This is a genomic window from Allotamlana fucoidanivorans, assembly GCF_006265225.1.
GTDB classification, from domain to species: domain Bacteria; phylum Bacteroidota; class Bacteroidia; order Flavobacteriales; family Flavobacteriaceae; genus Allotamlana; species Allotamlana fucoidanivorans.
In genome coordinates, this window is sequence record NZ_VDCS01000002.1 from 288358 (window position 1) to 346028 (window position 57671).

Genomic DNA, 57671 nt, shown 5'->3' on the forward strand with positions numbered 1-57671 from the left:
TATGATGAACACCGATTTCAATGTTGAGATGCTTGTAAAAGAAATGGGATTGAGTAGAAGTAATCTCTATTTAAAGTTCAAAGAGATTACAGGGTTATCCTCTAGTGAGTTTATTAGAAATATAAGACTCAAAAGGGCTGTACAGCTTTTTCAAGCAAGTGATTATTCGGTAAAGGAAATTATGTATATGACAGGTTTTAATACAGCGTCTTATTTTGCGAAATGTTTTAAGAAACAGTTTGGAGTTATCCCAAGTGATTATGTAAGAAAAATAGCCAAAGAAAAAGCTTCTAACTCCTAAAACTACTCCCTATAAATAAACTTAAACTTGAGTGATTAACAAGAAAAAATAAAACAAACTGAAAGTATCTAACAGGTATTAGTATAAACATCAAACAGTAGAACTTTAAACACCTACTTAAAATTTAATCTTATTATGTAGTTTTAATCTTTATATATAAAGTACTTCATTTGATTGTAAGTATTTAGATTAAGTCAACTATACGCTTTAAATTTTATAATTTAATTAAGACGAGTAATAAGAAATAAAAGATTGACTTGTTACCGTAATTATTATTTTATAAATTACTATCCATTTAATACAACTGTCATATCATTTACATACTTAATTTCACTTACATCTTAAATGAGGTACTTTATCTATTGTCTTTTTATTGCATGTTTGCTTTTTGGTTGCAAAAAACAGAGTAATGAGGTTTATATTTTTAAAGTAAGTTTGTTAGTTAATGACAGTCATACAGATTATGCGGCTTTTGAGTATTTTAATACAATTTTAAAAGAACGATCAAATAACCGATTGGCGCTTGAAATATACCATTCGGAACAACTAGCCAAAGAAATTGAAGCCATAAGACTTATTCAAGCCGAAGTCATTGATATGACCATAACAGGTTCCTTACTTAATAATTGGTTTGAAACGGCAGCTTTTTGCGAGTTACCTTTTTTCTTCAAAGATACGGTTGAAGTGAAACAATTTATAAAAGGAGATATTGGCCAACTCGTTGAACAGGAAATGATTGAAAAAACTGCCTTAAGACCACTGTGTTATTTTCTTAGAGGCCCTAGACAATTAACCTCCAATAAACCCATAAAAGATCCTGATGATTTAAATGGTTTAATTGTTAGAGTACCTAATGTACCTTCCTTTGTAACCACTTGGGATGCGCTTGGCGCAAAATCAACCCCAATGGCTTTTTCTGAAGTATTTACATCCTTGCAATCAGGAACTGTTGACGCTCAGGAAAACTCACTTGCGTTAATTAAAAATGCAGGATTTTATGAAGTTCAGAAATATGTTAACATGACCAATCATGTATTGAGTTGGGGCTATCCTGTCATTGGTGAAAAGCAATTTCAAAAATTACCATCAGAATTGCAGTCCATTTTAATAGAAGCAGCTAAAGACATGCAAGTGTTTGAGCACCAGTTATTCTTAAACCATGAAAAAAACATTCGAAAAGAGTTAGAAAATAAAGGTATGCAGTTCATTAGTGTTAATCACGAAGCTTTCAGTAAAAAATGTGAACAGGCTATTTTTGAAAGCTTATCTTTTGAATTACAAAGCATATATAAAACCTTAAAATCTAAAAAACATCTTGAATAAAATCGTCGGTAAACTATTAAAAACAGGTACATTACTTGCTATTACATTGTTAATAGCAACTGTTCTTTTACAAATTTTTGCCCGCTTTTTTTTATCGAGCGCACCACCCTGGACCGAAGAAGTTTCTAGATTATTTTTTATTTATGCGGTGACTTTTGCTGCGGCTTTAGCGTTTAAATCTAACTATTTCATTTATGTGGATATGCTCTATAATAAGGTTAATAATACAGTAAAACGTATTCTTAATCTTATCGTGTATTTGGTTACATTGTTGCTATTTATGGTTTTAAGTGTTACAGCTATAGGGTTTGTAAAAATGGGAATTGCAGAACAATCACCCAGCCTAGGCGTAAACATGGGTATTGCTTTTTCAAGCATTTTTCTATTAGCTGTTTTTATGTGCTACTATTTAGTACAAAAACTAATGAAATTTAAATAGAGTATTTATGATTTTATTACTATTTGGTGTTTTTCTTATTTGCTTAATCCTGAGGTTTCCAATTGCTTTTTCTATAGGCTTATCGTGCTTAGTGTATTTAGTTTTTAATGGTACACCACTTATTGTTATTCCAATGAAACTTTACTCTGGTATAGATGTTTTTGTACTACTGAGTGTTCCTGGTTTTATAATAGCGGGCAACCTGATGAATCACGGTGGCCTTACCGATAAAATTATTACGTTTTGCAACCATCTTTTAGGACATATTACGGGAGGGTTATCATTGGTAAATATTGGAGCTTCTATGCTTTTTGCTGGGATTTCTGGCACTGCAATATCAGATACTGCAAGTATGGGATCTGTTATGATACCTGCCATGAAAAAAGAAGGTTATGACACAGGATTTGCTTGTGCCGTCACAGCTTCCTCTTCAACTATGGGGCCCATTATACCTCCTAGCATCCCTATGATTATTGCAGCAACATTAAGCGGACTTTCAGTAGGTAGATTATTTTTAGCGGGTGCTATACCTGGGTTTTTACTAGGGCTTGGAATTATGATTGTGGCTTATATTATCTCGAAGAAAAGAAATTATCCTAAACACCCTAAAAGTAGTCTACAAATGATTTGGTTAAGTTTTAAAAATACGTTTTGGTCACTTTTAATGACCTTTATCATCATTTTTGGAATTGTGGGCGGTGTTTTTACGCCTACCGAAGCGTCTATTGTAGCTGTGGTTTATGCTTTAATCATTGGCATTTTTATTTACAAAAAACTGAATCTAAAGAAAATTCAAGTGATTTTTATAGATTCAATGAAAACCTCGGCTTCATTGATGGTTTTAATTGGGTTTGCTAACTTATTTGGTTGGATTTTAATCACTGAGCATGTTCCGCAGTTAATTTCTTCTGAAATTTTGGGTATTTCTACCAATAAGTATTTTGTTTTATTGATGGTTAATATCCTTCTCATATTTGTAGGCACTTTTATGGAGACGATTGCTGCCTTACTTATCTTATTCCCTATTTTACTAAAACTCGCTATTTCTGTTGATATTGATCCTATTCATTTTTCTGTTATCGCTGTTCTTAATTTAATTATAGGTTTAACCACACCTCCTTTAGGCATTTGCTTATTTGTAGCTTCTAGCATTGGTAAAATTTCTATTGGAAAAGTAAGCAAAGCAGGCCTACCCTTTTTATTAGTAAGCCTGTTAGTATTAACGTTGGTTACGCTGTTTCCAAGTCTTTCGTTAGAACTTCCTAAACTATTAATGGACTAGAATTTAAAACCATTCGCTGAGTATAAAGCTATTTAACCACACTGCTTTTCCGTCTTCACTTTTAAATACAATTTGTATAGGGTTTACACCATCTGATTCTATATAAATATCTGTATTACCAAACGGTTTTGTCTGCATATCCTTACCATCTGTTACTACTATTTTAGAAATAACCTCAGCTCCCTTTGCGTCATGTATTTCTGCTGAAATATGTTTTGCGGCTGGGATTTGGTAAATTTTATAAGTTGCCATTTTTTCTTGATTAGGATCCATACTGTCAGTATTCGTTCTTGGCGCATGATGAAAAGTGGTTAACTTATAGCGCCCCTTTTTTAAACCTTTAAACTCAAGATTTAATCCATTTTTTGATGTGCCTAAAATGCCTTCACCATGAGCAAACCCATATTTACCAATAACATTTATTTCTCCTAACCACCTTGTGTTCTCTGGACTGTCAACACTTTCAATACGTGAAGTAAAACCTCCTAATTGCGTAAAAGATTTTTCTGCATTTTTCATGTCTTCACTACTCCAAGGTATCCAATCAAATTGTACTAACTGTTCAGTTTCTCCTAGATCGACTTTTACACTTTCAAAATCATGAATTGGTTCTATCTGAGAACAATCAAAATGAGCCGCTTCTGAATTTATAATAGCACTACCCGATTTTAGTCCTTTTGCTTTAGCCGTAACCGTAATTTTACTTGGCCTAGTACCTGATTGGATTAATGCAGGCGCCACCCCGTAAGTAGTACCAAATGGGTTTGCCCCAATGGCTTTATCTTCTCCAACAATATGGGCATCCCCAGATACCGAAAAGGTAATAGCTCTATCATCTTGAATTATGGTTCCATTTTTATCAACTACCTTGGCATAAGCCACTACAATATCAGAACCATCTGCGACAAAGCTTCTTCCTTCTGTATCTAACTCTAAAACAATTTTATAAGCGTCTTCTGGAGTTTTTACTACATCTTTAGACACCACTTTGCCCTCTACCAAACCATGGGCAACAAGTTCTCCTTCATTATAATTCTGGATCTTAAAGATAAACGGTGCATGTTTTAAATATTTATAATCATCCTGCTTAGACGGATGCTGCACCCCCAAGGATGATCCATTTAAAAATAATTCTACTTTGGATGCATTACTATACACAACAACATCTTCAACGTCTGCTTTCCACTCCGTTTCTATATGTGTATAAGGTACTTGAGTAAGTTCTGCTTTATACCACATAAGCCCAGGTCTAGGATATCTAAATACGGTCATAAGTCCACTTCTACTTCTATCTTTAGGATTATCACTAGGATGAAAGGTATAATACGCATGTGCGGTCCATGATATAAGTCCCAACTTCATAGGGTCATCTAAATAATGATTCACCGCAGCTGGACCTCTCCCCCCTTCCATGGCTAACATAGGTTCATCTTGACTCCAGTAATAAGGACCATAAACCATTTGTCCGTAAATATCTGTTAACCCAGACGTTTGCCAACCCGTCCATCTACTACTTTGTGATGCCGTAAAACGCACAGGATCTTCTTGTTTTATCACATTATGCGCTCTAGGCACATATCCTCTATGATTAATACCCGCACCCCAAATAATTACGGAAGGATGATTTCTATGGTTTCTAACCATAGTCCTTGCTGCTTTTTCATAATTTTCAAACCAAGCCTCATTTCCAATAGACATCCAAGTTGGAGCTTCTTCATATACTAAAATACCAAGTTCATCACACGCCTCTATCACCGCATTATCATGCGGATAATGCGCAGTTCTTAAGACATTCATACCCAATTTTTTTATTTGCAACACATCTTTATAATGTAATGTATTAGGCATAGCATCACCAATAAATCCATAATGCTGATGTCTGTTTGTCCCAATAAGTTTTACAGGCTTTCCGTTTAATAATAAACCTTCAGAATGGGTAATTTCAATCTTTCTGAATCCCATTTTACATTCAATCTCATCTACTTTTTCTTGCAATTCATAAACGGTTGTATTCACACGATATAAATTCGGGGTATCAATAGACCACAGTTTTAAGTTATCTTCTATACTTCCTATTTGATTAAATACTTGTTTGCTATTGGCGTCTATAGATTTAGTTTGCGATAGTTTTAAAACTACGATATTCTTATCATCCACTAATCTATTAATAACAGTTACCGTCTTTGCTTCATCGGTTTCATTTTTAACTTCTGTTTTTATATTTACGGTGCCATTCATATTAACAGGATCAACCGTTGGTGTGGTAATATACTGTCCTGAAGTTTCTGACTCCCAATTAAAAGAAATATAAGTAGCATTCGTTTCAACCAAATACACATCTCGGTATAAGCCCCCAAACTTAATATAATCCATGGGACCTGGATCTGGCGGAACATCTTCACGTCTTCTATTATCTGCTAAAACAGTAACCAAATTCTTCTCACCATAGCTTACAAAAGATGAAATATCAAAATGAAAAGGTGTATAACCGCCAACAGCATGTTGCCCCACATGTTTGCCATTTACCCAAACATCGGTTACTTGATGTACGCCTTCAAACTCTAAAAACACTTTCTTTGTTTTATCCTTTGTTACTTCAATATCTCTTCTATACCACCCCACATTACGCATAAACGTTTTTTGATATTTGTCATCAGTATAACCATTAAGATCCATAGAGGTTAACTCAAGAGAATGTGGTACGTGAACGACCTCCCATTTAGAATCATCATAATCTGTATTATAAAATTGTGCATTAGGGTCTCCAAGATGAAATCGCCATCCTTGATTGATGTTGGTTTTTTGTCTGACACTTTCATTTGAATTCTGTGCCAATACAAACGTTGAAAAACACAGTACGCTTAGAATGAGTTTTAATTTAATCTTCATTAAGTTTTAGTTTAAAAATATGCCTATTAGTTTGTTTTAAAATTAAGCTTCTTGATTGGTTAAGAACATGACGTTTGTTTTATACTATATAACATATGTTCATTTAAAAAAAGGGCTGCTACTTAACTTTCCGTTAAATACGTTTCGAAAAATTTTGATTACCTTTAATTAATATAACTTTGGGTGTCTACATAAACAAATTTAAAAGGTTTATCAATGTGGCATTGTATGTATTTTTAAAAGACTTTTTATATAAAAAAATGATAACAACTAACAGATAAATCTCACAAAATTAGTTTTGTATATCCTTTAAATTTATCTTTGTTTTACACTCAAACCATTTTCGCTATTCAGAATTAAATTTATAAACATACTTATATAAAAACTTACAAAAACATGACTAAAACATTACCTGTATTTTCAATGCAATTAAACACAATAAAAGTTGCTTTATTCAGCCTTATTATTTCACTATCAAGTTGTTCAGGGCTCAAAGTTTTAAACACTTATACGGCAGATCATGTGGCAACCATAAAAGACCAAAAAGTTTTAGTTATTGCAAGAATGAAAAAGCAAAATGTTAGAGAATCTGTTGAACGTGAAATGACCAAACAATTACTTTCTAGTCATTTAAAAGCTTCTGAAAGTTATAAAGTGTTTCCTAAGCTAAAAACGAACGAAACCTTATCAAAAGAAGATCTTGAAAAATTCAAATTACAGCTTAAAGAACAGGGATTTGATGCTGTATGTATTAGCTCTGTAATTGGTGTTGAACGCTTGTCTAAAACTAATGTTTCGGGCGGGTATGAAGCTGGTGCTGATTTAGGGTCTTACTACGGAATGAACACAATTGGTTTTTTTGGATATTACACAAGCCCGGTACCGACTCCTACTTTTAAAGGTGTATATGAACCTGTAGAATTAATGACTGAAACAGCTCAAATTTATGTTCTAGAAACGGCTGTTTATAATCTTGATTTACCTGAAAACAAACAAATGATAGCTTCAGTAACATCAAAAATTGAAAATGTAGAAACTGCTGGAAACATTGCGAAAAAATATGCTAAAGCGGTAGTTAAAAGTTTAAAAAAATAACTAAAATTCTTTTCGCCATGCCTAACAAATGCATTCTAACTACAATAGCCCTAACGTTGACCCTCAGTCTGTTTTCTCAAGAAAATACAGACGTTAAAAAATATAAAAATGAAATTGGTATTGTATTTACTGATCTGGCGAACGGTACAGGATTATTGAGGTACGAACGCCTTTTAAACAACCATTTCTCTGTGGCTTTAAGTGCTGGTTATAAAACGGAAAATGGTTTAATAAGCTTTAGAGGTATTGACGCTAATAGTATTAAAACGAATGATTTTAATTATTTTGGATACAAACTTATACCTGAAGTAAGGTATTATTTTAAAAATACTATGATTGGCAGTATGGATGGTTTTTACGTAGGTGCTTATGTTAAATATTCTGATTTTAAGTCTGATTTAAATGGTACGTATGTTAGTGAAGATAACACAAATTATGATGTAGAATATGATGCCGATTTTAAGGTTACATCTATTGGGCTAATGGCTGGTTATAAACTTCGACTATCTAAACGGTTTTTTATAGACTTTTTAATTGCTGGCCCTGGCGGCGGACATTACAATTTTAAATTAGTACAAAAAAAATCACTACCAACTGAGTTTTATGAAAAGCTTAATAATGCCTTAAGTGAATATGGTATTTTTGATTTTATTAACTCCGATTTTGAATTTAAGGACGTTGATTTAAGATCAAAATTTAGCACTATATCATTTAGATATGGTATAACTGTTGGCTACTCTTTTTAATTTTAAACTCGCACTATATTGAGCTGTGAGCTAATTTTATTTTAATTAAAATTGATATTTGGTAAAAACGCTGTAACGCACAAAGAATATAGAATTACGAAACTAGTATAGTGTTATTTGAATAACATACATAAATTGTTTCTAATAAAACAATCACTTTTCTTACAAGTTGATTACTATTGTTTTTCCTTTTTTTTTTTGTAAATTGTTATAAACCAAAAACTTTATAACTATGAAAGCTCATGTATTCTTTTTTGCCTCCCTCCTTGTTATTATTTTAGCCTGTAACCAATCTAAAGAAAATAAAGAAGATATGGTTCTTGTTGAAAAAACAGAAATAAAAACCCACCACCCATTAATTGGTACTTGGGAACGTACTAGTTACTACAACTATAACCAAGGTAAAATAGATAGTTTTCAATCTAAACCAGAAAACAAACACATCAAGATTTTTACGCCCCATAAAGTGATGTGGTGTAGAAACAATGCGGCAGATGAAACCGAATGGTTTGGTTATGGTGATTATGAACTTACCGATAGTTTACTCATTGAAACCCTTGAATATGGTTCAAAAAGTATGAATGTAAAAGATGACGGTACTTCTGTTTATGAGTTTAAATACACTGTTGATGGTGAAAAGTTTAGCCAAATACGTTTTGATTCTGAAGGGCACCTAATTTTTGCCGAAAATTATGTTCGTGTAGAATAAAGCAGCATAAGTTTTAAGTGTTGCCTAAATCTATACTTGTTTTATTGTTTTATATTTAGAACTTTAATTCTAAATAAGAACATGAAAATAGTTGTACTTGATGGTTACACGCTAAACCCTGGTGATTTAAGTTGGAAGGACATTGATAGTCTTGGCACATTACAAGTTTATGATAGAACACCCTTTAACGAAGCTACTATTTTAGATAGGGTTAAACATGCTGATGTTATTTTAACCAACAAAACACCCCTCTCTAAGCAAACCATAAAAAATGCAAAAAACCTTAAATATATAGGTGTTCTCGCTACGGGGTACAACGTGGTTGATACTGAAACCGCAAAGAAAAATAACATTGTGGTCTGCAATGTACCTTCTTACAGTACGGTATCAGTGGCTCAATTTACAATAGCTTTAATTTTAGAATTATGTCATCATATAGGACAACATAGTCAGGCCGTTTTAGATGGTGCATGGAGCAAGAGCCCAGATTTTAGTTTTTGGAATTCCCCTTTAATAGAACTTCAAGGCAAAACATTAGGTATAATTGGCTTTGGAGATATTGGTCAAGCTACAGCTAAATTAGCACAGGCCTTTGGAATGCGTATCATTACTTTTTCAAGAACCAAATATCCTGAACTCGAATCAAATACGTGCCAATTTGTAACTTTAGATTACTTATTTAAGAATTCAGATATTATCAGCCTTCATTGTCCTTTATTAAAAGAAACTGAAGGAATCATTAACAAAAGGAGTATTGAAAAAATGAAGCAAGGTGTTATGATCGTTAATACCGCTAGAGGTCCTTTAATAATTGAAAAAGATTTAAAAGAAGCCTTAAATTCTGGAAAGGTTTATGGCGCTGCACTTGATGTTGTTTCAAAAGAGCCCATAGAACTTAGTAACCCATTATTGTCGGCAAAGAATTGTATACTAACACCGCATATTGCTTGGGCACCTAAAGAAGCTAGAATGCGACTTATGGAAACTACATTTAAAAACATAAAAGCATTTAAAAAGGGAAAACCAATGAATGTTGTTAATAATTAAATTAAGGAAATATCGCACATAAAGCAGTGTCTTTTTAGGATTTATTTTCTATCCGTTTAAAAACCAATCAGATAAAAAACACTAAAAAAAGAAATAACTAAAATCTAGTTTTTCAAAAATACCACTATCTTTTTTTAAAGTATTATTAACTTTGCTGCCATAAATTTGTATTTTCAATAATTAATAATAGATTTTTTAGAAATATGTTTGAATTGGCTATTTATATATCATCATTTATACTGATTAATAAATATTTTCGTCATAAAATCTTGTTGCTGTTTTTCACTTTGCTTATGCTTGGTTCTACTCAAGCTCAAAACACAAAAGATGAAAAAGAATTAAGTCCTCAAGATGTCTATCGGAAAGCTACATCATTGCAATATAAGTATCCTGATAGTTCGGCTAGATTATTTCAATACAGCCATGATTTAAACTTAAAAAAAGGGGACTCAGGGAGCGCTGCTTTTGGCTTATTAGCAAAAGCTCTAGTCTTTGAACATCAAGCCCAGTATGCCAAGTCTTATGATGAATTATGGAATGCTCTATTATTAATAGATAGCTCTAAACATAAAATAGCGGAGTTAACAGTTTATAATAGATTAGGTAAAATATATTCTTATTACAAAAGAGAAGATAAAGCTCTAGAATATTTAAAAAAATCTCTCAATATTCAAAAGCAACTTATTAAACAGGAAATGATAAAACCTTCTGATTTAGTAATTTCTTATCACTCTATTACAAATATTTATAGAGATCTTAACAACCCTGAATTAGGAGAGGTATATTTAGATAGTGCATATTTATATTTTGACAGAGATAATACACCAATCTCAAAATCTTTTTTAGATTTTGAGAAAGCCAATATTCTAGCGCAGAAAGACAATAATAAAGAGGCGCTTGAAATTATGGAATCAATAGCTCCGTGGTTTCAAGAAAAATTACCCTCGTATATGGTATTGGTTTATAAATATTGGGGGGATATTTATTTTAATCTTAACAATTTAAATAAAAGTGAAGAACTTTACTTTAAGGCACTTCAAACTTCAGCAGAATACAGTAGCCACATTGACTTTACACCTTTGATTTATGAAAAGTTAACCGATTTGTATTTGAAGAAAAAAGATTACCAAAAAGCCTACACTAATATTAAAAAAGCAAAAGACCTTGACGCTACATTTTTTGATAGTAGAAGTGTATCCAACCAACCTTTATTAGAAATTAAAGATACCTACAGGCTAGAAAAAGAAAAACAAGAGCAAAAAATACAAGCACAACATTTAAAACAATTAAAGCAGGAAGCAGAAATTAAAAATTTACAACGGATTATCCTTTTTGTTTCCATCATTTTCCTAATTATTATAGGCGCTATCTATATAAAAAACCTTAGAGCGAGACATAAATCTGAAAAACTTCTTATTCAAAAGAACAAAGAACTTGAAATAAAGAAAGCAAGTGAGTTAGTTGAATTAAAAAATAAAGAGTTAGCGGCCTCTGCACTAAGACTTATTGAAAAAGATGAATTCCTGAAAAACTTGAAAACCAAAATACGTGAAGGAGACTCTGTTATAAAGAAAAGTGACCTCAATAAAATCCTTAAAACCGTTTCTATAAATAGCTATAATACTTGGGATGAGTTTAGATTAAGATTTATAGAGGTTAATAAAGAATTTTATGATAAAATCTTTGAAAAATTTCCTAACTTGAGTCAAGGCGATCAAAAAATTTGTGCTTTAATTAAGTTAAACATGTCAAGCAAAGAAATGTCTCGGTTGTTAGGTATTTCTGTTGAATCTGTTCATACCTCAAGACATCGTATTAGAAAAAAAATGAAACTTCCCAGACATATAAACCTAGAAGATTATATCAACTCGCTTTAATCTTATTTTACCAATAAAATAAAGTTTTAGTTGAGTAAATTTTTAAAAGAATCTGTTAAATTTTGCTCTATATTCGCTTTAGTATTTCTATTTTTAAATTTAATAAAACAGCACATAAATTATGAATATAAGTGATGAACAAATAGACTTTTTAGGCATAACAAATAAAGATAAGCTAAGCGCTGCCAGTAAAAGAGCATTAAAATGGCCTATGGATTTAGGCAATGAATGGTTCTTTGAATATGAGGTTGAAGATTTAAAAGGCGATTTGGCTTATGAAGAAGGTGTTGTTAGGCGAGATCCTAGTGCTATGATAAAGCATAACGGTAAGTATTTTGTTTGGTATTCTAAATCTGTTGGAGCTACTGATGGGTTTGCTGGAAACATTACAAACGATAAAGTTTTTCCTTGGGACAGATGTGATATTTGGTTTGCCACCTCAGAAGATGGTATCACCTGGAAAGAAGAAGGTGTAGCAGTACAAAGAGGTGAACGTGGTACTTATGATGACAGATCTGTATTTACCCCAGAAATCATGGCATATGACGGAATGTATTATTTATCTTATCAAACCGTAAAATGCCCCTATACCGTAAGAGTTAAAAATGAAGTTGGATTAGCCTGGTCAAATTCGCCTTATGGTCCGTGGACGAAAAGTGATGAACCAATTTTAAAACCAGCCAATAATGGTATTTGGAAAGGCGAGCAAGACAATCGATTTGCTGTAGAGAAAAAAGGCGACTTTGATAGTCATAAAGTTCATGACCCCTGCATTTTACCGTATAATAATAAATTTTACTTGTATTACAAGGGTGAGCAAATGGGAGAAGCTATTACTTTTGGTGGTCGTCAAATTAGGCATGGTGTTGCCATTGCAGATAACCCCAAGGGACCCTATGTTAAATCGCCCTATAACCCAATTTCAAATAGTGGTCACGAAATATGTGTTTGGCCTTACAACGGTGGTATAGCCTCTTTAATAACTACAGATGGACCTGAAAAAAATACTGTTCAATGGTCGCCAGATGGAATCAATTTTGACATTAAAGCTGTTGTGAAAGGCGCTCCTCATGCCATTGGTTTAAATAGAACAGCAGACACTGAGCGTGAACCTACTGAAATATTGAGATGGGGATTAACCCATGAATATATGAATGATGATTATCAATACATCAGAAGATTTACCACATGGAAAATGAAGCATCATACCGCAAAAGGTGAACAGAGTGAGTAAATTGAACACTATAAATAAAAAAATGCACGTTATTAAAGTGCATTTTTTATTTTAGAGTCTATCTCTTATAAAAAAGCAGAATGTTTACAAACTGGTGTTTTATCTATAACTAAACATATGCTACCCGATTAAAAATTACAGTTTAAAGTGCATTCTTTAAACATTTAATCTTGTTTAATCAATCTTATAAAGTTTGGTTTTTCGGATAGTTGGTTTGCAAACAGTTCTGCTATATTTTAAATAAACGATTCGACAATAATATGGTCATTACAATTTCGGTGTTTTTCAATAAAATAGAAATTATTTTATTACAAAATATGGTCTTGTAAAGTTTTTATCGAGTATGATTTAATCGTTTAACAGGTCTCTATTCTAACTCAAACTTAAAAACTGTAGCTATATTATTTAAACCTTTTTCCGGGATGGTAAGATAAAAGCTTTCTGTTGTTAACTGCCATTCAACCTCCACATTGGTTCCTAACACAGAGACACGCTTGATAGGAGATGGTGGAATATTTCTATGATAGCCCCCAATGGTTCTCATTTCTACCTTTTTACCAGCTTCTGGCTTTCCTAAAAAAAACACATACATTGATTTTTTATCTTTTGCAACTGTGAAGCGTATATCATCTGCTGAATATTCTACTTTAGACGATTGCCCTCCATGAGAACCATCGCCAGCACTAGCCGTACCATAACCAAAAATAGTATGTGGGCGTGTACCATAAACTGCTTCACCATGACTGTTTAACCATGCGCCAATGTCTTTTAATATAGCCCGTTGTTCCTCATTTATAACGCCATCGGCACGCGGAGAAACATTCAATAAAACAATACCGTTTTTACTCCAAACATCAATCATATTTCTAACTACCAAAGCCGCATCTTTATATTTATGCCCCTCTACATACATCCAACGGCTTTCCCCTAAAGTTATATCAGTCATCCATGGTTGCGGGTGAATATCTCGTCTTCCGCCTTGTTCTATATCTACAATACTATAATCTAAGGGTAAATCATCTTGCTTTCTACATATAACAACTTCTTGGTTATTCTTTACACCGTTATTAAAATAATGTGCCGACATTTGATTTCTGATGTCTTCTGGAATCATATTAAGCCAAGAGTCATACCAAATAATATCAGGATTGTACTTATCAACCACTTCGTTCACTTGATCTAGCCAATATTGATTAAATGCATCAATAGTTTCCCAGTTGCCAAATAACTTACGAAGCTTCTGATCTGTAGTTGATGTTGGTAAATCTGGATGATACGGGTAGTGGCTGTTATAGCCATTCTTACCCCAATGCTCAGGATTATTAGCATTTCTTTGACCATTTCGGGCATGATGAAACGTAGCAATGGTTTTTATGTTTCGCTTTTTTAACGATTTAAATAATTCTCCCGTAATATCTCTTTTAGGCCCCATATCGGCAACATTCCAAGGATTAACATCGCTATCCCACATAGCAAATCCATCATGGTGCTGCGCTACTGGTCCTGCAAACTTAGCACCTGTTTGTTGAAACAAATCTGCCCAATCTTCAGCGTCAAAATACTGGGCGGTAAACATCGGTATAAAATCTTCATAACCAAATTCTTCAATGGGTCCAAAATTTGCCTCATGAAATTTATTAAAACGGTTTCCTTTTATATACATAAAATTAGGATACCACGCACTACCAAAGGCAGGTACACTGTATGGCCCCCAGTGAAAATACATTCCTAATTTAGCGTCTTGAAACCATTCTGGAGCTGCGTTGTGTTTAGCAAGCGATTCAAAATTAGGTTCATATTGCTCTTGTTTTACTATATTCAATGTTTTTTGTTGCTTACAAGAAATCGATAGTAACACTTGTAATATGATTACATATATAATTTTAAATTTCATAATTTAATGCGCCTAATGATTTAGTTCTGGTAATTTATACTTTTTAATTTCTTAGTTTCTAGTTGTATACGCTTTTTTTGTTTGCTGCTTAGCTCATGCGTATAATAAAATTCTGGACTATACTGATAGTAGTGCCTCTTCATTTCTTGGTCATCAACCTCTTGACTCAAGTCACAATCAAACCGTGTTAAAATGGTATGATTCCAGTTGCCACCAGCATTAATAAAGTGTGATAACCCCCAGGTAATTCCTTTGCCATTTTTAGTATCGGTAAATGCGTCAGGCACAAAAGGGCCTGCTGCAACGGGGAGCAATTCAGATATCGCAGCAATTTCAAAATTAACCCAATCTTTTGCATATTGAATGGTGTTGTGCTCCTGCCCATCTCGTTGCACTATAGCCGCTACCCCTTCCTTAAAAGGAAATAAAGTAGTTTCATGACCTGAATTAATAACGGGATTTAAAGGGTGTTTCACAAAGGGGCCTAAAGGATCTTCAGCAATAGCTAAGCCCTGCATTCTTATTTTTGAAGGTTTTAACTCCGGACGCTTATCAAAATCACCTTTATAGTACAGATAAATTTTACCATCATGGACCAACGGATATGGATCATGTATTGAAAATTGATCCCATGAACCGTCTGGGCCATTAGGAATAACAATTTTATTTGAATGTGTCCAAGGGCCATCGGGCGAATCTGCATAAGCTACCGAAACAGGGCAAAAATCGCCTCGTAACCCACTGGCCTCCATAAACGCTTGAAAATACAAATAGTACCTCCCTTTCCATTTAAGAATATCTGTAGTAGTTACAGAGCGCCACCCAGGGTTTGGTTTTGGTGGACGAGGAACAGCAATACCTTGCTCTGTCCAAGTAAACCCATCCTCAGAAGTGGCGTACCAAATATCAGCCAAATCCCAATCACTAGAGGGAATGGTGTCATTAGCTAGTTTAGCTCGTGACATACCTACTGATCTTACAGATGTTTTTCGTCCTGTATACCAAACGTAATACTTACCATTTTCAAAAACTACCTTAGAAGGGTCTCTTCTGGTTATGGTTCCATCTCCCCCATTATAATCAAAACCCTTTAGTTCTGTATACCTAAATTGAGAATACAATTCGGTTTGTTCTGGTCTAATATGCTCATAAGATTCATAATTACGTTTAACCGCAGTACTTAACATCCCATTCGGTTTATCCTCTGGAATAAAAAAAGGAAACGCTTCGTTTACTTCTAATTCACACTGAAGAGTGCTTTCTTGTTTACAGCTAAAACACATAAATCCTATAGCTATAAATACTAAGGCTAGTGAAAAATCTTTCATACTTTTCTTAAAATTCAAAGGTTAACTCAATACTTAAAGGATCATCATCATTACCAAAAAAGTTTTCAGGATTACCATGTGGCCCTGTGGTTATTGGTTCTTGAAACTTAGTTCCTATTGGAACAATATTTTTTAAAAATGAGATATCCCCTTCAGGAAAGTCTACGCTAACTCTTCCTCGCTCATCACCCTCAGGATTTTCTGGAGTAAACATGCGTAAATAAGTTTGTGGTGAGTGACAGTACACGGTAAAACCATTGTTATTTTTACCTTTTACTTTTACCCAATACAAACTAGAAAAAAATCCTTTAAACTCTGGGTATTCACATGGTGACACCCCAGTAATTGTATTGTTATATTCGTTTTCCCAAACTCTGAATTGGGTTCCCTTCATTCTATTTCTCCAAACACGATACGGTCCATCTCCCAACCATTTTTTTTCGGCTACTTGATTTTCTGGGAATGAAAATGAAATACCTTTAAAACTCTTTACGCGTTTTTCATTTTTAATTTCAACTTTTAAATCAAGTACACCATTAGGGTGTATTGTCCATATAATTTTGTCTGAACTATATTCTTTAATTTTTTCCCAGTCTGAACTTTTGCTTCGCCTTTTAAATATAACACGAATCTCAACCAATGCATCAACCGTATTAACAGTTATATCTTCTATATCATCTTTATGATTAAATATAATTGGTCCATTATTCAACGGAATAATATGACCATCTTTTTTAACCTCTTCAAGTAATCCGGTAACGTTAGAAAAAACATACTCCATATTGCTGGATGACACATAAATGTTGTCATGCTCTATTTTTGAAGTCACTTTTCCTTTAGTATCATATCCAATAATGGCTTTATTTAGCTGTTTAGGGGATTGTACAGGATACGTCCATGTAAATATTTCCTGTCCATGAGGATCAGTTGCCATGAGCCATAGCGCATCAGCATGTTGCCAGCTCTCAGGTTTCTTAACAGTGAACATACCTTTTCCTTCTGGTGCAAGATTAGGAAGTTCTACTGCACTTTCATGAATCACCTTGAAATCTGTAGTACCACTTGGCCCATCAAACTTAATCCATTTGGCGGTCATTTTACACGCATTTAAATTAGTAAAATGATAACGATTTTCAATTCTGAACATACCATTAAAATCATTTCGAATGAATCGATCTTCAATGTAGATTGGTGACCAAACTTCTTTTATTGTAAAATAACTCCCTTCTTTCTCTCCGTAAGGACCAACTATACCATCAGCACCGTGATTTCCATCCGTATCTAATATGCCTTCCTTATCTGTTCTAACAACAGCCTCATCTGCAAAACCCCATAAAAATCCTCCAGCAATGGTAGGCATATTCCACATTCGCAACCAATAATCCTCTAATCCTGCTCCATGACCACCATCATATAATCCATGTAAAAACTCTGTTGGGAAAAATATTTTATCCTTTGCGGGTCCATCATTGGCTAAACCATGATAATGGAAATAATGCAAAGTGTTGGTTTTTCTAAAAATGTTCCATGGGTGTAAGACTTCTCGTTGTTGAATATCCCATTTAGCATAATCATCATCAAGTTCTGTGTTCCAACCACTTTCATTGCCATTGTCCCAAAGTAAAATTGACGGGTGATTAACATCACGTATTACCGTTTCTTTAACAATTTTACGGCCAACCTCGGTATCTAGTTTTGGTTTATGCCAAGTACATACTTCGTTCAAAACAAAAAGCCCAAGCGAGTCACATACATCTAAAAAATGAACATCTGGGGGATAATGCGACATTCTAACCGCATTCATGTTCATATCCTTAATCATTTTGGCTTGTTCAATACTATAGGCTTTTGATGTAGTTCGGCCAGATTTTGGATGAAACGAATGGCGATTTACTCCCTTAAATTTTATACGCTGCCCGTTAACATAAATCCCATCGCCTGCCAATAATTCAACCGTTCTAAAACCAATACGTTGAGATATGGTATGTAAACTATTGCCTTTAGCATCCAGTAAATCAACTCGTAAATAATATAAATTAGGATGTTCTGAATTCCAACTTTTAATATCCTTGGCAAAACTAGAAATTGACCATTTATCTTTGCCTTTTTCTAGTTGTGAAACGACTAGGTTTTGAATGTCGTTCCCTCCAATATCTTGCAAATACAGTTTTACCTGTTTTGCTGACTTTGACTTCAAAAAAACATCTGCTTTTATCGCTCCAGAAGCTTTGGCATCAACCGCAATACGTTCAATGTGATCCTTTGGAAAAGCCTGAAGGTATACCGGACGAAAAATTCCTCCAAAAATCCAGAAATCAGCACTTCGCTCAGCATAGTTTATAGACTCATTGGCCGAGGTTTTATTTACCTTAACCTCTAATAGGTTTTCTTGACCATATTTCAAATATTTAGAAATTGAATATTTAAATTCATAGAAAGCACCTTGATGTACATCTCCTACTAACTTACCATTAATTTTAACTTCTGCATCGGTCATAACACCCTCAAAAACAATTTTTATGTCCTTATTTTTCCAAGCGCTAGGCACAGAAAATGTATGCTTGTAGAGCCCATATTCATGCCCTCTTTTCTCAAAGGGCAGGTCATGTCCGTAGTTATATGTTCCAAAACCTTGTAGTTCCCAGCAAGATGGCACACCTATTTTGCTCCATTTACCACTGTTCATACCTTCAGAGCAGTAAAAATCCCAAAGTACCATACTATCTTTTCCCTTTCCCGATAAGTATTTTATTTGTGTCTCTGCATTATTTTGAGAAAAAGTATGGCACATAGCTATTAACAATAAAACCCATAAAAAGCTTCTTTTCATAATGTTTTGTTTAGTTGAATTTAGAATAGTTTAATGAGATACAACGAATCCTTAACAGTTTAAAAGTGGATATCCTTAACCTCTAAAGAATTATAGTAAAATTAACAATATGATTCAATTTTATTAATTTTAACGTACTTTAACGGTAGCTATAACGGTTAAAGTATAAATGCAAACAAGATTTTTAAAAAGCATGAAACTAACTGAAAAACAAAAGCGTAAAATAGTTGATACTATTATTAACAGCAATACATTTAAAAAAGCACCTACAAGTATTGCACTATTATTGTACTTATTTGAAGCTACTAAAAAAGAAATCCCTCTTAAGGAAAGTGTTATTGATATTGAATTTTTTAAAAGTAAAAACGCTACAGACAGAACGAACCCCAGAGTACGTGTAAACGCTTATAATCTCAGAAAAAAGATTTCTCAATTCTATGCTACTGAAGGAAAACATGATGTGTGGCGCTTAAAAATTGAGAAAGGACAATATCAAGTTAGCTTTTATAAAAAACCACAAGAATACTCTCTAATAAAAACAGCGAAATGGAAAACCGTTATCCCCTACACGCTTTTGTTTATTTCATTGGGCACTTTATTGGTTATGAGCTTACCTAAAGTGAAGCCGATTTTGTGGGAGTCATTTCTATCAAACGCTGCAACAACCCATCTTTATTTAGGAGACCACTTTGGGCTTACAGGTAAAACCATTACCAACAATCAAGGTTGGACAAGAGATTTTTCAATTAATGACGCCGACGAATTTTATGAATTTATTGATAAACATCTTGATTTAAGAACCAACCTGAAACCTTCACATTATTCATATATTACACGCATGGGGGCCTTAGCTTCTCAAAAATTTCAGAAGTTTTTTCAACATCATGAAAAAGAATTCTCCGTTAGGTTTTCAACGCAAACATCATTTTCTGAAATAAAAGAAGGAAATGCCATTTATGTTGGTCCTACAAAAAACAACAATCAGTTTCTTCATTTTTACAATCAAGCTAATCCTTTCTTTGAAATATCTAGTGATGCTTTAAAACATAAAACAAATCAAAATCAGTATAACTTGAATACGGGCAATGAAACTCAAGAATATGCTATTGTATCAAAATATCCAGTAGACAAAACAACTCATTTTTTGTTTTTCTCGCAACACGACATAGGCGTTATCGCCACCATAGAGTATTTTACTAACAAGGATAGTATTGCAAAGTTTACGCAGTCACACCTTAAGGATAAAAAATATTTTACTGCCATTTTTATGGTAAAAGGGCAAGATAGGACTAACACGTCTTTAAAATTAGAACAGGTGTTTCCCTTTTAAACGCTAATACCTTTTTATACTCAACACATAAAGACTAACACTTTAGGTAACATTTACTTAACAAATAACTTATATATAAATAATTATAACGTAATCATTAAGTAATAATAGTTTCTGTAATTTGATAAATAAAGTTTTATCGAATTTGAAAATAAAAAGAAAAGTTGAAATTGCAGTAATTAGTGATGTCCACTTAGGAACTTATGGTTGCCACGCAAAGGAATTGCTTACCTATTTGAATAGTATAAAACCCAATAAATTGATTTTAAATGGCGACATTATTGATATATGGCAGTTTAGTAAGCGATATTTTCCAAAAGCACATCTTAAGGTTATAAAGAAAATAATGTCAATGGCGTCAAATGGTGTTGAAATCATTTATATTACCGGAAACCATGATGAAATGCTTAGAAAATTTAGCGATACTACCATAGGTAATATTTCTATTGTAAATAAGGTGGTGCTCGAATTAGATGGTAAGAAAGCTTGGTTTTTCCATGGCGATGTGTTCGATATCTCTATTCAAAATGCTAAATGGATTGCAAAGCTAGGTGGCTATGGTTATGATTTACTTACTCTGGTTAACAGAGTTGTTAATTGGTATTTAGAACGCCGCGGTAAAGAACGTTATTCTCTATCTAAAAAAGTAAAGAATGGCGTAAAAGGTGCTATAAAGTATATAAATGATTACGAAAAAGTAATTTCAGAACTAGCTATTGAAAATGGTTATGATTACGTGGTTTGCGGGCATATTCATCAACCAAAAAAAGAATATTTTGAAAATAAATATGGCAAAACAACTTATCTTAATTCTGGAGATTGGGTTGAAAACCTAACAGCTTTAGAATACCAATTTAAACGTTGGAAAATTTATAACTTCAACAAGGATAAGCTGGCTCCTTTTATAGTTCATGATGAAATAGAAGATATGGAAGTAAAAGATTTAATAGCCGCTATTACCATAGTTCAAAACAAGTAATACACTTTATTTTGCCTCAATTAATTAAAGCAAAGCTTCTTTTAAAATGGTAACAGGATGTTTTGCTATACGTTGTGTTCCATCTTTAATTTGATGCCTGCAACTGGTTCCATTGGCCGCTATGATGGTATTGGCACATGCTTTTCGTACGGCAGGAAACAACGTTTGCTCTCCCACAATCATACTTACTTTATAATGTTCTTTTTCATAACCAAAACTTCCAGCCATACCACAGCACCCACTAGGAATAATGGTTACCTTATAGTTTATAGGTAAATTGAGCACGGTAAAACTCGATGCCTGGTTACGCAAGGCTTTTTGGTAACAATGTCCATGAAACTTTATAGTTCTATCTTCAGACGTAAATTGTTCCGATGTTATATGCCCCAAGGCAATTTCTTCCTGTAAAAATTCTTCAATTAAAAATGTGTTTTTAGCAATGGCTTCAACAGCTACCTTATCATCTGCCAATCTTAAATATTCGTCTGTAAACGTTAAAATTGCCGAAGGTTCAATACCCAATAGAGGTGTTTTTTCTGAAATAATAGTTTTAAATATACCAACATTTTTATTTGCGCAGGCTTTTGCTTGCTTTAAAAGCCCTTTAGATAAAAATGTTCTACCAGACGCTTCATGGCTTACCATTTTCACTTCATAATTTAGAGCTTCTAATAACTGAATAGCATCAATACCTATTGGCGTGTCTAAATAATTTGTAAACTCATCATTAAATAAATAAACGGTTTTTATATACGTTTTTGCTTTAGGTGATGTATTAAACGCTTGATACACTTTTGATAAGCTTTTTGAAGTTATTAAAGGGAAACTTCTACTAGGCGCTATACCGAACATTTCTTTTATCAATGGCGAGGTAACATTATTAGCAAACATGAAGTTACTGAAGTGTGGAAAAGTACTTGCTAACTTATTCAATTGGGTATTGTATGCAAATAATTTAGTTCGTATTGAAACCCCATTTGCTTTTTGGTACTGATAGAGAAATTCTGCTTTTAAACTTGCTACATCTACACTGCTTGGACATTCACTAGAGCAGGCCTTACAGCTCAAACATAAATCAAAAACCTGCTTAAGTTCTTGATGATTGAATTTATTTTCCTTTTCTGAATGTGTTAAAAACTCTCGTAAAGCATTAGCTCTTGCTCGCGTAGTGTCCTTTTCATTTCTCGTAGCTCTGTAACTAGGGCACATGGTTCCGCCAAACTCGGAAAGTTTTCTGCAATCACCAGAACCATTACATTTCTCAGCAGCTCTAAGAATCCCTAAGGAATCTGAAAAATCCAACACCGTTTCAATCTCTGGTTCTACTCTATCGGGTTTATAGCGTAAAGCGTCATCCATAGGATGGGCATCCACAATTTTCCCAGGATTAAAAATATTATGCGGATCAAAGCTATACTTTATCTTCTTAATTATTTGATAATTAGCTTCACCAATCATCAGCGGAATAAATTCAGCCCGCACAATCCCATCGCCATGTTCACCACTCATTGACCCCTGATACTTTTTCACTAAATGTGCAATATCGGTTGTTATTTTTCTAAAAAGATGTACATCTTCCCTCTTTTTAAGGTTTAAAATGGGGCGTAAATGGATTTCTCCAGCACCAGCATGCGCATAATAAACGGCATTTTGCTCATACCGTTCCATAAGACCGGTAAATTCTGAAATATATTGTGCCAAATCGGGTAATGCCACAGCAGTATCTTCAATACAAGCTACCCCTTTTTTATCACCAATAATATTCCCCAGTAAGCCCAAACCCGCTTTTCTTAAATCTAAAGCCTTGATGATATCTTTACCTCTTAAAACAGGATAAGCATAACTAAAGCCAGAGTCTTTAATCTCTTCAATGAGTTTATCTGCAAGCGTTTCAACCACTTCCTCTGTATCTGCTTTAACTTCACACATTAAAATAGCCACAGGATCTCCCTCAATAAAAAATCTATTTTCTTGCTGGGTTTTATTATGTTTTGTACAATCTAAAATGGTTTTATCCATCATTTCACAGGTGTACAAATTATGTTTCATTACAGGTTGCACGGCCAACAAACATTTTTCAATGCTTTCAAAATGTGCGGCCACCATAATACTCTCTTTGGGTGGTAGCTTATCTAATTTTAGGGTTATTTGGGTAGTAAATGCAAGCGTTCCTTCACTTCCAGAAAGCAATTCACACATATTAAACGGCGTGTCTGAATTTGAAAAAATACTTGAGCTAATAAGTTTATCTATAGCATACCCCGTATTTCTTCTATGTATTTCAGGCTTTGGAAAATTTGATAAAATTTGTTCTTGAACGGCTTTAGACTTTAATTCGTGATAAATTGTCTTATATATTGTCCCTTCTAAATTGGTTTGTTTAGTCTTTTCTAAGAAATCTTCTTCAGATAGCTTGCCAAAAACAACGGTACTACCATCACTTAAAATAGTACGCATTTCAACAACTTTATCTCTAGTAACTCCGTACTGTATTGAGGTTGTTCCTGATGAATTATTCCCTACCATCCCTCCTATCATACAACGATTAGAGGTAGATGTATTAGGAGCAAAAAACAAACCAAATGGTTTCAGGTAATTATTAAGCGCATCTCTAACCACACCTGGCTGTAGGGTAACGGTTTGTTCTTGCGCATTTAAAGTAATAATATTAGTAAAATACTTTGAAACATCAACTACTATACCCTCACCCACACACTGGCCTGCCAATGATGTTCCTGCGGTTCTGGGAATTAATGACGTATTGTTTGTTTTAGCAAAGTCAATCAACAATTGGATATCGTCTTCATTTTTTGGATAAGCAACCGCTTGAGGCACTTTTCTATATACAGAAGCATCGGTTGCATATATGGCTTTTGTTAAGGAATCAATATATAATTCTCCTGAAAGTTTTGACTGTAAGGCTAGTAAGGACATCGTTTAAACTTTAATACAAGGATACGTAAAAATCCTATTTATTTTAATGGATTTCATGCCATACTTCCTAAAAAAGATTATATTTATCCTAACTAACATTTAAAAAATTCAATCTTATGAAAAAATTAATCGTAGGTATTTTTTTAATATCATCATTTGCTCTGAGCGCTCAGGAAATTGGACTTCGGTTTGGGGAAGTGTCTGGTAAAAATAATGTTGCTGTTGATGGTGTATTCCATACAGGAGGCAGTAGAATTCATGCCAATGTATCATTTGGTGATGGTGTTGGGTTAGATGCCCTTTGGGATCTAATCTACAAACCCTTAGGCGAAGATAAATTTAATTGGTATGTAGGTGTAGGGCCTTCTGCTTACTTTGGAGATGACTTTTTATTAGGCGCAAGTGGAGAAATTGGACTAGAATATGTTTTTGAGGCTCCTATTTCTATTGGACTAGACTATCGTCCTACTTTTTGGATTGTTGAAGATACAGATATGGATTGGGGAGGTTTTGGTTTAAATATTAGATATAGATTTAACTAAAATAACTTCACTAGTAAATTTTTCATAAAGGCCCCTTAATTAGAGGGCTTTTTTTATGTTTGAGATAATCTATTCTTTTTATATTACAGGTTATAACTAAAACCAATGATATGATACGTTCTTTTTCTATTTGGGTATTGATTACTATAATGTTCTTTAGTTGTCAATTTAATCAAAAAAAGAGCGTAGAAAACCATGATTTATTTCAAAAAAGCACAATTTCAAAACCTATTTCATTTGATTTGGATGCCATAAAAACAAGAGACACCCTAAGAGCCATCGTTTTAAGTGGTCCCACCAGTTTTTTTGTTTACAAAGGCGAAAGCATGGGTTTTGAGTATGACCTTCTTCAACAATTAGCTAAAGAATTGAACCTAAGTTTAGAAATTATAGTGGCTCCTAATTTTAATGTTTTGGGAGAATGGTTAAATAGCGGAAAAGGCGATATTGTAGCGCATAATTTCACACCCACCAAAACAAGAAAAGAAAAGTTCACGTTTACAAATTACCTATATCTTACCAAACAAGTTCTTGTGCAACGTAAACCTGATAACTGGCGGAACTTAAAACTACATCAAATTGAAAATATGCTAATAACGGACGCCATTGATCTGATTGGTGACACGGTAAACGTACGTAAATATTCTTCCTATAAAATGCGTTTAGAAAATTTTATGGAAGAAACAGGTGGTCATATTCACATCAATGAAGTTGATGCTACGCTTACCACAGATGAGTTAATCGGCATGGTGGCAGCAGGAGATCTTAAATATACCATAGCCGATAACACCATAGCTGAAATGCATGCCATTTATTTTAAAAATATTGATGTTTCTACCCCCATAAGTCTGTCTCAAAAAGCATCATGGGTTATACGACGAAACGCACCTCAACTTCAAAAGGCTTTAAATACATGGATACAAAAACTTAGGAAAACTACAGATTATTATGTTATTTATAATCGCTATTTTCAAAATAGTAGAATTATAAAAAAGCATGTAAACAGTGATTATTATTTAACGAAAACCAAGCAATTAAGTCCGTATGATGATTTAATAAAAAAGTATTCTGAAAACTTACCTTGGGATTGGGTTATGCTGGCCAGTCAGATATTTCAAGAATCAAGATTTGATCCGAAGGCACAAAGTTGGGCAAAAGCACAAGGTTTAATGCAAATTATGCCTAGTACAGCTAGAGAATTAGGAATTGAAGATACCTCTCACCCCGAAGAAAGTATAAAAGCAGGCACTTTTTATCTATTAAAGCTTTGGAACAAATGGGATACTGTTGAAGATTTTGACACCAGACTAAAGTATACTTTAGCTAGTTATAATGCGGGGTTAAACCATTTAAAAGATGCAGTAACCCTAACAAAAGCGGAAGGATTAGACCCCAACCATTGGCAAAATATTGAAGCATCTTTATTAAAATTAACCTACCGAAAATATTTCTCAAGAAAGGATATAAAATATGGATATATTCATGGTATTGAGCCTGTAAATTATGTCAAAGAAATTTTTGAACGCTACAATTTATATATACAACTTCTTGACACTGCTGAATAAAAAACACACCTATTTATTAGCCATCTATAGGACCTCTAAATTCATATAAAAAGAATATATTTTCTATTTAGATTTATTAAGGTTTCACCTTACATTTGTTGCCTTACAAATATACACCCCACGATCTAAACTCTTGTTTATATCGTATAAATTAATAGGAAACTTAAAAAAACAACTTTATGAAAAAATTATTTGTTTTATCATTAATCGTATTTGGATTTACCCTTACAACGAATGCTCAAGAAATTTCAAAAAATGCTTTAGGACTCAGACTAGGAGATAGTGATGGTTTTGGAGCCGAAGTATCATGGCAGCATGCATTGGGTGGCAATAATAGGTTAGAAGTTGATTTAGGATGGAGAGATAGTAGAAATTACGACGGTTTCAAACTAACAGGCCTATACCAATGGGTATGGCTTCTAGATGGAAACTTTAACTGGTATGCTGGTGCTGGTGGAGGTTTAGGATCTTATAGTTTTGAAGACAAATTTGGTTATAGATCTTCTGACACTTTCGTTTTTCTTGCTGGTGATATAGGAATTGAGTACAATTTTAACATCCCTCTTCTGTTATCTTTAGACTTCAGACCAGAAATTGGTTTTGGAGACGAAACATACAATAACAATGATTTAGATTTTGATATTGCGTTAGGTATTCGATTCCAGTTCTAAAAAAAATTCAATGTATTTTTTAATAATAGGCCTGCAATGGTATTGCAGGCCTATTTATTTTTAAACGGTTATGTGTTTATCTTCTTAAATGACCAAACACTTGGCCAATGTATCTTCATAAATGGCTTCATACTGTGGCACTATAGTGTGTAAATCAAATTTTTTAGATTGCTTAATGGCATTAGCTTTAAACATTTTTAAGCGGTTTTCATCACTTAAAATATACAATGCATTTTTTGTCATATCGTCAACATCACCTACATTACTTAAAAAGCCCGACATCCCATGAACGTTAACTTCTGGAATCCCTCCTGTATTACTAGAAATTACTGGTACACCAGAGGCCATGGCTTCTAACGCTGCTAAGCCAAAACTCTCTGTCTGTGAGGGTAATAAAAACAAATCACTAAAACATAAAATTTTATCAATTTCATTACTTTTTCCAAAGAAAACCACCTTATCTAAAATGCCTAATTCCTGACAGCGAAGTTCTACTTTTTCTTTCTCGGGGCCTTCGCCTATAAACATCAGTTTAGCGGGCATTTCTTTCTGAATGCTATAAAAAACACTAATCACATCCTGAACACGTTTTACTGGCCGTAAATTACTTATATGCGTAATAATTTTTTCGTCATCTTTCGCCATCATGCCTCTTTGGCAATCTGTAAACCCTTGTCCGTTATGTTTTTCTAAATCTATAAAATTAGGAACAACATATATATCATTTTTAATATCAAACAAACGTAATGTATCATCCTTTAAACTTTGAGAAACGGCAGTTACAGCATCTGATTTATTAATACTAAAGGTTACCGCTGGCTTATAAAAAGGGTGGCTGCCTACCAAAGTGATATCTGTACCATGTAAAGTGGTTACTATTGGGACATAAATACCTTCTTCTTGTAACATCTTCTTGGCCATGTATGCGGCGTAGGCATGTGGGATAGCATAATGCACATGTAAAATGTCTATTTGATGGAGTTTTACCATGTCAACCAACTTACTAGATAATGCTAACTCATAAGGTTGATAATGAAACAACGGATATTCTGGAACATTCACCTCATGATAGTGTACATTATGACTAATTAACTCTAACCTAACAGGTTGGCTATACGTAATAAAATGAATCTCATGACCACGTTTAGACAGTTCTAAACCTAATTCTGTTGCCACAACACCACTACCTCCAAACGTTGGATAACAAACTATTCCTATTTTCATTATTATGCTTTTGTATGATATCTTAATAAGTCAATAATTCGTCTTAAAAACTTACAGTAACATCCATTAATTTTTTTAATCAACTATGGCTTCATAGATAAACCGTTGAATTTCAGTTCTAATATTTTCTCTTAATAATAAGTTTTTACCTGCTCTTGGATAGGTTCTATTTGCCAAAAACACATAAACAATTTCTTCTTCTGGATCGGCCCATGCATAAGTTCCTGTAAATCCTGAATGCCCAAAACTTGTCATTGAGATGCAGCCACAGGTAGGACCATCATCCTCTAGTTGTGGTTTATCAAAACCGACACCTCTTCTATTGTCTTCACTACAAAAATAGCAGGTATTAAATTTATCAATGGTCTCTGGTTTTAAAAATCGCTTACCCCCATAATATCCTTTTTGTAAATACATTTGCATAATTTTTGCCACATCATTAGCATTACTAAAAACACCTGCATGACCACCAATACCATTTTGCATAGCTGCCCCCATATCATGTACATACCCATGTACTTTTTGATATCTGTAATAGTCATCAATCTCTGTAGGTACAATTTTTTTACTGCTTATTTTATGATACGGATTATACATGGTATAATTTGCCCCTAAGGGTTCATAAAAATGTGCCTCCGTTAATTGCTCTAACGTTCTGTCATAGTGGTACTCAATAAACTCTTTTAAAATATAATAAGGAAAATCACTGTAACGGTATTTTAATCGGTCTAGCAACTCAGACTCTCTAATTATTTTTGGGATAGAATCCTGATAGTCTGTTCTTAAAAATAGATTTTTTGATACTTCAATATTAAACTCTGCACTGCGCTTTGCTCTGTAATATTTAGGACTTGGTTTTTTAGTTTCTAAATCAAGAGTATTGTAATAAAATGGTTCCCAAGGTCTTAACCGCGCATAATGAGACAACATGGCTTTTAATGTAATATTTTCTTTATTTGATCCCTTATATTCTGGTAAAATTTCAGATAATTTGGTATCTAAACTCACAACACCTTGCTCTTCAAGTTCCATAAGTAAGGGTAAGGTGGCCAATATTTTCGTTAACGACGCAACGTCATAAATATCATCAAAACCTATTTTTTCTTTGCCTTCATACGTGTGTTTTCCAAAATTTTTGTTGTAAATCACTTTTCCTTTTCTGGCAATCAATAGTTGAACACCTGGAGTCATTTCATTTTTAATCGCATAATTTACAAGAGAATCTACTTTTTTTAACTTCTCTGAACTCATTCCAACGCGCTCAGGAATAGTATAACTAAGACGTTTTAATTCATTGGTATAAATTCCTGAAAACTTTGTAAAATAATCGCCCACTGAAACTGGCAAATGCCCTTTTGAAGGTAAGGCTCCAAAAAGAATTTGAGCAGATTTTTCTTGTGCTGTTTTACTATTTTGATAACTAACTACAATGCTTTCAATATTATCAATACGCTTTAAATCCGACAAGGCATAGGGTTTTACAAAAACGTTAAGTATCACCTTATGGGTTTCTGCAATACTATCAATCCATTCTAGCTGTTCTTCAGAGAACTCATAAGCTTTCCATGGATTAGCGTTTGAACGGTGAAAACCAATAATTACCGTGTTATATACTTGTAATTTATTTTTTAAGTCCTCCAGAGAGTCGCCTTGTAAAGCATGAACCTTCCCGAATTTTTTCAATGCATTAAAAAATGGTATACCTGAATCATCTCCAAGCTCAATATAGGCTATTGTTTTTGTCTCTAGGTCTCTCAACGGCAGTAGATCCCCTTCATTTTTAACTATGGTAATGGCATTTTCAAATAATTCCTCATTAAGCACATCATCTTTTAAACGGTTAAGATCTTTTGATAAATCAGCAATAGCAACTGGTTTATAGTTATGTAAGCCTACTTTATATTTGGCCTGAAGAATCTTTTTTACAGAGTATGCCAACCTACTTTCACTGATATCCCCTTTTTTATAGGCTTCAATAATTTTTGAGGTACCAATACCAACATCTTCAGACATAAGCATAACATCATTACCCGCTTTAAATGCCGCTAAATCTATATCGCTCGTTTCATCAAAATCTGCAGCACCTTTCATGGTCAAGGCATCGGTAAAAATTAACCCTTGAAAACCTAATTGGTTCTTTAAAATATCGGTCACTATGTGGTGTGATAATGACGATGGAGAATTTTCCTTAGCTTCTAAACTCGGTACATTTAAATGAGCCACCATAACACTGGATAAACCAGCTTTTATGAGCTGTTTGTATGGATATAATTCTACTGAATCAATCCGCTTTTCATCAAAATGTATTGTTGGTAAGGTTTTGTGCGAATCTTGATCTGTATCACCATGCCCCGGAAAATGTTTCGCGTTTGCCAAAACACCACTGCCTTGCATGCCTTTCATAAAAGCTAGTGCCTTCTGCGTAACGTCATCACGACTTTCTCCAAAAGATCTATTACCTATAATTGGGTTTTTAGGATTCGTATTTATATCTACTACGGGTGCAAAATTAAAATGTACCCCTAAACGTTTGCAGTGCTCACCTATTTGTTTCCCTGTTTGTTCTACTAATTTATTATCCTTTATCGCCCCTAAAGTCATATTCCACGGAAAGGCATAGGTTGAATCAAGTCTCATGCTCAATCCCCATTCAGCATCCATACCAATAAGCATTGGTAACTTAGATAAGGCTTGTAATTCATTATTCAATTTAGCCTGACGGTATGGTCCTCCATTGGAATAAATAATCCCACCTATATGATGCTCCTTTATGCCTTTAACAACTTTTATCTTGGATTGAGCATCTAGATTTGACATGACCTGAACCATGTATAACTGCCCTACTTTCTCCTTTAAAGACATGCTATTGTAAACACTATCTACCCATTTCTCTTGAGCAGCAACATCTTTTGATAGCAAAGGATTTATGTTTTTTTGACTGAAACTTAAAACAGTACAAAGCAGGCTTAAAATTGATATATAGATATGGCGCATATGGATTAATTATAAGGTTTTAATAGCTAAGAAACACTAATAATCATGCCAAAATAACACTTTTTAAAAGAAGATAAAAAGTCTTTAAGATAGATTTATATTTAAATAGGATATCGTTACTTTATAAAACGACTATGCCAACTTTCACTAGCAGGCACTTCCCAATTTTCATTGAATTCCTTAATATTAGCCACCAAATTATTGAAGACAATGGTGTTTTTAGATACGGCTTTGTCTTTGGCCATTTTTCTAAAATCAGTTAAAGACTTATACGCTATATATGCGCCTTGTTTGTAGGATACATTCATTTTATCCATCAAATCTACGTTGTAATCTTGTTCTAATTGTTGAATAAAATGAACGGAGGCGTCTATAGAACAACCCGTTGCCACATTCATGCTTTGATTTAACCCTAAAACAATAAAACGCTTATATTTAACAACATAACCCGCTTGTAAATCACCTCCATGAGCTGTCCAGTTTTCAATAAACGTTTCAAGCTTTGATTGTATTTCCTCTAATTCTTCTTCAGTAAACGAGCGGTTGGCTTGATAAATCCAAACCCGTGATTCTTCTGGTAATGTATTGAAATCTACTAGCATGTTTTCTTTTTTTAGTCTCAAGTATATGTTTTACAAATCCTGAGCGTTAGCAATAAGTTCTGCGATGTCTAAAACAGCAACAGCATTTTCTTTTTCTTTGGCTTTTACACCGTCTGTCATCATGGTATTACAAAACGGACATCCGGCAGCAATAATCTCTGGTTTGGTTTCCAGAGCCTGTTCTGTACGTTCTATATTTACTTCCTTATCCCCTTTTTCAGCATCTTTAAACATTTGTGCGCCTCCAGCACCACAGCATAATCCGTTACTTTTACACTTTCGCATTTCAACTAATTCAGCTTCCAACTTTTGAATCAGCTCACGTGGTGCCTCATAAACATTATTAGCACGCCCTAAATAACACGGGTCATGGAAAGTGATTCGCTTACCTTTAAATCTACCACCCTCAACCGTTAATCTGCCTTCTTCAAATAATGACTTTAAAAACTGTGTATGATGTAGCACCTCATAATGACCGCCTAAACCTGGGTATTCGTTTTTTATGGTATTAAAACAATGCGGACAAGCAGTAACAATCTTTTTAATATCATAGGCATTTAAAACCTCAATATTGGTAGCAGCCTGCATTTGAAATAAAAACTCATTTCCTGCGCGCTTGGCTGGATCTCCAGTACAGCTTTCTTCAGCACCTAAAACAGCAAAGTCTACATTCGCCTTATTTAATAATTTCACAAAGGCTTTTGTAATTTTTTTTGCTCGGTCATCAAAACTTCCAGCACATCCCACCCAAAACAGTACTTCGGGTTGTTTGCCTTGCCCCATATATTCGGCCATTGTTGGTACTTTGAGTAGATTGCTCATGTGATACATTATGTTTTTTGCGTTAGGGATTGAGCTATTGTTGGAGCTCCTTGAAAAGAGCGACTTGCGAAAGCCCGACCCTTGTGGTAACGCCCTTATTATATAATTATTCGTTTTTCCAGTTTAGCCTATCCATTTGATTGTAAGGCCACGGTGCACCATTGTTTTCTATATTGGTCATCATAGTATTAAGCTCTGCTGGTGCAGCAGATTGTTCCATAACCAAATACCGGCGCATATCTAAAATGATAGATAATGGATCTATACTTACAGGACAAGCCTCTGTACAGGCGTTGCAGGATGTACAAGCCCAGAGTTCTTCTCTTGTTATATAATCATCAAGAAGTTGTTTACCATCCCCCTTAAACTCGCCATTATTTGCATCTATATTTTTACCCACCTCTTCCAGACGATCTCTGGTATCCATCATAATTTTACGCGGTGATAATTTTTTGCCGGTTAAATTTGCAGGACATTCACTGGTACAACGTCCGCACTCTGTACAGGTGTAAGCATTGAGTAATTGTACCCAATTTAAATCTTGTACATCACTAGCGCCAAATTTTTCTGGAATATCATCCTCACCACCTTCAGCGGGAGCTGCAAACGGATCGGCATCAGGATCCATCATCATTTTTACTTCATTGGCTACCGCCTCTAGGTTATCCATTTGTCCTTTAGGTTGTAATTTTCCGTAAAATGTATTTGGAAACGCCAGTAAAATATGTAGATGCTTTGAAAAATATAAATAGTTTAAAAAGATGAGAATACCAATAATATGCAGCCACCAGGCACCTCTTTCTATAAGATGCAGTCCATTTTCTGGCATACCTTCAAAACAGGGTGCTATAAACTGACTTATAACATTTCCTGAGTTTAAACTTTGAAATTGTGAATCGGTAGCATTCATAACTAAAAACAGAGTCATTAATACCACTTCAAAATACAGAATTAAATTACCATCTTGTTTAGGCCATCCTGACATTTCACTTTTCATGAAACGTGCTAATTTGATAACATTTCTTCGTACCCAAAATACGGTTACTGATACTAAAACAAGACAAGCTAAAACCTCAAACGTTCCTATTAAAAAACCATACACGGAAATGGGCAATACTTTTAATCCTATACGATGTGTACCAAATAAGCCATCAAGAATGATCTCTAAAACTTCAATATTTATAATAATAAAACCAATATAAACAATGACGTGCAGCACCCCAGAAACAGGACGACGCACCATTTTGCTTTGCCCCAAGGCAATCCTAATCATGTTTTCCCAGCGCTGAGATTGATTATCTGACACGTCAATATCTCTACCTAGTTTTATGTTTCGAATAAGCTTTTTTACATTTTTAGCAAAATAGCCTATCCCTAAAACGAGTATAACGGCAAATAAAACGTTGGAAATATATGACATGATTATTCAGTTTCTTCACCCTCTTGATATGGAATTTCTTTTTTTGAAAGAATTCTAAAATATCGTTTTGGATGTAATTTTATATCACGTAATAAGGCCTCAAGTTCTTGACTAGCCCCTTGAAGATTATTATAAAGCGCCTCATCTTTAAGTAATTTACCCATTGAGCCCTCACCTTTCTCCATACCAGCCAAAACACTATTTAAGGTTTGAAGCGTCTTATTTAATGAGGTAACCGTTTGGCCAATTTCTGCATTTTTTAATTCTTCTGACAATGCCGCCAAATCAGCACTTGTGTTTTTAAAATTCTCAAGAATGGCAGCAATATTCTCATCATTTTTATTGAGCAAACCATTCACTGAATTAGAGGTATACTTTAACGATTTTAAGGCTCCATTTAACTCTGCGATGGTAGCCTTTAACCCTTTTTCAGAATTGTCTTTCACTAACTCATTCATACTTATTAAAAGCGTATCTGTTGCTCTTAATGTAGAATTTAATTCACTACTAATACCCGAAAAATTCTTAGACAAACTAGTTACCAAACCAGGCTCTACGTAAGATTGTATAACATCGCCTGACTGAGCAATTTCTCCATCATTTTCAACAAGGATGGCTAAAGCGCTCCCTCCCATAAGTCCCGTTTCGTAAAGTTTAACCCTACTGTTTTTTGAAAATTTTAATTGACTGTTTACAGCAAAAGTCACCCTTGTTTTACCAGAGTCATAGTCATAGGCAATATCCTTAATTTTACCAACCACATTACCTTTAACCGTCACCGCCGAGGACTTGGAAAGTGCATTATATTCAAACTCTGTATAATATATATTTGAAGAATCTAGTAAATTTTGACCTTTTAAATAATTAAACCCAACTATAAAAAGTGCGATGCCTAATATAACTAGAATACCTGTTTTAACTTCTCTTGTTACTTTCAAAATAGCTTAATTTGAAAAGCAAATTTAATATAAATTTGAAAAGAACACGCTTAATTTGCAACTGATTTTAACGCCTCGGTCAATGCTATTTTATGACCATCTTTAAAAGCAACGATAAAACAGGACGTATAACCTTTTTGTTTTGCCTCTTGTTCAAGCTGCTTTATCATGGAATAATTTGAAGTGTTTCCATAAAAATACTTATATAAATTACCTTGCTTCTCTTTAGATACACCTTGTAACCCCTTAAAGTTAAAAGGTGCTGTATCTATCGATTTTGAACTTGCAGCAATTTGTACTTTAAACGTAATGTTTGTGTTTATAGCAGACTCTGATGCTTTATTAGTCATTAAGGCCAAATTACCCACATTGGAATCTATACTTTTCTTATACTCTAAAACAGCATCAGCAATAGATTTTGATATTTGCTGTTGCCCTTTTTTAGAATTTAAATAAGCTCCTTCTTTTTTATACGTTAAAAACCCTGTTTCTACCAAAACACTTGGCATCACTGTTTGATGCAATACTATGAAGCCCGCCTGCTTAACGCCTCTATTCTTCCTTTTTAAAGTATTGGTAAACTTATCTTGTATTAAACTGGCCAACATAATACTTTGATCTAAATATTCTTCTTGGCTTAAAAGGATACTCATTACCGATTCTGGTGAATTAGGATCAAAACCAGCATAATTTTCCTCATAATTATCCTCCATAAAAATTACAGAATTCTCTTTTTTTGCAACCTCAAAATTAGTTTTATTCCGATGGGTTCCTAAAACAAAGGTTTCTGTGCCATGGGCTGCAGAATGATGTGAATTACAATGTACCGACACAAACAAATCTGCATTAGCTCTATTGGCTATTTGCCCTCTAACAAATAAATCTATAAATGTATCTGTCTTGCGGGTATAAACTACTTTTATATCAGGATGACTTTCAAGCATCTTACCAACGGCTAAAACCACCTTTAAGGCAATATCCTTTTCTTTAAAACCATTCCCAATATTACCTGGGTCATTTCCACCATGACCAGCATCTAAAACAACTACAAACTTTTTATTGCTAGGCACTTCATTATCAACGGTAACAAATGAAGAGCAAAGTAAAACACTTATTAGAGATACGAAAATGGCTAATTTATACGTTTTCATGAGGTAAATTCTTTTTAGTTTTAAACACTAACTCTCCTAAATCAATACTATTTTATTTTTTTAGAAACATTAACAAGTTGTAATCTATGAACTTAGCGAATAAAAAAACTCGGTCTATCTATCAAACTCTTTGAGAGCTGTTTTTATTTTAATTTTTTAATTGAATATTAAATCAATCACAGAAAAATATATGTAATTTTGGCTTTTCAAAAACCGAGCCATACTTTTACAAAAATACATTTAAAAGCGTTGCACACAAACAACTTTAAAATACTTTTTGCGCTAAGTTTTACAGTGTTTATTAACATGTTAAGCTTCGGTCAAGACATCCCTAAAAAGGAAAAAAAAATAGACCGACTGGTCATAGAGACCCAAGAAAAAGATTCGCTTAGTGTTACTTCTGATAGTCTTGCATTAACTGAAATTTCAGAAAAAAGCCAAGACACTACCATAATTGATACTATCATCCCTAAAAAAGAGCTTTTAGAGAATGTTGTAGATTATCATGCTGACGATTATACCAAATTCAATCAGAAAGAACATAAACTCTACTTATATAATCTGGCCAGAATTGAGTATGGAGACATGAAAATTGAAGCAGGAGATATTACTATTGATTATAATAAGAATACGGTATATGCTAAAGGCATTGTTGATTCTACAGGTGCTTATGAACAAAAACCTGTTTTTTCTCAAGGTAGTAATGTGGTTGAGCCCGATTCTATTCTTTTCAATACTGAGACTAAAAAAGCGCTTATTTATAATTCTCAAACAGAACAAGGAGATGGTACTGTAATTGCATCAATTACAAAAAAAGAGAATGACTCTGTTTACTTTATTAAAAATGCTAAATATACAACTGCCGAAGACCTTGAAGATCCTGATTATTATATAAAGCTTAGAAAAGCAAAGGTGGTACCAGGAAAAAAAATTGTAACAGGTTTAGCCAACATTTTTATATATGATGTACCTACCCCTGTTGGATTGCCTTTTGGTTTTTTTCCACAAAGTGAGACTCAAACCTCGGGTATCATTTTACCTACTTTTGGAGAACAAAATGATCGGGGTTACTTTCTTCAAAATGGAGGATATTATTTTGCTATTAGTGATTATGTAGATTTAACTGCTTTGGGTGATTATTACACCAACGGTAGCTATGCGTTAAGAATGGAAAGTACTTATGCTAAGCGCTATAGGTTTCGAGGTAATTTTGGGTTTAGGTATGAAAACTTAATTGTAAGTGAACGTGGTTTTCCAGACTATGCTAACAGTACCATTTATAATCTTCGATGGTCGCATAGTCAAGACTCAAAGGCTAACCCTAGCTCTAGGTTCTCTGCATCAGTAAACTTAGGTAGTAGCAAATATTATCAATTATCACAAAACAATAGTAATGTTGGTAACCGTTTAAACAACAACTTATCTTCTTCTATATCTTACTCTAAAACATTTTCAGGAGAACCGCAAGTTAATTATAGCCTTACTGCCACCCATTCACAAAACACACAAACTCAGGTTATCAATATGACGCTGCCTACATTTCAAGGTAGTGTTGGCAGAATGTATCCGTTTGCAGCAAAAGATGGTTCAAAAAAAGGAATTTTTCAGAATATAAATTTCCAATATAATGTGCGTGGGGAAAACAGAATTCAAACCACAGATTCTTTATTTTTTAAAAAGGAAATGTTTGATGATGCCAAGGCTGGCTTTCAGCATACCATTCCGTTAACAACCAACTTCAAAGTATTTAAACATTTTAGTATCAGTGCTGGAACTAGTTATAATGAGGTTTGGACCTTTAAAACGATTGAAAAAGCATACAATCCTATTGCCGAAACTGAAGTAGTTACCGACATTAATGGCTTTGATGCCTTTAGAACCTATAATTTTAGCACAAGTTTAGGTACCACCGTTTATGGAATGTTCAATTTTGAAAAAGAAGGAAAAGATTCAAAAATTAAGGCCATAAGGCATGTTATGCGCCCCTCTGTAAGCTATAACATCAATCCGTCATTCAGCAAATACTATGATTCTTATGAGGTTATAGACGCCGATGGCACTACGAGAAGTGAAGTAGAGTACACCCGATTTGAAGGCGGTATTTTTGGAACACCTAACAAAACCTTTTCTAGTAGTGTAGGGCTTTCGCTTTCTAATAATTTTGAAGCCAAAGTAAGAGATAAAGATAGTACGGCTACTGAAGCCAAAAAAATCATACTACTCAACAACTTAAATTTTTCAACAGCTTATAATATTGCCGGAGATTCACTCCAATGGAGCCCTGTAAGAATGAGTGGTGGCACACAGTTTTTTGATAATAAACTGAGTATCAATTTTGGAGCCACTTTAGATCCTTATGCGTTAGACAATAATAACAACAGAATTGATAAATTTAATATTGAGAATGGGGGGAGCCTCTTTAGGTTGACCAGTGGTAACTTAACCGCAAGTTGGTCTCTTTCAAATAAAAACAAGAAAAAGGGTGATGAAGATGATGACAGGTTAGAAGAAAATCTTCGTGGTGGAGGTAGAGCCGATGATTTGTTTGGTGTGTCTGATGATTATTCCAACCAACAAATGGGTAAAAAGAAAGACGATAAAGACAAACCACCCTCTGAGCTTTACAAACATAAAATTCCTTGGAGTTTAAGGCTGGCTTATGCTGTAAACTACTCAAATAACAGAAGGCAAAATGAAATATCGTCGCATTCACTAATGTTTTCTGGTGATATTGAACTCACAGACAAATGGTCTATTGGGGGATCTTCTGGTTATGATTTTAAGAATTTTGGTTTTACACCTACACAACTTCGTTTTGAACGCGATTTAATGAGTTGGCGTATGAATTTTAGCTGGACCCCCTTTGGACCGTGGAAACAATGGAATTTCTTTATAGGTATCAAATCTAGCCTACTTCAAGATTTAAAATACGAAAAGCGCAGACAACAAGACCTTCGTCTTTAATATAAATTGTTTAATCACGTAAATTATTTCTAAATGAAAACAATTATAACCACAGCAAAAGCCCCCGCGCCTATAGGTCCTTACAATCAAGCCGTATTGAGCGGAAACACATTATACACTTCTGGCCAAATAGCTATAAATCCAGAATCTGGGGCATTAGTTTTAGATGACATCACCTCCGAAACCACTCAAGTGATGCACAATATATTGGCTATTCTTGAAGCTGCAGGCATGACCTTTAACCATGTTGTTAAATCTTCTATATTTATTAGTAACATGGATGATTTTGCTGAAATCAACAATGTTTATGGTAGCTTTTTTAATGATGAAATTGCGCCAGCTCGTGAAACAGTTCAAGTAGCTCGATTACCTAAAAATGTTAATGTAGAAATTAGTGTTATTGCTGTAAAATAATACCAAGTTAAGCTGAATTTTTAGCCTTAGCATGTTTTCGTATTAAGGCTTTTAATTTATCTGTTTCAATAGGTTTCGCCAAAAAATCATCAATACCCGCCAGTTTAGCATTTTCTATATCCTGCTCAAAAGCACTAGCGGAAACAGCAACAATGGGCGTACCTTCTATTTTATATTTCTCAGTTTCCCGGATTAATTTAGTAGCCATTAGCCCATCCATATCTGGCATATAGATATCCATAAACACCATATCAAAATCTAAAATCTTATAGAGTTCAAGTGCTTCACGCCCATTTTTAGCGAAGGTACAATCTGCACCTTGACGCTCTAATAAAAACTTAATTACTTTTTGATTTGTTCTATTGTCTTCGGCCACTAAAACCCTAAACTTATTAAGCTCTACAGGTTTACTCTCTACATCAGCTGTTTTAATATTTAAGGTCTTCTTTAACTGCAAACTAAAATAAAATGCAGACCCTTCGTTCTCTTTTGTCTCTAATTTTAATGTACCACCTAATAAGCTTACCAATTTTTGAGAAATGGAAAGCCCCATACCTCCTCCTCTATAATCCTTTATTAAATGGGTATTATAATGTGAGCTTTCATCTTTGGGGGCTTTAAAAATTTGGGTTACTTCATGGTCTCGCATGCCAATTCCAGTATCCTTTACATAAAACGTAACAATTTGATAATCATCAATACCAACAGACTGATCAACAATGACAGACACCTTCCCTGAATGCGTAAATTTAATCGCATTATTTATCAAATTAATTAAAACCTGTTGTATTCTCACCGTATCACCTAGCGTAAAAAACTTATCCTTCTCTTCAGATAAGAACCTATATTCAAAAGCTAATCCTTTATCAAAAGCCTGATATTCAAAAACCTTAAAAAGCTTAGTTAAATCAGCCTTTAAATCCATCGCTTTTAAATTTAATTTAATTTCATCCTTTTCAACCTCTGCATTTGATGTCACCATATTTACCAATTGTAACAAATGCTTAGACGAATACTCGGCAATCTCAATTTGAGCTTGTTGATTCGCATCTAAATCTGTTAACTTTAGCATATTAAGCATTCCTAACACGGTACTAAGTGGTGTTCTAATTTCATAACTCAAATTGGTCATGTATACAGAATTATAATCTAACATTTTTTCCGTAGACTCAAATCCTGCTTTCAATTCCCTAATTCTTAACTCTAAGTTTTTAATTTTAACTTCATTTTTTAATTGGTTTTTTAAGAAATATTGTAATCCAAAAACCTGAATTATAGCCAAAATAAATAAAAACAAGGCGGCACTCTCTGTATATATCTCTTTTTCTAAAAAGGTATAACCTATTAGTAAAATACATGCTATAGAAAGGAATATAAAAAAGGACAATTTCCTTTTAATTTTTATAGATTTTATAAAATTAGGAACCAAATTCACCGATTTCGTTTATATTTTAGGTTAAATAATAACGCATCTAATTTACAAAACTATTTCTTAGCTTATAAACTTCCTACTTCTTTTAAATTTTGGTAATTTTAGACTTCGATTTTTTACAGTATATGAGAATAGAACATGATATAAAATTAGGGTTTAAAGATGTTATGATTCGCCCTAAGCGATCCACTTTAAGAAGCAGATCTGAGGTAGATTTAGAACGCACATTTAACTTTCTCCATAGTCCATTAATTTGGTCTGGCATCCCCATTATGGCAGCCAATATGGATACTGTTGGTACTTTTGATATGGCGCATACCTTTGCAGCGAGAAAGTTATTCACTGCTATTCATAAACACTACTCACTAAAATCATGGACTGAATTCTCTGCAAGTTTATCTCCTGGTATGGAAAATTATATTGCCATTAGTACAGGTATTGGCGGGAATGACTCTAAAAAACTATCAGACATTTTTAATATCAATCCTAATTTTAAATTTATTTGTATTGATGTCGCCAACGGATACTCAGAACATTTTGCAGATTTTGTAAAAAAAACCAGAGACAACTACCCTGATAAAGCCATTATTGCAGGAAATGTGGTTACAGGAGAAATGGTTGAAGAGTTATTGTTATCTGGAGCAGATATTGTAAAAGTGGGTATTGGCCCAGGTTCTGTTTGCACCACGCGTGTAAAAACAGGGGTGGGTTACCCGCAACTTTCGGCAATTATTGAATGTGCTGATGCTGCTCACGGATTAGGAGGACAAATTATAAGTGATGGCGGTTGTTCCTTTCCTGGTGATATAGCCAAAGCCTTTGGTGCTGGAGCAGATTTTGTGATGCTTGGAGGCATGCTTGCTGGGCATGATGAAAGTGGTGGAGAAATGATTAAAAAAAACGGTAAACCCTATCGGAAATTTTATGGTATGAGTTCTGCAACCGCTATGGAAAAGCACGTAGGAGGTGTTGCCGAATATAGAGCGAGCGAAGGAAAAACCGTTGAAGTACCCTACCGAGGTGCCGTAGAACAAACATTACAGGATATTTTAGGCGGTTTAAGAAGCACCTGTACCTATGTTGGAGCGTCACGACTTAAAGAACTGACCAAACGTACCACTTTTATAAGAGTGAATGAACAGGAAAATAGAGTTTATAATGACTAACCATAGTTTTTAAACATTTACAATAGAACCTATAGAACCGCTAGTATTTGTTGTAAGTTGATATATAAATTGCGGTTTTAAATTGGGCTCTTTTCTATGAGATACATATAAGATAGCAGTTTGAGTTTCGCTGGCAATTTTATTAACCAATTCGCAAAATAGAGTTGCATCATGGTCATCTAAATCATTTGTAGGCTCATCCAACACAAGTAGTTTAGGCTGTTTCACCATGGCTCTTGCTATTAATATTAATCGTTGATACCCTTTGGATAATGACAGAAATGGTTGCTTCCTCAATTCATAAAACCCCAAAATATTTAACCACTGCTTCGCAACTAAAATTTCGCGCTCATTAGGATATTTATACAAGCCAATAGAATCATAAAATCCTGAAAGCATCATATTTTCAACTGAGTCTAAACGCCTAAATCCACGTAAATATTCCGAAGAAAAACTCCCAATATGCTTTTTAATATCCCAGATACTTTCCCCACTTCCCTTTTTAAATCCAAACAATGTAATATCCTGCTGATAAGCTTTAGGATTTTCACCCGTTATTAAAGATAATATTGTGGTTTTACCCGATCCGTTTTTTCCAATAAGTTGCCAAAACTCTCCTGATTTAATCTCCCATGAAATATTGTTTAGAACACAACGCTCCTTATATTTTATGCTGACATTTTTAAACCGCACCAAAGACTCCTCTTTTTTTACATTTTCAGGCTTCGAGTATGGTATTTGAAACCTAAACCTGGACGTATCTGTAGGCTTGCTTTCGTTTTGTAGTTCAACCAAACGATTTTTACCCTCTATCCGATAAACCGTTTCTATAAAAGGTAAAATATCAGACCTTCTAACCGCCAACTGAACCAATGGTATATGGTTTGCTATTTCTGTTAGATTATGTTTTAGCTGTACCTGAGCTTCTGTATCTAAACTATCATAAATATTATCAACAATAAGATACTCTGGGTTTTTAGAAATAATATAATCTAAAAGCGCTTGTTTTCTTTCCCCTTGAGAGGAATGCAACAACGAATTCTTAACCTGAGTTTGAACTAAATAGATATCATGCCTTATTTCTTCTGAAATCAACTTATTAATTGTCTCTTCCGAAAAAATGGCAGGCTTTAAATGCTTAAGACGCGGTAGAACAGCTCCAGAAACTAAACGCTTTACAAATTCAACCTTGTTGTCTTTATTACTCAAATAAAAAGCAACATGGTTCATAGGTATAACAAGTGTAAACTAAAATTCTATAAATCTTTGGTATGAAAAGGAACTAATCCATCAATAGGTCTTCGTTCAAAATTACCTACTTTGAATCCCATTTCTTCTGCCACTTCTTTAATTTCTTTTTGAGCAAAATACGCAATTGATCCGGCAAAGTGAACTGGCACTATTTTTAGTTCTTCTTTATATTGCATAATCATATTTTTCGCAAACAACCTTATACCATCTTTAATCAACTTAATGGTGTATTCTGAATCTTTATGAAGAAACATAAATTCAGCAAAATTGGCTAAATACGCATTAGGGCTGGGTTGTTTATAAAGATTATATTTAATAAAATCAGCATCCATATTAAACTTAGACCCAAAAGCCACTTTTACATTTTCTGGCATGTGATTAAAATAATAATCTCTTATAAGTTGCTTGCCATAATAATTTCCTGAAGCATCATCCATAAGGGTATACCCAAGTGACTTAACACGTTGGTGTAATACTTCACCATCATAATAACTACAGTTTGACCCTGTTCCTAGAATGCATACAACGGCAGCTTCTTTAGGATGATTTATTGTAGCATAAACCGCGGCTAAAGTATCCTCATTAACCTCGATATGGGCATTAACAAAAATTTGTTGTAATACGGTTTCTAGTAATTCGCGTGCGTTATCTGTACCACAACCTGCGCCGTAAAAAAACACGTGGGTTACCTTTTTTCTATTTTCTTTTAATTCTTTACTCTTTGTTATAATCTTATGGAGTTTTTTATCACTTAAAATTGCTGGATTAAGACCTTTAGTCCTAATCTTTTCCATAAGTTTATTTCCGTTATAATCTACAGCTAACCAATCTGATTTTGTAGAACCGCTATCAACTATTAAAACCATACTCTAAGATAAAAAAACTCCACAGTTTATTGTGCTTTAAACACAATATATCTGCGGAGTTAATCATTATTTATTTTTATTTTTATTTCACAGATGCAATGTGTTGTGCTAAGTCAACCAATTTCGTTGAATAACCAAACTCATTATCATACCAAGAAACTAATTTTAAGAAGTTATCATTTAACGCAATACTTGCTCCTGCATCAAATACACTTGTTAGTGATTCAGACACATAGTCTTGAGATACAACAGCTTCTTCAGTATATCCTAAAACTCCGTTTAATGGGCCTTCTGACGCAGCTTTTAAAGCAGCTTTTACTTCATCCCAAGATGCTGATTTTTCAATTCTTACAGTTAAATCAACCACTGATACATCTGGAGTTGGTACTCTAAATGCCATACCTGTTAATTTTCCATTCAATTCAGGAATTACTTTACCTACTGCTTTAGCTGCTCCTGTAGAAGAAGGAATGATATTAGCTAATGCAGATCTACCACCTCTCCAGTCTTTTCTTGAAGGACCATCAACAGTCATTTGAGTAGCTGTAGTTGCATGAACTGTAGTCATTAAACCTTCAACGATACCAAAGTTATCGTTAATTACTTTAGCTAAAGGTGCTAAACAGTTTGTAGTACAAGATGCATTTGATACGATAGTATTTTCAGCTGTAATTTTATCATGGTTAACTCCCATTACAAACATTGGTGCATCTGCAGATGGTGCAGAAATAGCAACTTTCTTAGCCCCTGCAGTAATGTGCTTTTGTGCTCCTTCTAAAGTTGTAAAAATACCAGTACAATCTAAAACAACCTCAGCCCCTACAGCATCCCATTTTAAATCTTCTGGGTTACGCTCAGCAGTAATTCTAATTTCGTTTCCATTTACTACTAAGTTTCCATCTTTAATATCAACAGTACCGTTAAATCTGCCGTGTACAGAATCATATTTTAACAAGTATGCTAAATGCTCAACGTCTAATAAATCGTTGATTCCTACTATTTGGATATCTTCTCTTGAAGCTGCTACTCTAAAAGCAATTCTACCAATTCTACCAAATCCGTTAATTCCAATTTTTAATTTTGACATAATCGTGTTTATAAATGTTAAGTGCTCATGATATCTGAGACACGCAATAATTCTAAATTTATTTTTGTTTTTCCTTTAATAGCATTATCTAAAGGCGTTAATTCCATTTTTCCGTTTTGTAAGCCCACCATATAATTGCTTTGTCCTTCAAGGATGGCTTCCACAGCTTTTACGCCCATTCTACTGGCTAAAACGCGATCAAAACAAGAAGGTGCTCCACCGCGTTGCATATGACCAAGTACTGAAACTCTAACATCATAGCCTTCCATGTTTTCATCAACATAATCTTTTAGTTCAAAAATATTTTTACCTATTTTATCCCCTTCGGCAACAACCACAATACTAGATGTTTTACCTGATTTTCTACTTTTATTTAAAGAATCTACCAATCTATCTAATCCTAAATCTTCTTCAGGAATTAAAATTTCTTCAGCACCACCAGCAATTCCAACATTTAAGGCTATATGCCCTACGTCACGCCCCATTACTTCTATAAAAAATAATCTGTTATGTGAACTTGCTGTATCTCTAATTTTGTCAATAGCATCAACCACTGTGTTTAGAGCTGTATCAAACCCTAAAGTGTGAGAGGTTCCGAAAATATCATTATCAATGGTTCCAGGAATACCCATCACAGGAAAACCAAACTCTTGGTTGAATATAAGTGCTCCTGTAAACGATCCGTCTCCACCAATAACCACTAATCCATCAACTTCCGCATCCATTAAACTTTGGTAAGCTTTTTGTCTTCCCTCCTTAGTTCTGAATTCTTTTGATCGGGCAGACTTTAGCATGGTGCCCCCTTTATTGATAATTCCTCTTACACTTCTGGCATCTAACTCTTTAAAGTCGCCTGTTATAAGGCCTTCGTATCCTTGATAAACGCCGATACATTTTATATTATGATAAGCACAGGTTCTAACAACAGAACGAATGGCTGCATTCATTCCTGGAGAGTCTCCTCCCGAAGTTAAAACGGCTAATTTATTTATTTTTTTTGGCATTAATTTTTTCTTTTAGACGCGTAAAATTACTAAACAAAAACCAAACTTTTATGACATTAATCACTTTTTAATAATACTTTAAACTATAACGTTTTAGTTTTACAAAAAAATGTAACAAACTAGTAATGATGAGGAAAGACGCCTTATTTCTCGGCAGAAGATTTTACTGAAATATATTCTGGAAGCACATTTTCTTTTTCAGACTCTTCATTAGATTGCTCCTGTAAATCGTTGTCATCATTTTTAACAAACAACTTTTTAATAAGTTCTTTAAAGGTATCAAAATCCACATTATAAGAAACTCCTACACCCTGTGTGTACCCTATATCTTCTCCAAAATACCTAATACTGTTCTCCCTGTTGAACACATTTGCTCTTAAATTTCCTTCATCATTAAGCATAAAAGAAATTTCCACATCACCAGCCACTACAGTTTGTGTAGCACTTCTGCCGCCTACGGGCACGCCTACTTTTCCATTAATGGAAACTTTGTCACTTAGTTGTGTTTGCAGTGTTACCCCAAATCGATCATCTGTTTGATAATCAGGCCTGTTTGATCCCGCTTCATAATTTAAACCTATATTAAATTTACTATCACCTCCAGAGAAAATACCATTCACAATACCATTAAGTCTTTCCGCAATGGTCCCTGAAAAATTAATATCATTGAGACCACTTGAAAATGCCCCAGTGGATAACAAAAATAACGCTTGATTCTGTTTATCTTCTTTAGACTGTAATCTATAATTAAGCTCAGACTTAACTGTTGAATTAACATTAGGAAATTCAAAATCAAATTCAGGCTCTGGCTGTTCTAACTCACCTACTAAAGCAATTTGAAGTTCTACTGGAATACTTCTGTTGATTGGAGAATCTAAAAGTGGAGATGGGTTAGCCTGGGTTTTATAAATAGCCAACATATCTATTCTAGCTTTTAAAGGATCACCTTCCCAATTTATGTTTCCTCCTGGTTGTACAATAAACTCTTTTTGTACTAAACCGCCATATGCAAAATTATAAACCCCTTCAAAAACAGAAAAATCGCCCCACATATCAAACTTACCATTGGTATTTATTTCAATAAGCAAACCGCCTCTACCTCTTCCTTTTAGAGAATGCCCTGTAGTTTTATCAATAATAAGTTCTACTTCAGCCTGTTCGGTAACATCTAAATCAAAATCTAATTCTAAACCTTCAATTTCATTAAATGTGAGTTCTATACCTGCGCGCTGCGCTTTTTTCTCTTCTGGAGTTATAAAATGGATAAAACTACTATCACCAAAAGAAGCCGAATCACTTAGAGGTATTTTAAAAACGGTACCACTTCGTGTTGTTCCAGATACGCTAATGACTAATTGCTCTGTGGGTCCCATAATGCTGGCACGACCACCTATAAATGCTGTGCCGTAGTATAGAGACTCTTCTTCTTCCTTAGTATCTAAAATTAACAACCGGTCTGTATTAATATGTAATCCTAAGCCCCATTTTGAAAAGTTATTATGACTTATAAAGCCATCAAGCTCTCCTTTTGAATTGTATTTAGTATCTGTTAACTGAATTTTATTAAAAATAAAGCTTTGCTCCTTTAAGGTTATAGAAGTATCTTCATTAAAATCAAAATCAACATTTAAATAAGGTATTCCCAGCCCTGCCTTTTTTAGTTGCAAATCACCATTAATATCAGGACGCTTTAAGTCACCCTCAACTTTTACAACACCTGTTGCTTCACCTCTAATGTTACTTAATATCCCTGCAAGCAAAGGGTTTAATGGGAATAAATTAAATTTATTAAACTCTAAATCAACATCAATATTAGAATAGTTATTATAAACATTAATATCGCCATGTGCCTTGAACGATTTTGAGTTATCATTCTTAATTTCGGCATCTACTTTATAATTGGTAAGGGTTTCATTTCCTGTTATGGTGGCGTCAAACGAGCCCAACAAAAATTCATTGACTTCCAAATCATCTATTACAATGGTTGAATTTGGCAAATAACTACCATTTTGCTGAACAATATCAAGTTTACCATTTACATTTCCTCCTAGCTTTAAACTATCAATAGTTGGTGTTATTTTTGCTAAATCTACATTAGTAAAGTCTAATTCAAGATCTTTTTGCGTTGAATCTATAACCACTCCTGAAAGTGCGATTTCTTCCTTGTTATGATTTACTTTAAAGGTTTCTATATCAAATTTAGACAATGCTTTATCGAATGAAATTTTATGCTTATCATCATTATTTTCATTGATAAACCATTTGTAATTTTTTATTGTGAAATCTGATTTTTTAAAACCTAAAACCGATTTGTTTTCTTCATTTATAGTGTGATAGAAATTCAAATTATACTGATCTTCCTTGGTCTTACCACCATGAAATTCTGTACGCATAAAAAGAGTATCATTTACGGTAATGTTGATTAGGTTAAAATCTGAAACTTCATAAAAATTAGAATTTAAATCGGCTATTTCAAGATAACTATCAAAAACGGGATTACTATTATCTACCTGTAACTCTATATCATCTGCTAAATAATCAAAAACCTTAATTCTTGGCGACCTAAAGGTTAGCTTAAACTTTTTTGAATCACTTTCAACTCGCCCTTTTATAAAAGTATTTTTTCCCAGTTCAACTTCTGGGTAAAAAACTTCTATAATTTTATTATAAATTTTAAAGTTAAAATTTATATGCTGATCTGTACGTACCTCATGAGGTTTGTAATTTGAATAGGCATAACCAATAGAATTTTCAAACAGCTTTTTTATATCTCTCAAGAAAAAATGCCCGCTTAACTCGCCTTCAACAATATCTGGCGAATTAAACGTTACATACCTAAGACTATCCTGAAATTTTGATCTTATTTCAAAGGCGTCAAATGAATAAGTGTCATTTTCATTCTTATAAACCGTGTTTTTAAACAGTAATCTTCCATAAAAATCATCATAGCTTCCTGCATTCATATTCATATTCACTTTACTTTTGAATATGGATATACTGTCTTTTTTTACAAAATTTAAAGTATTCAAATCGGCATAATCTACTACGGCTTCAAAATCATATTTTTTAACATTATCAGAAAAATCAACCAATCCCGTAAAATTCATTTTTAAATTACGGTCATTGACATTAAGGTTTCCATCAAATATTTTATTCATTATATTACCAGAAACCCTTACGTTTTTGTAATCATACCCGTTATAAACCAATTGAAAAATTTGACCTTTAACTCGAGTATCCAGTTTTTCAGCAGTAAAACCTTTTCCGTTAACATCAAAATTCAACGACCCTATTCCTATTTTTGAATCCCCTAAAAATGTTCCAAAATCAAACGCTTCAAAAATGACATTCCCTTTATAAACGCCATTATCTATATCGTCAATTTTATTAACTTCTAGGGTAGAATCTACAAAACCTAATTCTGTATTTATTTTGATATCGGCAATCACTTTTTGAGATGTTATTTGTGTATTACCCACAATTGAAAATTCTCCAAGTGTTTCAAAAGATGACGGTATAGCATCACCCAATACATTTGGCAGCATGGCTTTTAAATCACGGTAGGTTGAACGAAGCGCCCTGAAATCGCCATTCATGTAAAAATTGTGCGGTTTAGGGTTAAATAAATTTTTAAAATTTAGATTGCCATTTGCGTAAGTACGACTTCCTGAACTTAACTTTAAATTTTGGGCTTCTAAATTATTTAGAGTCCCCGATAAATCAACACTGAACTTGGCTCGCTGATTGGTGCCAAATTCATTATAAAAAATATTTAATTCATCTAATAACAGATTTGAATCTTTAAAACTGGCCTCTATTACTACTTTATCTGTAAAAAATTGAAGATCTTCCCTTTCGTATAAAAATTTTAAATCGCCTTGTAAAACAGAATACGGCGTTTTTAGTTGAAGGTTAGCAAACGTCATATCGTTTAGGGTATATGCAAAATCTGTCATCAAATTTTTCATAACCAAGCCCCTACTTTCCTTAAAGCCCAGGGTGTTTATTCTGGCACTAACGTCACTACCATATATTAAAAAGTTAGTAGCATTAATATTTAAGTCGTCAAACCGTACTAACTGTTCTGTTTGCTTATTTTCATTTGACATGATAAAAATACCATCATAAATAGACACATCACTAGACGATAGTAAGAATTCGCTTTTTCTAGTGCGAGGAGTGTCATCATCAAATCGACTCACAAAAACATCAAGATTAGTTTCTGTGGCTGCTTTATACGTTTTTATATGAAATAACAACCCTTCAACATCAATATCACCAAAAACTAAATCGCCTTTGGCTAAATTTGCAAAACTTAAAACAGAGGTGTTAAGTTCATTGACTGCAATGAGGGTATCTTTTTGGTAATCTTTTATCAAAATCTCTTTTAGCTCTACATCACCATTAAACTGCATGCTCACGCGTTCAATTTTAATATTGGTTTTAAAATCTTCATTAAGCCTTTTGGTAACATAACTTCCAAGCCCCGTTTGTACAAACGGAATGGACAATATAAGCACCAAAATAATGAAGAGCATTAATAAAATGCCTACAATTTTTGATACTATTTTTAGAAGTTTCTTGATAGCTGTTAAAGTTATAAGTTTATTAAGAATAAACTACATTTGCAATTACGAATAAATCATCAATTAAAGATGTTTTTATGTTTTCAAAATTAACAATTATTGTGCCTAATTTTTAACAATGACTTCAGAAAATATTTATATACTAGGAATTGAGTCATCATGTGATGATACTGCTGCAGCAGTAATACATAATGGTAAAATTTTAAGCAACGTAGTAGCCAATCAAACCATACATGAAGCATATGGCGGTGTGGTGCCCGAGCTAGCCTCTAGAGCACACCAACAAAATATTGTACCTGTAGTGCACGAGGCATTAAAAAAAGCAAATGTTATCAAAGACCAACTGCATGCTATTGCATTTACACGAGGCCCAGGTTTAATGGGTAGTTTATTAGTGGGTACCTCTTTTGCTAAGTCTTTAGCTTTAGGACTAAACATTCCTTTAATTGATGTAAACCACATGCAAGGCCATATTTTAGCCCATTTTATTGAAGAAGAAGGTTTTAACAAACCGCCTTTCCCGTTTCTTGCTATGACCATTTCTGGAGGCCATACGCAGATTGTGCAAGTGAATGATTATTTTCACATGACCGTGATTGGAGAAACCATTGATGATGCCGTTGGGGAAGCCTTTGACAAAAGTGGTAAAATTCTAGGGTTAGGGTATCCTGCTGGCCCCGAAATAGATAAACGTGCCAAACTTGGCAACCCCAAAGCGTTTAAATTTACAAAACCTAAAGTAGAGGGTTTAAATTTTAGTTTCTCAGGGTTAAAAACAGCTGTTTTATATTTTATTCAAAAAGAAGTAAAAGCAAACCCCAATTTTGTAGAAGAAAACCTCAATGATATTTGTGCTTCTATTCAACATACTATTATTGGTATTTTAATTGACAAATTAAAGCGTGCTTCAAAAGAAACAGGTATTACGCATATTGCAATAGGTGGTGGTGTTTCGGCTAATTCAGGAATCAGACAAGCCTTAAAAGATGGCGAAAGCAAGTTTGGCTGGACTACCTATATACCAAAATTTGAATTTACCACAGATAATGCTGCCATGATAGCCATCACAGGCTATTTAAAGTTCCTTGAAGGTGATTTTGCACAATCAAATATTGCGGCTTCGGCCCGCTTAAAAATCTAAAAATAAGCGAGTTTTAAAGTTATAAACAGTACACTTTTGAAAACTTATTCATGCTTAGATAACATAGTAACCCGATACGTTTAAATTTGAAAACGAATTTAAAACCTACACTATGTTAAAACAACTACCTACCCTATTATTTTTAGGCATAGCAACGTCATGCTTTACCCAAACCTCAACCGAAGACGCATTAAATTTAATTCATTCAGAAGAACAAGCTAAAAGCTATTTAACCCAAAAGCCTTCTAAACAGAATAAATTAATTACTTTTAATGAGGAAAAACATAAAACCATTTTAGCCAAAGAATTATTTAAAACCAGTATTGGTATTACTAAAATTTTTGACCATGAGTTTGAAACAATATTTTACAAAGTGATGACCAAATCAAGAAAAACGTATTACCGTGGTGCCATAATTCATCTGAATGGGGAAAATTTAGAGTATGCTGCTATTGAAGCTTTACAAAAAACAATAATGGATAAATACAAAAATGGGGCTTCTTTTGATTTTTTGGCCAAACAATATTCTATAGATAACCATGCTAACAAAGGTGGAGATTTAGGATGGTTTTTATCTGGTGACAAACACGTACAGCTAGAAACTAGTATTATTGAGCATGATTTAGGTGATATTTTCGCCCTAAACATTGAACATTCAAACGATTATTATGTCGTTTTAAAAACACATGAACCGAAAGAAATTTCAGAAATAGAAGTTTTAAAAATAGTTGAACAAAAATATTAATGCAGCTTTTTTATAATCCAGAAATAACTCAAGACACCAGTCAATTTACTTTTCCAAAAGAAGAAAGTAAACATATAATTAAAGTTTTAAGAAAAAAAACAGGTGATACCGTAAACATCACAAATGGTGATGGCTGGTTATTTACGGCTGAAATTGTTGTTCCCAACATTAATAAATGTACCGCAAAGATTATTGAATGTACCCTTCAACCTAACCATCATTATCATTTACATTTGGCTGTAGCACCAACCAAACTGAACGATAGGTATGAATGGTTTTTAGAGAAAGCAACAGAAATAGGTGTTGATAGCATTACCCCTATTATTTGTGATCATAGTGAAAGAAAAGTGGTAAAATTAGACAGATTTCATCGTATCATACAATCGGCTATGAAACAATCTTTAAACTGCTATTTACCAAAGCTTAATGAAGCTATCACAGTTAAGAGTTTTATAAGTAAGCATACTTCAGAGTACCAATTCATAGCTCATTGCGAAGACACCAATAAAACATCATTAAAAGAAGCTCTAAAACCTAATACCAACGTTACCATTTTAATAGGGCCGGAAGGCGATTTTTCATCTGAAGAAATTGATTTAGCCATTCAAAATAATTTCATACCTGTTTCATTGGGGCATACAAGACTAAGAACAGAAACTGCTGCTATAGTGGCATGCCATACCGTAGCACTTTCAAATGAATAATATGAGAACATTAATCACATGCTTTGCAATTATACTGTGTGTTTTTCAAATGAACAGTCAGGAATTGGCTGTTTTAAAATATAAAGGTGGTGGCGATTGGTATGGCAATCCAACCGCTCTGCCAAACCTCATAAGATTTTGTAATACCAATATAAATACAAGATTGCAACCAAAACCTCAAACCGTTGAAACTGGAAGTCCAGATATTTTTCAATATCCATTTATTCACATGACTGGTCATGGCAACGTTTTTTTTAGTGACGATGATGCTGAAAACCTAAGAAACCACCTTATTTCAGGAGGTTTTTTACATATTGATGACAATTACGGCATGCAACCCTACATAGTTGAAGAACTGAAAAAAGTGTTTCCTAACCAAGATTTGGTTGAAATTCCTTCCACTCATGATATTTATAACAACGCTTACCCATTCCCAAATGGATTACCTAAAATTCATGAACATGACGGAAAACGTCCGCAAGCTTTTGGTTTATTTTTTGAAGACCGCTTGGTTCTACTTTTTACTTTTGAAAGTGATTTAGGAGATGGCTGGGAAGATCCCGAAATTCATAATGACCCTGAAGATGTTAGAGAACAAGCTTTAAAAATGGGTGCTAATATAATCAAGTATGTGTTTGAACATTAGTTTTTTTAATATGATAAATTTTATTTTAGTACAACTTAAAGCCTTACCTACCTATTCTTTCTGAGCAATTTACACAGTTCCTAATTTCAATGCAACGCACTCATTACAACACCACGTTTCTCAAAAAAAAATTTCCCATTGTATTAATTTGTGATAACGTAACCCATGCTCCTAACATTGGAAGTCTGTTTAGAACAGCCGATGCTTTTGGTGTAGAAAAAATGATTCTTTGCGGTCAAGATATTACACTAGGCAGAAAAATAAAAAAAACCGCAAGAGCAACAGAAAAAGCGGTTATGCATGATATCAATAATTCAGCTTACAATGTTTTACAAACACTAAAAGAGCAGAATTACCAAATTATAGCTCTTGAAATCACAAACCGAAGTACTGCTATTCATACTTTTTCATTTTCAAAAGAAACCCCTATTGCTCTTGTTATTGGTGATGAAAACTATGGTATTTCAGAATCCATTTTAAATAGCGCCGACCATGTTTTACACATTGATATGTTTGGACAAAACAGTAGTATGAATGTGGTGCAAGCAACTAACATAGCACTCTATGAAATAACAAAACAACTCAGAACAGAGCAGAAATAGCTTGAGGATATTTTGTTAAAAAGCTTATTTCTTTTCGTTCTAATTGATTAGATTTACTACATAAAACGCTTCATGTGAATTCAAAAATCATTGCAAACGGTATTTTAAGAGCTATTACCATTATTCTTGGAGTAGCTTTATTACTTTTCTTTTTGTATAAAATTCAATCTGTTATTGGCTATATTGCTATTGCAGCCGTTGTATCATTAATAGGTAGACCAATTGTATTTTTCCTTCAACGCAAACTTAAGTTTAAAAATACTATAGCTGTTGTTTTAACTATGGTACTGCTATTGGGTATCATAATTGGTTTAGTTAGCTTATTTATTCCTCTAATCTTGAAACAAGGACAGAATTTATCATTACTTAATATTAATCAGCTTCAAGTAAACATAGAGAACCTTTATTCAGAAATTATTACTTATTTTGACTTGCATCATATTAACGTACAAGATTCTATAAATACGTCAAATTGGTTTTCAAAAATTGATTTCTCTTTAATCCCCGACTTTTTAAACACTATTATTAGTAGTTTCGGAAACTTTAGTATTGCCCTGTTTTCAGTACTTTTTATCTCTTTTTTCTTTTTAAAAGACAGTAAATTACTTGAAGGCATTTTACTAACGTTAGTTCCTGAAAAAAACGAAGCCAAATGGAAAATATCTAGTGAAAAAATTAAAAACTTACTTTCTCGCTACTTTGTTGGACTCATCTTTCAAATACTAATCCTTTTTGTTATATACACTATAGGGCTTCTTATTATTGATGTAGATAATCCTATTGTCATTGCCTTTTTATGCGCTCTTTTAAATTTAATTCCGTATGTAGGCCCTGTTATTGGTGCGTTTTTAATGCTTACTTTAACCATGACAAGTCATTTGGGAGAATCATTTAGTCAAATTATAGTACCTAAAACCTTATGGGTATTGCTTGTTTTTATTATTGGGCAATTGGTAGATAATTTTTTTAGTCAACCTATTATTTTTTCAAAAAGTGTAAAATCACATCCTTTAGAAATATTTTTGGTGATTTTAATAACTGGTATTCTTTTTGGCGTTATTGGATTAATTATAGCTATTCCAGCTTATACATCTTTAAAAGTAATTCTAAATACATTTTTATCTGATAATAAGATAGTTAAAAAATTGACCAAAAACTTATAGTTTAAATTTTGAATTCTGATCTTTTAACTTCCGACATTCAAGATTTTATATCGAAACATTTAGATGCCAGCATGTCTAAATTAGTTTTAAAGGGTACTCCTTTTAATATTAATACCAAGGTTATCGTTGAACAAATTGAAGCTAAAAACCGATGCCGAACAAAACTGCCTACATGGTTTAACACACCAAACATTTATTACCCTAATAAACTAAATATTGAGCAAACGTCTTCTGAAATTACCGCTGAATATAAATCAAATTTAATATCTGGTAGAACAATCATAGATTTAACAGGTGGTTTTGGGGTAGACTGCTTTTATTTTTCAAAGAAGTTTGAAGAAGTAACACATTGCGACATCAATGAAAGTCTATCAAAAATTGTAGCATACAATTACCAACAGCTTTTAGTAAACAATATTGGAACGGTCAACATTGATGGTATTGAATATTTAAAATCAAATAAAAAAAAATTCGATTGGATTTATATAGACCCTTCAAGGCGTCATGATAGAAAAGGAAAGGTATTCTTTTTAAATGATTGTTTACCCAATGTTCCTAAGCATTTAAACATGCTTTTTGAATATACGCAAAACATTATGGTAAAAACATCGCCCCTACTAGATATAATGGCTGGCACCAATGAATTAAAGCAGGTAAAAACCATACATGTAGTTGCGGTAAATAATGAGGTTAAAGAGTTGTTGTGGATTTTAGAAAAGGACTATAAAGGTGATATCACTCTTGAAACTATCAATATTTCAAAAGTCAAAACAGAACAATTTACAACTACCTTTAAAACAGAACAAGCTGCAATAGTAGACTATAATAAACCACTTAACTATTTATATGAGCCCAATGCAGCTATTTTAAAAGCAGGTGCTTTCAAGTCTATAGCCGAGAAATTACCTGTTTCAAAACTTGAAAAACATTCGCACTTATATACTAGCAATAGCTTGGTTGATTTTCCAGGCAGACAATTTAAAATAGAAAAGATTGTTCCATATAATAAAAAGGCATTAAAAAAGTTGAACATAAGCAGAGCAAATGTAACAACTAGAAATTTCCCAGAAAATGTTCAACACATAAGGAAAAAACTAAATATAAAAGACGGTGGAGACAACTACCTGTTTTTCACAACCCTCATAGATGGTGAAAAAACTGTACTTTTAACAAAAAAAGTAAACACTTAAATAAGCTAAGATCTTGGTTTGTCAATACCGCGATCATACATCACAATACTGCCTGCTACCGATACATTTAAGCTTAATTCAGATTTAAATTTTACTAAAAAATGAGATTTCTCTATGGCTAGTTTTGACAATCCATGATCCTCTGCCCCTAGCAAATATACGCAACGTCTGGGATGATGAAAGGTTTCTAAAGATTCTGCCTTGTCTGTAAGTTCTACGCCTACTAATCGAGTTCCTTTTGGTAAGTTACTAAAAAACGCTTCAAAAGTGTCATAATGATAATAAGGCATCGATTTTACAGCATTATGTGTATCACAAGCCTGGTTAGCATAGCGGTTTCCAATGGTAAAAATAAAGCTTGCGCCTAAATTTTGAGCAGATCGCCATAACACACCTAAATTTTCAGGCGTTTTTCCATTTTGAATACCTATTCCAAAAAACTCATTTACGAAGTTGTCATTCATGCCACAAAAATATCAAAGATTTAAAAACAAAAAAGTCTTTAGCAAGTAAGTTGTAAAAACCATTTTAAATCGTGCTTTAT

44 protein-coding genes (1 of these 44 running past the window's edge) are annotated in these 57671 nt (G+C 33.6%); 25 read left to right on the forward strand and 19 right to left on the reverse strand.

Annotated features, from left to right (window positions below):
- The 4 genes from FGF67_RS02870 to FGF67_RS02885 form a co-directional block, all read left to right on the forward strand.
- Positions 1-301: the 3' end of a hybrid sensor histidine kinase/response regulator transcription factor gene (locus FGF67_RS02870; protein ID WP_139694962.1), read on the forward strand. It extends 3956 nt beyond the left edge of the window; the window shows 301 of its 4257 coding nt (coding positions 3957-4257); its start codon lies beyond the left edge, outside the window; its stop codon occupies positions 299-301.
- A 345-nt stretch (positions 302-646) separates the two neighbouring features.
- Positions 647-1624, forward strand: a complete 978-nt coding sequence (locus FGF67_RS02875) for a TRAP transporter substrate-binding protein (protein WP_139694963.1) — start codon at positions 647-649, stop codon at positions 1622-1624.
- The gene (locus FGF67_RS02880; protein ID WP_158293165.1) at positions 1617-2063 is read left to right on the forward strand and encodes a TRAP transporter small permease; all 447 of its coding nucleotides are present in this window, start codon (positions 1617-1619) and stop codon (positions 2061-2063) included. The genes FGF67_RS02875 and FGF67_RS02880 overlap by 8 nt, the downstream gene beginning before the upstream one ends.
- Before the next feature lie 7 nt (positions 2064-2070).
- Complete coding sequence (locus tag FGF67_RS02885) at positions 2071-3345, forward strand: TRAP transporter large permease (RefSeq protein WP_139694965.1); 1275 nt, start codon at positions 2071-2073, stop codon at positions 3343-3345.
- 3 nt (positions 3346-3348) lie between these two features.
- On the opposite strand, the gene FGF67_RS02890 is transcribed toward FGF67_RS02885, so the two are convergent.
- Entirely contained in the window at positions 3349-6234 is a 2886-nt protein-coding gene (locus FGF67_RS02890; protein ID WP_139694966.1) for a glycoside hydrolase family 2 protein, read from the reverse strand.
- A gap of 396 nt (positions 6235-6630) precedes the next feature.
- Between FGF67_RS02890 and FGF67_RS02895 the strand changes: the two genes are divergently transcribed.
- The 6 genes from FGF67_RS02895 (at position 6631) to FGF67_RS02920 (ending at position 12942) form a co-directional block, all read left to right on the forward strand.
- Positions 6631-7329, forward strand: coding sequence for a hypothetical protein (locus FGF67_RS02895; protein ID WP_139694967.1), 699 nt, complete (start codon positions 6631-6633; stop codon positions 7327-7329).
- Positions 7330-7346: 17 nt separating this feature from the next.
- Complete coding sequence (locus FGF67_RS02900; RefSeq protein ID WP_139694968.1) at positions 7347-8075, forward strand: DUF3575 domain-containing protein; 729 nt, start codon at positions 7347-7349, stop codon at positions 8073-8075.
- Positions 8076-8307: 232 nt separating this feature from the next.
- Positions 8308-8784 carry a hypothetical protein gene (locus FGF67_RS02905; RefSeq protein WP_139694969.1) on the forward strand — a complete coding sequence of 159 codons (477 nt, stop codon included), beginning with the start codon at positions 8308-8310 and terminating at the stop codon, positions 8782-8784.
- An 81-nt stretch (positions 8785-8865) separates the two neighbouring features.
- Positions 8866-9831, forward strand: coding sequence for a D-2-hydroxyacid dehydrogenase (locus tag FGF67_RS02910; protein WP_139694970.1), 966 nt, complete (start codon positions 8866-8868; stop codon positions 9829-9831).
- Positions 9832-10124: 293 nt separating this feature from the next.
- The gene (locus FGF67_RS02915; RefSeq protein WP_139694971.1) at positions 10125-11708 is read left to right on the forward strand and encodes a hypothetical protein; all 1584 of its coding nucleotides are present in this window, start codon (positions 10125-10127) and stop codon (positions 11706-11708) included.
- A 121-nt stretch (positions 11709-11829) separates the two neighbouring features.
- Positions 11830-12942, forward strand: coding sequence for a glycoside hydrolase family 117 protein (locus FGF67_RS02920; protein ID WP_139694972.1), 1113 nt, complete (start codon positions 11830-11832; stop codon positions 12940-12942).
- Positions 12943-13309: 367 nt separating this feature from the next.
- Here the strand turns inward: FGF67_RS02920 and FGF67_RS02925 are convergent, their stop codons facing one another.
- From FGF67_RS02925 to FGF67_RS02935, 3 genes are all read right to left on the reverse strand, one after another.
- Positions 13310-14764 (reverse strand): alpha-L-fucosidase, encoded by a 1455-nt coding sequence (locus tag FGF67_RS02925; protein WP_233243987.1) that lies wholly within the window; start codon positions 14762-14764, stop codon positions 13310-13312.
- A 92-nt stretch (positions 14765-14856) separates the two neighbouring features.
- Entirely contained in the window at positions 14857-16119 is a 1263-nt protein-coding gene (locus tag FGF67_RS02930; RefSeq protein ID WP_199240642.1) for a glycoside hydrolase family 117 protein, read from the reverse strand.
- Positions 16120-16171: 52 nt separating this feature from the next.
- The gene (locus FGF67_RS02935) at positions 16172-18994 is read right to left on the reverse strand and encodes a glycoside hydrolase family 2 protein (protein WP_139694975.1); all 2823 of its coding nucleotides are present in this window, start codon (positions 18992-18994) and stop codon (positions 16172-16174) included.
- A gap of 193 nt (positions 18995-19187) precedes the next feature.
- Here FGF67_RS02935 and FGF67_RS02940 point away from each other — a divergent pair, with 193 nt between their 5' ends.
- Together FGF67_RS02940 and FGF67_RS02945 are read left to right on the forward strand one after the other, a co-directional pair.
- Positions 19188-20324 carry a hypothetical protein gene (locus tag FGF67_RS02940; protein ID WP_139694976.1) on the forward strand — a complete coding sequence of 379 codons (1137 nt, stop codon included), beginning with the start codon at positions 19188-19190 and terminating at the stop codon, positions 20322-20324.
- Positions 20325-20469: 145 nt separating this feature from the next.
- Complete coding sequence (locus FGF67_RS02945) at positions 20470-21303, forward strand: UDP-2,3-diacylglucosamine diphosphatase (RefSeq protein WP_139694977.1); 834 nt, start codon at positions 20470-20472, stop codon at positions 21301-21303.
- Between the two features lie 24 nt (positions 21304-21327).
- Here the strand turns inward: FGF67_RS02945 and FGF67_RS02950 are convergent, their stop codons facing one another.
- Positions 21328-24237, reverse strand: coding sequence for an FAD-binding and (Fe-S)-binding domain-containing protein (locus tag FGF67_RS02950; protein WP_139694978.1), 2910 nt, complete (start codon positions 24235-24237; stop codon positions 21328-21330).
- Positions 24238-24353: 116 nt separating this feature from the next.
- Between FGF67_RS02950 and FGF67_RS02955 the strand changes: the two genes are divergently transcribed.
- The 3 genes from FGF67_RS02955 (at position 24354) to FGF67_RS02965 (ending at position 27015) form a co-directional block, all read left to right on the forward strand.
- Positions 24354-24779 (forward strand): outer membrane insertion C- signal, encoded by a 426-nt coding sequence (locus tag FGF67_RS02955; protein WP_139694979.1) that lies wholly within the window; start codon positions 24354-24356, stop codon positions 24777-24779.
- A 110-nt stretch (positions 24780-24889) separates the two neighbouring features.
- Complete coding sequence (locus FGF67_RS02960) at positions 24890-26344, forward strand: MltF family protein (RefSeq protein WP_139694980.1); 1455 nt, start codon at positions 24890-24892, stop codon at positions 26342-26344.
- 179 nt (positions 26345-26523) lie between these two features.
- A complete protein-coding gene (locus tag FGF67_RS02965; protein ID WP_139694981.1) occupies positions 26524-27015 on the forward strand; it encodes a hypothetical protein in 492 nt (163 codons plus the stop codon).
- Positions 27016-27099: 84 nt separating this feature from the next.
- Here FGF67_RS02965 and bshA read toward each other — a convergent pair whose 3' ends face one another.
- The 7 genes from bshA to FGF67_RS03000 all read right to left on the reverse strand — a co-directional run bounded on the left by bshA (position 27100) and on the right by FGF67_RS03000 (position 36166).
- Positions 27100-28239 (reverse strand): N-acetyl-alpha-D-glucosaminyl L-malate synthase BshA, encoded by a 1140-nt coding sequence (gene bshA / locus FGF67_RS02970; protein ID WP_139694982.1) that lies wholly within the window; start codon positions 28237-28239, stop codon positions 27100-27102.
- Positions 28240-28314: 75 nt separating this feature from the next.
- Entirely contained in the window at positions 28315-31233 is a 2919-nt protein-coding gene (locus tag FGF67_RS02975; RefSeq protein ID WP_139694983.1) for a glycoside hydrolase family 3 N-terminal domain-containing protein, read from the reverse strand.
- Between the two features lie 116 nt (positions 31234-31349).
- Positions 31350-31835: an ABC transporter ATPase gene (locus FGF67_RS02980; RefSeq protein ID WP_139694984.1), complete on the reverse strand. Its 486-nt coding sequence runs from the start codon at positions 31833-31835 to the stop codon at positions 31350-31352.
- Between the two features lie 30 nt (positions 31836-31865).
- Positions 31866-32657 carry a (Fe-S)-binding protein gene (locus tag FGF67_RS02985; RefSeq protein ID WP_139694985.1) on the reverse strand — a complete coding sequence of 264 codons (792 nt, stop codon included), beginning with the start codon at positions 32655-32657 and terminating at the stop codon, positions 31866-31868.
- A 106-nt stretch (positions 32658-32763) separates the two neighbouring features.
- Complete coding sequence (locus FGF67_RS02990) at positions 32764-34077, reverse strand: (Fe-S)-binding protein (RefSeq protein ID WP_139694986.1); 1314 nt, start codon at positions 34075-34077, stop codon at positions 32764-32766.
- A 2-nt stretch (positions 34078-34079) separates the two neighbouring features.
- The gene (locus FGF67_RS02995) at positions 34080-35015 is read right to left on the reverse strand and encodes an MlaD family protein (RefSeq protein ID WP_139694987.1); all 936 of its coding nucleotides are present in this window, start codon (positions 35013-35015) and stop codon (positions 34080-34082) included.
- 50 nt (positions 35016-35065) lie between these two features.
- Complete coding sequence (locus tag FGF67_RS03000; protein WP_139694988.1) at positions 35066-36166, reverse strand: N-acetylmuramoyl-L-alanine amidase family protein; 1101 nt, start codon at positions 36164-36166, stop codon at positions 35066-35068.
- 198 nt (positions 36167-36364) lie between these two features.
- Between FGF67_RS03000 and FGF67_RS03005 the strand changes: the two genes are divergently transcribed.
- Both FGF67_RS03005 and FGF67_RS03010 read left to right on the forward strand, forming a co-directional pair.
- Positions 36365-39130, forward strand: a complete 2766-nt coding sequence (locus FGF67_RS03005) for a putative LPS assembly protein LptD (protein WP_139694989.1) — start codon at positions 36365-36367, stop codon at positions 39128-39130.
- 33 nt (positions 39131-39163) lie between these two features.
- A complete protein-coding gene (locus FGF67_RS03010; protein ID WP_139694990.1) occupies positions 39164-39544 on the forward strand; it encodes a Rid family detoxifying hydrolase in 381 nt (126 codons plus the stop codon).
- A 7-nt stretch (positions 39545-39551) separates the two neighbouring features.
- Here the strand turns inward: FGF67_RS03010 and FGF67_RS03015 are convergent, their stop codons facing one another.
- Positions 39552-40931 (reverse strand): response regulator, encoded by a 1380-nt coding sequence (locus FGF67_RS03015; protein WP_139694991.1) that lies wholly within the window; start codon positions 40929-40931, stop codon positions 39552-39554.
- Between the two features lie 170 nt (positions 40932-41101).
- On the opposite strand from FGF67_RS03015, the gene FGF67_RS03020 reads away from it, so the two are divergent.
- Positions 41102-42142 carry a GMP reductase gene (locus FGF67_RS03020; protein ID WP_139694992.1) on the forward strand — a complete coding sequence of 347 codons (1041 nt, stop codon included), beginning with the start codon at positions 41102-41104 and terminating at the stop codon, positions 42140-42142.
- A gap of 9 nt (positions 42143-42151) precedes the next feature.
- Here FGF67_RS03020 and FGF67_RS03025 read toward each other — a convergent pair whose 3' ends face one another.
- The 5 genes from FGF67_RS03025 to FGF67_RS03045 all read right to left on the reverse strand — a co-directional run bounded on the left by FGF67_RS03025 (position 42152) and on the right by FGF67_RS03045 (position 50888).
- The gene (locus FGF67_RS03025; protein WP_233243988.1) at positions 42152-43351 is read right to left on the reverse strand and encodes an ABC transporter ATP-binding protein; all 1200 of its coding nucleotides are present in this window, start codon (positions 43349-43351) and stop codon (positions 42152-42154) included.
- Between the two features lie 47 nt (positions 43352-43398).
- Positions 43399-44259: an N-acetylglucosamine kinase gene (locus tag FGF67_RS03030; protein ID WP_139694994.1), complete on the reverse strand. Its 861-nt coding sequence runs from the start codon at positions 44257-44259 to the stop codon at positions 43399-43401.
- 82 nt (positions 44260-44341) lie between these two features.
- A complete protein-coding gene (gap, locus tag FGF67_RS03035; protein WP_139694995.1) occupies positions 44342-45346 on the reverse strand; it encodes a type I glyceraldehyde-3-phosphate dehydrogenase in 1005 nt (334 codons plus the stop codon).
- Positions 45347-45363: 17 nt separating this feature from the next.
- Positions 45364-46350, reverse strand: coding sequence for a 6-phosphofructokinase (pfkA, locus tag FGF67_RS03040; RefSeq protein WP_139694996.1), 987 nt, complete (start codon positions 46348-46350; stop codon positions 45364-45366).
- Positions 46351-46493: 143 nt separating this feature from the next.
- The gene (locus FGF67_RS03045) at positions 46494-50888 is read right to left on the reverse strand and encodes a translocation/assembly module TamB domain-containing protein (protein WP_139694997.1); all 4395 of its coding nucleotides are present in this window, start codon (positions 50886-50888) and stop codon (positions 46494-46496) included.
- A 166-nt stretch (positions 50889-51054) separates the two neighbouring features.
- Here FGF67_RS03045 and tsaD point away from each other — a divergent pair, with 166 nt between their 5' ends.
- The 7 genes from tsaD to FGF67_RS03080 all read left to right on the forward strand — a co-directional run bounded on the left by tsaD (position 51055) and on the right by FGF67_RS03080 (position 57127).
- Entirely contained in the window at positions 51055-52077 is a 1023-nt protein-coding gene (gene tsaD, locus FGF67_RS03050) for a tRNA (adenosine(37)-N6)-threonylcarbamoyltransferase complex transferase subunit TsaD (protein WP_139694998.1), read from the forward strand.
- Between the two features lie 112 nt (positions 52078-52189).
- Positions 52190-52822 (forward strand): peptidylprolyl isomerase, encoded by a 633-nt coding sequence (locus tag FGF67_RS03055; RefSeq protein ID WP_139694999.1) that lies wholly within the window; start codon positions 52190-52192, stop codon positions 52820-52822.
- The gene (locus FGF67_RS03060; RefSeq protein WP_139695000.1) at positions 52822-53526 is read left to right on the forward strand and encodes a 16S rRNA (uracil(1498)-N(3))-methyltransferase; all 705 of its coding nucleotides are present in this window, start codon (positions 52822-52824) and stop codon (positions 53524-53526) included. Before FGF67_RS03055 ends, FGF67_RS03060 begins: the two co-directional genes overlap by 1 nt.
- Position 53527: 1 nt before the next feature.
- The gene (locus FGF67_RS03065) at positions 53528-54172 is read left to right on the forward strand and encodes a DUF4159 domain-containing protein (protein ID WP_139695001.1); all 645 of its coding nucleotides are present in this window, start codon (positions 53528-53530) and stop codon (positions 54170-54172) included.
- An 89-nt stretch (positions 54173-54261) separates the two neighbouring features.
- Entirely contained in the window at positions 54262-54774 is a 513-nt protein-coding gene (locus tag FGF67_RS03070; protein ID WP_139695002.1) for a TrmH family RNA methyltransferase, read from the forward strand.
- A gap of 74 nt (positions 54775-54848) precedes the next feature.
- Entirely contained in the window at positions 54849-55937 is a 1089-nt protein-coding gene (locus FGF67_RS03075; protein WP_139695003.1) for an AI-2E family transporter, read from the forward strand.
- 8 nt (positions 55938-55945) lie between these two features.
- Positions 55946-57127 (forward strand): class I SAM-dependent methyltransferase, encoded by a 1182-nt coding sequence (locus tag FGF67_RS03080; protein WP_139695004.1) that lies wholly within the window; start codon positions 55946-55948, stop codon positions 57125-57127.
- A gap of 5 nt (positions 57128-57132) precedes the next feature.
- On the opposite strand, the gene FGF67_RS03085 is transcribed toward FGF67_RS03080, so the two are convergent.
- Positions 57133-57591 (reverse strand): RNA methyltransferase, encoded by a 459-nt coding sequence (locus FGF67_RS03085; RefSeq protein WP_139695005.1) that lies wholly within the window; start codon positions 57589-57591, stop codon positions 57133-57135.
- Between the last annotated feature and the right edge of the window lie 80 nt (positions 57592-57671).

Excerpts from the sequence above, each read along its gene's own strand:
- FGF67_RS02980 (WP_139694984.1), bottom strand. The coding sequence starts at position 31,835 with ATGCTAGTAGATTTCAATACATTACCAGAAGAATCACGGGTTTGGATT.
- FGF67_RS02960 (WP_139694980.1), top strand. The coding sequence starts at position 24,890 with ATGATACGTTCTTTTTCTATTTGGGTATTGATTACTATAATGTTCTTT.
- FGF67_RS02950 (WP_139694978.1), bottom strand. The coding sequence starts at position 24,237 with ATGTCCTTACTAGCCTTACAGTCAAAACTTTCAGGAGAATTATATATT.
- FGF67_RS02875 (WP_139694963.1), top strand. The coding sequence starts at position 647 with ATGAGGTACTTTATCTATTGTCTTTTTATTGCATGTTTGCTTTTTGGT.
- bshA (WP_139694982.1), bottom strand. The coding sequence starts at position 28,239 with ATGAAAATAGGAATAGTTTGTTATCCAACGTTTGGAGGTAGTGGTGTT.
- gap (WP_139694995.1), bottom strand. The coding sequence starts at position 45,346 with ATGTCAAAATTAAAAATTGGAATTAACGGATTTGGTAGAATTGGTAGA.
- FGF67_RS03000 (WP_139694988.1), bottom strand. The coding sequence starts at position 36,166 with ATGAAAACGTATAAATTAGCCATTTTCGTATCTCTAATAAGTGTTTTA.
- FGF67_RS02905 (WP_139694969.1), top strand. The coding sequence starts at position 8,308 with ATGAAAGCTCATGTATTCTTTTTTGCCTCCCTCCTTGTTATTATTTTA.
- FGF67_RS02965 (WP_139694981.1), top strand. The coding sequence starts at position 26,524 with ATGAAAAAATTATTTGTTTTATCATTAATCGTATTTGGATTTACCCTT.
- FGF67_RS03060 (WP_139695000.1), top strand. The coding sequence starts at position 52,822 with ATGCAGCTTTTTTATAATCCAGAAATAACTCAAGACACCAGTCAATTT.
- FGF67_RS02910 (WP_139694970.1), top strand. The coding sequence starts at position 8,866 with ATGAAAATAGTTGTACTTGATGGTTACACGCTAAACCCTGGTGATTTA.
- FGF67_RS03070 (WP_139695002.1), top strand. The coding sequence starts at position 54,262 with ATGCAACGCACTCATTACAACACCACGTTTCTCAAAAAAAAATTTCCC.
- FGF67_RS02900 (WP_139694968.1), top strand. The coding sequence starts at position 7,347 with ATGCCTAACAAATGCATTCTAACTACAATAGCCCTAACGTTGACCCTC.
- FGF67_RS02985 (WP_139694985.1), bottom strand. The coding sequence starts at position 32,657 with ATGAGCAATCTACTCAAAGTACCAACAATGGCCGAATATATGGGGCAA.
- FGF67_RS03065 (WP_139695001.1), top strand. The coding sequence starts at position 53,528 with ATGAGAACATTAATCACATGCTTTGCAATTATACTGTGTGTTTTTCAA.
- FGF67_RS03020 (WP_139694992.1), top strand. The coding sequence starts at position 41,102 with ATGAGAATAGAACATGATATAAAATTAGGGTTTAAAGATGTTATGATT.
- FGF67_RS03030 (WP_139694994.1), bottom strand. The coding sequence starts at position 44,259 with ATGGTTTTAATAGTTGATAGCGGTTCTACAAAATCAGATTGGTTAGCT.
- FGF67_RS02935 (WP_139694975.1), bottom strand. The coding sequence starts at position 18,994 with ATGAAAAGAAGCTTTTTATGGGTTTTATTGTTAATAGCTATGTGCCAT.
- FGF67_RS02885 (WP_139694965.1), top strand. The coding sequence starts at position 2,071 with ATGATTTTATTACTATTTGGTGTTTTTCTTATTTGCTTAATCCTGAGG.
- pfkA (WP_139694996.1), bottom strand. The coding sequence starts at position 46,350 with ATGCCAAAAAAAATAAATAAATTAGCCGTTTTAACTTCGGGAGGAGAC.
- FGF67_RS02890 (WP_139694966.1), bottom strand. The coding sequence starts at position 6,234 with ATGAAGATTAAATTAAAACTCATTCTAAGCGTACTGTGTTTTTCAACG.
- FGF67_RS03010 (WP_139694990.1), top strand. The coding sequence starts at position 39,164 with ATGAAAACAATTATAACCACAGCAAAAGCCCCCGCGCCTATAGGTCCT.
- FGF67_RS02920 (WP_139694972.1), top strand. The coding sequence starts at position 11,830 with ATGAATATAAGTGATGAACAAATAGACTTTTTAGGCATAACAAATAAA.
- FGF67_RS03055 (WP_139694999.1), top strand. The coding sequence starts at position 52,190 with ATGTTAAAACAACTACCTACCCTATTATTTTTAGGCATAGCAACGTCA.
- FGF67_RS02895 (WP_139694967.1), top strand. The coding sequence starts at position 6,631 with ATGACTAAAACATTACCTGTATTTTCAATGCAATTAAACACAATAAAA.
- tsaD (WP_139694998.1), top strand. The coding sequence starts at position 51,055 with ATGACTTCAGAAAATATTTATATACTAGGAATTGAGTCATCATGTGAT.
- FGF67_RS03045 (WP_139694997.1), bottom strand. The coding sequence starts at position 50,888 with ATGCTCTTCATTATTTTGGTGCTTATATTGTCCATTCCGTTTGTACAA.
- FGF67_RS02990 (WP_139694986.1), bottom strand. The coding sequence starts at position 34,077 with ATGTCATATATTTCCAACGTTTTATTTGCCGTTATACTCGTTTTAGGG.
- FGF67_RS02930 (WP_199240642.1), bottom strand. The coding sequence starts at position 16,119 with ATGTGTTTTAGCTGTAAACAAGAAAGCACTCTTCAGTGTGAATTAGAA.
- FGF67_RS02955 (WP_139694979.1), top strand. The coding sequence starts at position 24,354 with ATGAAAAAATTAATCGTAGGTATTTTTTTAATATCATCATTTGCTCTG.
- FGF67_RS03085 (WP_139695005.1), bottom strand. The coding sequence starts at position 57,591 with ATGAATGACAACTTCGTAAATGAGTTTTTTGGAATAGGTATTCAAAAT.
- FGF67_RS02915 (WP_139694971.1), top strand. The coding sequence starts at position 10,125 with ATGCTTGGTTCTACTCAAGCTCAAAACACAAAAGATGAAAAAGAATTA.
- FGF67_RS02975 (WP_139694983.1), bottom strand. The coding sequence starts at position 31,233 with ATGCGCCATATCTATATATCAATTTTAAGCCTGCTTTGTACTGTTTTA.
- FGF67_RS02940 (WP_139694976.1), top strand. The coding sequence starts at position 19,188 with ATGAAACTAACTGAAAAACAAAAGCGTAAAATAGTTGATACTATTATT.